General features: G+C 69.6%; 61 protein-coding genes and 1 tRNA gene. 44 read left to right on the top strand and 18 right to left on the bottom strand.

What is annotated here, in order from left to right:
- The first annotated feature begins 148 nt into the window (after positions 1-148).
- The 29 genes from MKL01_RS30615 to MKL01_RS30475 all read left to right on the top strand — a co-directional run bounded on the left by MKL01_RS30615 (position 149) and on the right by MKL01_RS30475 (position 28,685).
- Positions 149-715 carry a terminase small subunit gene (locus MKL01_RS30615; protein ID WP_243908952.1) on the top strand — a complete coding sequence of 189 codons (567 nt, stop codon included), beginning with the start codon at positions 149-151 and terminating at the stop codon, positions 713-715.
- Positions 675-2,777 (top strand): terminase gpA endonuclease subunit, encoded by a 2,103-nt coding sequence (locus tag MKL01_RS30610; RefSeq protein ID WP_243908951.1) that lies wholly within the window; start codon positions 675-677, stop codon positions 2,775-2,777. Before MKL01_RS30615 ends, MKL01_RS30610 begins: the two co-directional genes overlap by 41 nt.
- Positions 2,777-3,019: a phage head-tail joining protein gene (locus MKL01_RS30605; RefSeq protein ID WP_243908950.1), complete on the top strand. Its 243-nt coding sequence runs from the start codon at positions 2,777-2,779 to the stop codon at positions 3,017-3,019. Before MKL01_RS30610 ends, MKL01_RS30605 begins: the two co-directional genes overlap by 1 nt.
- 1 nt (position 3,020) lies before the next feature.
- Positions 3,021-4,604: a phage portal protein gene (locus MKL01_RS30600; RefSeq protein WP_243908949.1), complete on the top strand. Its 1,584-nt coding sequence runs from the start codon at positions 3,021-3,023 to the stop codon at positions 4,602-4,604.
- An 11-nt stretch (positions 4,605-4,615) separates the two neighbouring features.
- Positions 4,616-7,162 (top strand): HK97 family phage prohead protease, encoded by a 2,547-nt coding sequence (locus MKL01_RS30595; RefSeq protein WP_243908948.1) that lies wholly within the window; start codon positions 4,616-4,618, stop codon positions 7,160-7,162.
- 97 nt (positions 7,163-7,259) lie between these two features.
- Positions 7,260-7,598, top strand: coding sequence for a DUF2190 family protein (locus MKL01_RS30590; RefSeq protein WP_243908947.1), 339 nt, complete (start codon positions 7,260-7,262; stop codon positions 7,596-7,598).
- An 84-nt stretch (positions 7,599-7,682) separates the two neighbouring features.
- On the top strand, positions 7,683-7,925 hold the full coding sequence (locus MKL01_RS30585; protein WP_243908946.1) for a hypothetical protein: 243 nt from the start codon (positions 7,683-7,685) through the stop codon (positions 7,923-7,925).
- Positions 7,922-8,278: a hypothetical protein gene (locus MKL01_RS30580; RefSeq protein WP_243908945.1), complete on the top strand. Its 357-nt coding sequence runs from the start codon at positions 7,922-7,924 to the stop codon at positions 8,276-8,278. Before MKL01_RS30585 ends, MKL01_RS30580 begins: the two co-directional genes overlap by 4 nt.
- Positions 8,278-8,868, top strand: coding sequence for a hypothetical protein (locus MKL01_RS30575; protein WP_243908944.1), 591 nt, complete (start codon positions 8,278-8,280; stop codon positions 8,866-8,868). Before MKL01_RS30580 ends, MKL01_RS30575 begins: the two co-directional genes overlap by 1 nt.
- A 36-nt stretch (positions 8,869-8,904) precedes the next feature.
- On the top strand, positions 8,905-9,159 hold the full coding sequence (locus tag MKL01_RS30570; RefSeq protein WP_243908943.1) for a hypothetical protein: 255 nt from the start codon (positions 8,905-8,907) through the stop codon (positions 9,157-9,159).
- A gap of 6 nt (positions 9,160-9,165) precedes the next feature.
- A complete protein-coding gene (locus MKL01_RS30565; RefSeq protein WP_243908942.1) occupies positions 9,166-10,701 on the top strand; it encodes a phage tail sheath subtilisin-like domain-containing protein in 1,536 nt (511 codons plus the stop codon).
- Between the two features lie 68 nt (positions 10,702-10,769).
- A complete protein-coding gene (locus tag MKL01_RS30560; protein ID WP_243908941.1) occupies positions 10,770-11,129 on the top strand; it encodes a phage tail tube protein in 360 nt (119 codons plus the stop codon).
- Positions 11,130-11,155: 26 nt separating this feature from the next.
- Positions 11,156-11,632 carry a DNA circularization N-terminal domain-containing protein gene (locus MKL01_RS30555; RefSeq protein WP_243908940.1) on the top strand — a complete coding sequence of 159 codons (477 nt, stop codon included), beginning with the start codon at positions 11,156-11,158 and terminating at the stop codon, positions 11,630-11,632.
- A 4-nt stretch (positions 11,633-11,636) separates the two neighbouring features.
- Positions 11,637-12,311, top strand: coding sequence for a hypothetical protein (locus MKL01_RS30550; RefSeq protein ID WP_243908939.1), 675 nt, complete (start codon positions 11,637-11,639; stop codon positions 12,309-12,311).
- Between the two features lie 14 nt (positions 12,312-12,325).
- Positions 12,326-12,664 carry a phage tail assembly protein gene (locus MKL01_RS30545; protein ID WP_243908938.1) on the top strand — a complete coding sequence of 113 codons (339 nt, stop codon included), beginning with the start codon at positions 12,326-12,328 and terminating at the stop codon, positions 12,662-12,664.
- A gap of 127 nt (positions 12,665-12,791) precedes the next feature.
- Positions 12,792-15,260, top strand: coding sequence for a hypothetical protein (locus MKL01_RS30540; RefSeq protein WP_243908937.1), 2,469 nt, complete (start codon positions 12,792-12,794; stop codon positions 15,258-15,260).
- Positions 15,261-15,264: 4 nt separating this feature from the next.
- Positions 15,265-16,395 (top strand): phage baseplate assembly protein, encoded by a 1,131-nt coding sequence (locus tag MKL01_RS30535; RefSeq protein WP_243908936.1) that lies wholly within the window; start codon positions 15,265-15,267, stop codon positions 16,393-16,395.
- Between the two features lie 417 nt (positions 16,396-16,812).
- Positions 16,813-17,871: a phage baseplate assembly protein gene (locus MKL01_RS30530; protein WP_243908935.1), complete on the top strand. Its 1,059-nt coding sequence runs from the start codon at positions 16,813-16,815 to the stop codon at positions 17,869-17,871.
- Positions 17,872-17,891: 20 nt separating this feature from the next.
- Positions 17,892-18,125 carry a hypothetical protein gene (locus MKL01_RS30525; RefSeq protein WP_243908934.1) on the top strand — a complete coding sequence of 78 codons (234 nt, stop codon included), beginning with the start codon at positions 17,892-17,894 and terminating at the stop codon, positions 18,123-18,125.
- A 3-nt stretch (positions 18,126-18,128) separates the two neighbouring features.
- Entirely contained in the window at positions 18,129-18,653 is a 525-nt protein-coding gene (locus MKL01_RS30520; RefSeq protein WP_243908933.1) for a phage GP46 family protein, read from the top strand.
- A 77-nt stretch (positions 18,654-18,730) separates the two neighbouring features.
- A complete protein-coding gene (locus MKL01_RS30515) occupies positions 18,731-19,804 on the top strand; it encodes a baseplate J/gp47 family protein (protein WP_243908932.1) in 1,074 nt (357 codons plus the stop codon).
- Positions 19,801-20,514, top strand: a complete 714-nt coding sequence (locus MKL01_RS30510) for a YmfQ family protein (RefSeq protein WP_243908931.1) — start codon at positions 19,801-19,803, stop codon at positions 20,512-20,514. The genes MKL01_RS30515 and MKL01_RS30510 overlap by 4 nt, the downstream gene beginning before the upstream one ends.
- Before the next feature lie 90 nt (positions 20,515-20,604).
- Positions 20,605-21,657, top strand: a complete 1,053-nt coding sequence (locus tag MKL01_RS30505) for a hypothetical protein (RefSeq protein WP_243908930.1) — start codon at positions 20,605-20,607, stop codon at positions 21,655-21,657.
- Positions 21,654-22,256, top strand: coding sequence for a hypothetical protein (locus MKL01_RS30500; protein WP_243908929.1), 603 nt, complete (start codon positions 21,654-21,656; stop codon positions 22,254-22,256). The genes MKL01_RS30505 and MKL01_RS30500 overlap by 4 nt, the downstream gene beginning before the upstream one ends.
- 74 nt (positions 22,257-22,330) lie before the next feature.
- Positions 22,331-22,996, top strand: a complete 666-nt coding sequence (locus MKL01_RS30495) for a hypothetical protein (protein WP_243908928.1) — start codon at positions 22,331-22,333, stop codon at positions 22,994-22,996.
- A gap of 8 nt (positions 22,997-23,004) precedes the next feature.
- Complete coding sequence (locus MKL01_RS30490; protein WP_243908927.1) at positions 23,005-25,311, top strand: glycoside hydrolase family 5 protein; 2,307 nt, start codon at positions 23,005-23,007, stop codon at positions 25,309-25,311.
- A 76-nt stretch (positions 25,312-25,387) separates the two neighbouring features.
- The gene (locus tag MKL01_RS30485) at positions 25,388-26,053 is read left to right on the top strand and encodes a hypothetical protein (RefSeq protein WP_243908926.1); all 666 of its coding nucleotides are present in this window, start codon (positions 25,388-25,390) and stop codon (positions 26,051-26,053) included.
- A 9-nt stretch (positions 26,054-26,062) separates the two neighbouring features.
- The gene (locus tag MKL01_RS30480; RefSeq protein WP_243908925.1) at positions 26,063-27,028 is read left to right on the top strand and encodes a hypothetical protein; all 966 of its coding nucleotides are present in this window, start codon (positions 26,063-26,065) and stop codon (positions 27,026-27,028) included.
- A 10-nt stretch (positions 27,029-27,038) separates the two neighbouring features.
- Positions 27,039-28,685: a sialate O-acetylesterase gene (locus MKL01_RS30475; RefSeq protein ID WP_243908924.1), complete on the top strand. Its 1,647-nt coding sequence runs from the start codon at positions 27,039-27,041 to the stop codon at positions 28,683-28,685.
- A 4-nt stretch (positions 28,686-28,689) separates the two neighbouring features.
- On the opposite strand, the gene MKL01_RS30470 is transcribed toward MKL01_RS30475, so the two are convergent.
- Positions 28,690-28,980: a hypothetical protein gene (locus MKL01_RS30470; RefSeq protein ID WP_243908923.1), complete on the bottom strand. Its 291-nt coding sequence runs from the start codon at positions 28,978-28,980 to the stop codon at positions 28,690-28,692.
- A gap of 202 nt (positions 28,981-29,182) precedes the next feature.
- On the opposite strand from MKL01_RS30470, the gene MKL01_RS35855 reads away from it, so the two are divergent.
- Complete coding sequence (locus tag MKL01_RS35855; protein WP_279604989.1) at positions 29,183-29,311, top strand: hypothetical protein; 129 nt, start codon at positions 29,183-29,185, stop codon at positions 29,309-29,311.
- 134 nt (positions 29,312-29,445) lie between these two features.
- Positions 29,446-29,841: a septal ring lytic transglycosylase RlpA family protein gene (locus MKL01_RS30465; RefSeq protein WP_243908922.1), complete on the top strand. Its 396-nt coding sequence runs from the start codon at positions 29,446-29,448 to the stop codon at positions 29,839-29,841.
- 36 nt (positions 29,842-29,877) lie between these two features.
- Here the strand turns inward: MKL01_RS30465 and MKL01_RS30460 are convergent, their stop codons facing one another.
- Complete coding sequence (locus MKL01_RS30460; protein ID WP_243908921.1) at positions 29,878-30,057, bottom strand: hypothetical protein; 180 nt, start codon at positions 30,055-30,057, stop codon at positions 29,878-29,880.
- 111 nt (positions 30,058-30,168) lie between these two features.
- Between MKL01_RS30460 and MKL01_RS30455 the strand changes: the two genes are divergently transcribed.
- The 5 genes from MKL01_RS30455 (at position 30,169) to MKL01_RS30435 (ending at position 32,915) form a co-directional block, all read left to right on the top strand.
- Entirely contained in the window at positions 30,169-30,390 is a 222-nt protein-coding gene (locus MKL01_RS30455; RefSeq protein WP_243908920.1) for a hypothetical protein, read from the top strand.
- Between the two features lie 10 nt (positions 30,391-30,400).
- The gene (locus tag MKL01_RS30450; protein ID WP_243908919.1) at positions 30,401-31,456 is read left to right on the top strand and encodes a peptidoglycan-binding protein; all 1,056 of its coding nucleotides are present in this window, start codon (positions 30,401-30,403) and stop codon (positions 31,454-31,456) included.
- Positions 31,456-31,905: a hypothetical protein gene (locus MKL01_RS30445; RefSeq protein WP_243908918.1), complete on the top strand. Its 450-nt coding sequence runs from the start codon at positions 31,456-31,458 to the stop codon at positions 31,903-31,905. Before MKL01_RS30450 ends, MKL01_RS30445 begins: the two co-directional genes overlap by 1 nt.
- The gene (locus MKL01_RS30440) at positions 31,856-32,152 is read left to right on the top strand and encodes a hypothetical protein (RefSeq protein WP_243908917.1); all 297 of its coding nucleotides are present in this window, start codon (positions 31,856-31,858) and stop codon (positions 32,150-32,152) included. The genes MKL01_RS30445 and MKL01_RS30440 overlap by 50 nt, the downstream gene beginning before the upstream one ends.
- A gap of 130 nt (positions 32,153-32,282) precedes the next feature.
- A complete protein-coding gene (locus MKL01_RS30435) occupies positions 32,283-32,915 on the top strand; it encodes a hypothetical protein (RefSeq protein WP_243908916.1) in 633 nt (210 codons plus the stop codon).
- 292 nt (positions 32,916-33,207) lie between these two features.
- Here the strand turns inward: MKL01_RS30435 and MKL01_RS30430 are convergent, their stop codons facing one another.
- The 3 genes from MKL01_RS30430 to MKL01_RS30420 form a co-directional block, all read right to left on the bottom strand.
- Positions 33,208-33,555, bottom strand: a complete 348-nt coding sequence (locus MKL01_RS30430) for a hypothetical protein (RefSeq protein ID WP_243908915.1) — start codon at positions 33,553-33,555, stop codon at positions 33,208-33,210.
- A 1,243-nt stretch (positions 33,556-34,798) separates the two neighbouring features.
- Complete coding sequence (locus tag MKL01_RS30425) at positions 34,799-35,068, bottom strand: hypothetical protein (RefSeq protein ID WP_243908914.1); 270 nt, start codon at positions 35,066-35,068, stop codon at positions 34,799-34,801.
- 132 nt (positions 35,069-35,200) lie between these two features.
- The gene (locus MKL01_RS30420) at positions 35,201-35,611 is read right to left on the bottom strand and encodes a hypothetical protein (RefSeq protein ID WP_243908913.1); all 411 of its coding nucleotides are present in this window, start codon (positions 35,609-35,611) and stop codon (positions 35,201-35,203) included.
- A 265-nt stretch (positions 35,612-35,876) separates the two neighbouring features.
- On the opposite strand from MKL01_RS30420, the gene MKL01_RS30415 reads away from it, so the two are divergent.
- Positions 35,877-36,260: a hypothetical protein gene (locus tag MKL01_RS30415; RefSeq protein WP_243908912.1), complete on the top strand. Its 384-nt coding sequence runs from the start codon at positions 35,877-35,879 to the stop codon at positions 36,258-36,260.
- 143 nt (positions 36,261-36,403) lie between these two features.
- On the top strand, positions 36,404-36,601 hold the full coding sequence (locus MKL01_RS30410) for a hypothetical protein (RefSeq protein ID WP_243908971.1): 198 nt from the start codon (positions 36,404-36,406) through the stop codon (positions 36,599-36,601).
- 2 nt (positions 36,602-36,603) lie between these two features.
- Here the strand turns inward: MKL01_RS30410 and MKL01_RS30405 are convergent, their stop codons facing one another.
- Genes MKL01_RS30405 through MKL01_RS30390 form a run of 4 tightly spaced genes read right to left on the bottom strand, consistent with a single transcriptional unit; the run spans position 36,604 to position 37,677 of the window.
- Positions 36,604-36,867: a hypothetical protein gene (locus MKL01_RS30405; protein WP_243908911.1), complete on the bottom strand. Its 264-nt coding sequence runs from the start codon at positions 36,865-36,867 to the stop codon at positions 36,604-36,606.
- Between the two features lie 9 nt (positions 36,868-36,876).
- Positions 36,877-37,062, bottom strand: coding sequence for a hypothetical protein (locus MKL01_RS30400; protein WP_243908910.1), 186 nt, complete (start codon positions 37,060-37,062; stop codon positions 36,877-36,879).
- Between the two features lie 2 nt (positions 37,063-37,064).
- Entirely contained in the window at positions 37,065-37,415 is a 351-nt protein-coding gene (locus MKL01_RS30395) for a hypothetical protein (protein WP_243908909.1), read from the bottom strand.
- A gap of 4 nt (positions 37,416-37,419) precedes the next feature.
- Positions 37,420-37,677, bottom strand: coding sequence for a hypothetical protein (locus MKL01_RS30390; protein ID WP_243908908.1), 258 nt, complete (start codon positions 37,675-37,677; stop codon positions 37,420-37,422).
- Between the two features lie 306 nt (positions 37,678-37,983).
- Between MKL01_RS30390 and MKL01_RS30385 the strand changes: the two genes are divergently transcribed.
- Positions 37,984-38,060, top strand: a tRNA-Pro gene (locus MKL01_RS30385).
- A 26-nt stretch (positions 38,061-38,086) separates the two neighbouring features.
- Positions 38,087-38,398: an ETC complex I subunit gene (locus MKL01_RS30380; RefSeq protein ID WP_243908907.1), complete on the top strand. Its 312-nt coding sequence runs from the start codon at positions 38,087-38,089 to the stop codon at positions 38,396-38,398.
- A gap of 4 nt (positions 38,399-38,402) precedes the next feature.
- Here the strand turns inward: MKL01_RS30380 and MKL01_RS30375 are convergent, their stop codons facing one another.
- Positions 38,403-38,861: a nucleoside deaminase gene (locus tag MKL01_RS30375; RefSeq protein ID WP_243908906.1), complete on the bottom strand. Its 459-nt coding sequence runs from the start codon at positions 38,859-38,861 to the stop codon at positions 38,403-38,405.
- Positions 38,862-38,911: 50 nt separating this feature from the next.
- Positions 38,912-39,979, bottom strand: a complete 1,068-nt coding sequence (locus MKL01_RS30370) for a spore photoproduct lyase family protein (protein WP_243908905.1) — start codon at positions 39,977-39,979, stop codon at positions 38,912-38,914.
- 550 nt (positions 39,980-40,529) lie between these two features.
- On the opposite strand from MKL01_RS30370, the gene MKL01_RS30365 reads away from it, so the two are divergent.
- The 4 genes from MKL01_RS30365 to MKL01_RS30350 all read left to right on the top strand — a co-directional run bounded on the left by MKL01_RS30365 (position 40,530) and on the right by MKL01_RS30350 (position 47,976).
- Complete coding sequence (locus tag MKL01_RS30365; protein WP_313901500.1) at positions 40,530-42,140, top strand: TolC family outer membrane protein; 1,611 nt, start codon at positions 40,530-40,532, stop codon at positions 42,138-42,140.
- A gap of 197 nt (positions 42,141-42,337) precedes the next feature.
- Complete coding sequence (locus tag MKL01_RS30360) at positions 42,338-42,847, top strand: PopZ family protein (RefSeq protein WP_243908903.1); 510 nt, start codon at positions 42,338-42,340, stop codon at positions 42,845-42,847.
- Between the two features lie 114 nt (positions 42,848-42,961).
- On the top strand, positions 42,962-45,679 hold the full coding sequence (locus tag MKL01_RS30355; protein ID WP_243908902.1) for a valine--tRNA ligase: 2,718 nt from the start codon (positions 42,962-42,964) through the stop codon (positions 45,677-45,679).
- Positions 45,680-46,440: 761 nt separating this feature from the next.
- Entirely contained in the window at positions 46,441-47,976 is a 1,536-nt protein-coding gene (locus MKL01_RS30350) for a Do family serine endopeptidase (protein WP_243908901.1), read from the top strand.
- 138 nt (positions 47,977-48,114) lie between these two features.
- On the opposite strand, the gene MKL01_RS30345 is transcribed toward MKL01_RS30350, so the two are convergent.
- The 7 genes from MKL01_RS30345 to MKL01_RS30315 form a co-directional block, all read right to left on the bottom strand.
- A complete protein-coding gene (locus MKL01_RS30345; protein ID WP_243908900.1) occupies positions 48,115-48,825 on the bottom strand; it encodes a phosphorylase in 711 nt (236 codons plus the stop codon).
- A 223-nt stretch (positions 48,826-49,048) separates the two neighbouring features.
- Positions 49,049-51,046: a squalene--hopene cyclase gene (gene shc, locus MKL01_RS30340; RefSeq protein ID WP_243908899.1), complete on the bottom strand. Its 1,998-nt coding sequence runs from the start codon at positions 51,044-51,046 to the stop codon at positions 49,049-49,051.
- Between the two features lie 42 nt (positions 51,047-51,088).
- Complete coding sequence (gene hpnE, locus MKL01_RS30335; protein ID WP_243908898.1) at positions 51,089-52,390, bottom strand: hydroxysqualene dehydroxylase HpnE; 1,302 nt, start codon at positions 52,388-52,390, stop codon at positions 51,089-51,091.
- Positions 52,390-53,241 carry a presqualene diphosphate synthase HpnD gene (gene hpnD, locus MKL01_RS30330; RefSeq protein ID WP_243908897.1) on the bottom strand — a complete coding sequence of 284 codons (852 nt, stop codon included), beginning with the start codon at positions 53,239-53,241 and terminating at the stop codon, positions 52,390-52,392. Before hpnD ends, hpnE begins: the two co-directional genes overlap by 1 nt.
- Complete coding sequence (hpnC, locus tag MKL01_RS30325) at positions 53,238-54,134, bottom strand: squalene synthase HpnC (protein ID WP_243908896.1); 897 nt, start codon at positions 54,132-54,134, stop codon at positions 53,238-53,240. The genes hpnD and hpnC overlap by 4 nt, the downstream gene beginning before the upstream one ends.
- On the bottom strand, positions 54,131-55,159 hold the full coding sequence (gene hpnA / locus MKL01_RS30320) for a hopanoid-associated sugar epimerase (RefSeq protein ID WP_243908895.1): 1,029 nt from the start codon (positions 55,157-55,159) through the stop codon (positions 54,131-54,133). Before hpnA ends, hpnC begins: the two co-directional genes overlap by 4 nt.
- 138 nt (positions 55,160-55,297) lie before the next feature.
- A partial coding sequence (locus tag MKL01_RS30315; RefSeq protein WP_279604987.1) for a transketolase C-terminal domain-containing protein occupies positions 55,298-55,529 on the bottom strand: 232 nt, incomplete at its 5' end.

Below are 55,529 nucleotides of genomic sequence, written 5' to 3'. Positions count from 1 at the left end.
GCCCGCGCAGCGCACGGGCGGGGCCGGCCAGGCCCCCACCCCCCCCCCGCCAAATCCAGGGTCCTTCCCGGGAGGGGGTGCCGGTGAGGGGAATTCGGACCCCGGTGGTTCACCGTCTCTAAAATTTTGAAAACCGGGGTTGTTGTTGATGTCCGGCGCGATCGACGGTCGGCTGCTCAACCGCACCGAGCTGGCCAAGATCTTCGCCGTCAGCACCAACACCATCTCGACCTGGGTCGAGAAGGGCTGCCCGTACGTCGAGCGCGGCAGCAACGGCGTGGAGTACCAGTTCGACTCGGCCGCCGTGATCGACTGGAAGATCCAGCGCGCCGTCGAGAACGTCGCGATGAACGCCGGCGACGACAGCAGCAAGTCCCGGCGCGAGGACGCCGACTGCCGCCGCGCGGTGGCCAACGCGGTGGTGGCCGAGATCGGCGCGGACGAGGCTCTGAAGTCCGTCGTCTCCCGGCACGATGCGATCGCCGACCTGGCGACGTTCTGCCAGGTTCTCAGGACCGGCCTTTCGAACATGGCGGCCAAGATCGCCGCCCGCGCCACGACGATGGACAGCGCCCCCGAGATCGAGGCGCTGGCCCGCAAAGAGACCAACCGGGCCTTCGCTGCCGCACGACTGGAACTGGGTCGCCGCTGGCTTCCGGAGCACGACGCTGACGATGAGCCTGTCGGAGAGGATCAGCAGCCACCGGAGGGGTGAGTACCCGGCCGGACGCGAGGCCCTGCGCGGGTCGATCGACGCGCTGTTCGACGAGGCCCTGGCCTTCAAGGCCGAGATGAGCGGCTCGGCCTGGGCCGAGAAGTTCGGGCGGATCCCGAAGAGCACGGGTGCCGAGAGCGGCGAAGTGACCCTCTACGGGTACCAGCGCGGGCTCGTCGACGCCTTCTGTGACCCGACGATCCCACTCGTGTCGGTCCTGAAGGCGGCCCGCGTCGGCTACACCCGCTGCGCCCTGCTGGCGCTGGGCTACCACCTCCACCAGGAACCGACGCTGTGCGCGTTCGCGCAGCCGGTGGCGAAGGACGCGGAGGAGTTCGGCGCCACCGAGATCGCGCCGATGCTGCGCGAGACGCCCGTGCTGGCCGAGCTGATGCGGCCGGTCCGGAAGGGCCACAAGCAGGACAGCAACACCTTCTTCCAGCTGGCCAACGGCGCCATCGTGCGGGTGCCCGGTGCGGCCTCGGACGACGCCTTCCGGCGCTACTCGGCGCGGTTTCAGGTCGGCGACGAGTACGACGCGGACGGCTGGACCCCGGGCGCCGGCAGTCAGGGGGACAAAGCCAAGCTGTTCTGGACCCGCGGGGAGACGTTCTACAATCGCAAGCAGATCTTCGGCTCGACACCGCTCCTGGAGAGCACGAGCCGGATCTGGAAGCGATGGCTGGCCTCGGACCAGCGCCGGTACTTCGTGCCCTGTCCGCGCTGCGGCGTGTTCCAGTACCTCGACTGGGGCGGCAAAGACCTGTCCCACGGGATGAAGTGGAACCTCGGGCCCGACGGGTCGCTGAAGGACGTCTGGTACCAGGGCACCTGCGGCCACACGATCGACGAGGGCCGCAAGGCCTGGATGGACGAGAACGGCATCTGGCGCCCGACCGCGGTCCCGAAGACGCCCCACGCAGGCTTCCACCTCTGGACCGGCATGTCGCTCAACGCGAACGCGGCTTGGCCGGTGATCGTGCAGGAGTGGTTGGAGGCGTGCGACGACCCCGCCGGCAAGGTCCAAACCTTCAACAACAACGTGCTCGGCCGGGTGCACCGGCAGAGCTACGGCCAGGAGATCCGGCCGGACACCTTCCTGGAGCGCCGGGAGGCCTACGGCGCCGAGCTGCCCGACTGGGTTCGCACGCTGACGCTCGGCGGCGACGTCCAGTCCGGCGCCAACGCGCGCCTCGAAGGTGCCGTCTGGGGCTGGGGCGCAGGTCTCGAGTGCGCGCTCATCGGCCACTTCGTGCTGCCGGGCGACCCGGCGAAGCCGGAGGTCTGGCAGAACCTCGATCGCCTGCTGCTGCGCGGGTTCACCCGCAGCGACGGCGTCGCCCTGAGGATCAGCGCGGCCGCCATCGACTCCGGCGGGCACCATACCTCCGAGGTCTACGCATTCTGCAACGAGCGCCGCCGCCGCAAGGTCTGGGCGATCAAGGGTAAGTCCGAGGCCCGGGGCGCCCGTACAAGGGTTTGGCCGCGGCTGCCGACAACGAAGCTCGGCGCGAACCTGTACATGATCGGCGGTAACGCCGCCCGCGACTTCGCCTACGGCTCGCTGGCTTTGGTCGAGCCCGGCCCGCGCTACGTGCACTTCCCGCTCGTGCCGGCCTCCGGCTCGCGCCCGATCGACGCCGAGTACTTCGAGCAGCTCACCCGCGAGAAGCCGCTGGTGAACCTGCGCCAAGGCTACAGCGAGTGGGAGAAGCCCAAGGCCGCCCACGAGGCGGGTGTGTGCTTCGTCTACGCCTACGTCGCGATGTGCGGCCTGCAGGCCTCCAGCGGCCGCTACGTGGCGCTGGGGCGCATGCCGGAGCGGGACGAGGCCGAGGACGCCGAGGCCGGACCTGAGACCGTTGCTCCGGGGAGCGGTGAAACCGTCCCGGGCTCAGACCTACCGCCGGCTCCGGCCGCCGAGGCCGCCCCGGTACCGGCGGCACTTCCGCCACCGCCGCTGCCGCCGCCCCCACCGCCGCCGCCCGCCTACGCCCGACCGCAGCACTCGGGCTTCATCAACCACAACCGGCCCGGGGGCTGGATGAGCCGGAGAGACTGATGGCCTTCACCCAGGCGCAGCTCGACGCGATCGAGACCGGTATCGCCGCGGGCGTCACGTCCGTGTCTTACGAAGGAAAATCGTCGACTTTCCGGTCGCTCGACGAGATGCTGCGCGTCCGCTCCATCATCCGGCGCGCGCTCGGCCTCGACCCGCAGAAGTCCGCGACGATCCTGGTGGCGCACGACCGCGGCTTCCCGGGCGGGATCTCGGCCGACGGCATCCTGCGCTCGGGCTTGTAGAATGAACGCCCTCGACCGCGCGATCGGCTGGGTCGCGCCGCGCGCGGCGCTGTCCCGTGCCCGCGCCCGCCACGCGCTGCGTATCTATGAGGGAGCGACCGTCGGTCGACGTGCGTCCTCGTTCAAGGCGCTGAACACCTCGGCCAACGCAGAGATCCAGGGGGCGCTGCGCCCGCTGCGCTCGCGCGCCCGAGATCTCGCGCGCAACACGCCCTACGCCGCGCGCATGCTCGACATCATCACCTCGCACGTGGTGGGCACGGGCATCACGCCGATCCCGGACACCGGGTCCGACGTCCTCGACCGCCGCCTAGAGAACCTCTGGGACGACTGGGAGCGCAAGGCGGACGTGACCGGCCGCATGGGCTTCTACGCCATGCAGGCGCTCGCCGTGCGCGGCATGGTCGAGTCCGGCGAGAGCGTGATCCGCTTCATCGATCGCCCGTTCGACGATCCGCGGCGGGTGCCCTTCCAGCTGCAGCTCCTGGAGTCCGACTTCATCGATCAGTGGCGCGACGGGATCTACGGCAACGACGGCCAGGCCGGCGCCGAGGGCCTGGAGCACACCCGGCTCGGCGTCGGCCTCGGGCAGTACGACCGTCGGGTCGGCCTGTGGCTCAATCCGAACCATCCCGGCGAGATCAACACCGCGGCCATGCGCCCGGGCGTCTCGACCTTCGTCCCAGAGGACGAGCTGATCCACCTGTTCAAGGAGCTGCGGCCCGGACAGGTCCGCGGCGTGTCGTGGTTCGCACCGATCCTTATGACGGCGCGCGAGCTCGCCGACTTCCTGGACGCGGTCAACGTCAAGGCGCGGGTCGAGGCTTGCTTCTCGGGGTTCATCACCAACAACGACGAGTCCACCGTCGACCTGTTCGACCCGGCCCGCCCCGGACTCGCGGGCCGCGATGCGGCGAACCCCGACGCGCAGCTCACCTCGCTCGAGCCGGGCATGCTGAAAGAGCTGCGCACGGGCCAGGACGTGACCTTCGCCGCGCCTACGAGTACGACCCAGGTCGAGCCGATCCTGCTCTTCAACTTGCAGGCCATGGCCGCTGGCGTGGGCTGCACCTACGACCAAGTCTCGGGCGACCTGCGGGGCGCGAACTTTTCCAGCCTGCGGGCGGGCAAGGTCGAGTTCCGGCGCCTGACCGAGCAGCTGCAGAACCACGTCGTGATCCCGTCGATCTGCGAACGGACGTGGGATCGCTTCGTGTCCCGCGCCGTGCTCGCCGGCCTGCTCCCGGACCGGGACGAGCCCTACCGAGCGCAGTGGATGACGCCGGCCTGGGAGCCTATCAACCCCAACGACGACATCGAGGCCGACATCAAGGCGGCGCGCACCGGCCGGATGAGCCCACAGGAGTACGTCGCGAGCTGGGGTAACAACTGGCGCAAGGTCCAGGACATGTCGGCGGCCTTCTACAAGCGCGCCGATGCCATGGGCTTGGCCTTCGACATCGATCCGCGGCGCACGGACCAGTCCGGCAAGCAGCAGCCGGTCGACAGCGATCCGGCCGGCGGCAAGCCGAAGCCCCTTAAGGACGACACCGGGGAGCCGATCACGGCGCCCGCCCCCAACTGACGGGATCCCACATGGCAACCTCGAAGACCGGGCGGCGCGCCGCCCCGGGCGCCGGCGCGCGCCCGATCGACCTCAAGGCGCTCGGCACCCGCGGGCGCCGCTTCCTAGAGGTCGCGCCGGCGAGCTACGACGCCAACGAGCACACGATCGAGCTGATCCTCTCCGAGGGCTCGGACGTCGTCCGCTGGTACGGCACCGAGCGACTGTCGACCGACGAGGCCGCGGTCTGCGTCGATCGCCTGGCCTCCTCCGGCATCCCGTTCCTCGACAGCCACAACAGTTGGGGCCTCGGCTCGGTGCTGGGGCGGATCGTCGACGTGTGGTTCGCCGAGGGCCGCATCCTCGGGCGGGCGAAGTTCGCCGCCACCGAGGCCGGCAAGAATGCCGAGGGCATGGTCGCCCGCGGCGAGATCAAGGGCATCTCGATCGGCTACCGCGTCGACGCCTGGGAGATCACCGACGCCGCCGGCACCGTGATCGACCCCGAGAAGCAGATCCTCGACGTCGACGACGGCCTGACCTTCACGGCGACCCGCTGGGAGCTGCTCGAAGCCTCCCTCGTCTCCGTCCCCGCCGATCCTGCCGCGATGGTGCGCGCCCACGAGGGCGCGACCGACCCGCTCGTGGGGCCCGACCTGCGCGCCAGCCCGATGGGCCGCGGCGCGAAGGAGATCACCATCACCCGGGGCGATGCCTCGATCACCTACCGGTACGGCTCCACCGGACCGCACGAGCGGGCTTGGCCCGAACCCAGAGAGGACAAGCGTATGGCCAAGCACACTCCCGGCAAGAATGCGCCCGGCAAGCGGCAGGTTCGCGCCGAGCCCACCGTCGACGCCGACGGTTACTACGTGAACGAGGACGGCAAGTACGTCGACGCCGAGGGCAAGCTCGTCGACGAGCCCGTGAAGGCCGAGAGCCGCGCCGAGCCCACCGTCGATGCCGACGGCTACTACGTGAACGAGGATGGCGACTACGTCGACGCCGACGGCAACAAGGTCGACGAGCCGGTCAAGGCTGAGCGCGCCGCCCCCGAGGTCGATCTCGACGGCAACTACGTCGACGCCGACGGCAACTACGTCGACGAGAACGGCGACCCGAGCGAGGAGCCGATCAAGGCTCGCGACGAGGACATGGGCGACGACGATCGCGGCGCCCGTGGCGCACGCCCGTCCGGCCGCCGCGCCGCGCCGCGAGGCAGCGTCCGCTCGAACCCGGCCGCCTTCACCCAGGCGACCGCCGCCGAGATCGCCCGCATCGGCGAGCAGGCCCGCGCGCAGGGCGTCGCCTTCAACGTAGCCGACGCGATCGCCCGCGGCCTCAGCACCGCCGCCTGCCGCAAGATCGTCTTCGACCGCCTGGACGCCAAGAGCAGGGAGACCGCCGTGAGGGGTGCGCAGCCGGGTTCGCGTGGCGGCCGGATCGAGTTCGGCCGCGACGAGCGCGAGGGCCGCGCCGACGCCATGACGCTGGCGCTCGTCACCCGGACGCTCGCGTCCCGCGGGTCCGACGGCATCGACTACGCGCCCAAGCGCAAGGCCGACAAGAAGTGGGTGGAGACCCATTCGGGCCGCGCCGAGGCCTACATGGGCATGGGCTTCGTGGAGATCGCCGCCGAGTGCGTCGGCCACCGCGGCAACATCCGCACCGCCCGCCAGGCGATCGACATCGTGGAGCGCGCCTTCCAGTCCACCTCGGACTTCCCGGCGATCTTCCAGAACGTGCTCAACAAGAGCCTGCTCGCCCGCTACGAGCTCGCCGAGCCGACCTACAAGCGGATCTCGATCGAGCGCCAGTTCAACGACTTCCGTCCGCACCCGCAGGTGCGCGCGGGCGAGTTCCCGATGCTGCAGCCGGTCACGCAGACCGGCGAGATCAAGGCCGGCGACACGGCCGACAGCGGCGAGAACATTACGCTCAAGCCCTACGGCGTCATCTTCCCGATCTCGCGGCAGATGATCGTCAACGACGAGCTCGGCGCCATCGACCAGATCCTCGGCTCATCCGGCGACGCGGTCCGGTTGTTCGAGAACACCACCTTCTTCACGATGTTCAATGCGAACCCGGTGCTCGCGCAGGATGGCAAGGCAGTCTGGCACGCCAACCACGCCAACCTCGCCGGCGCTGGCGGCGTGATCTCGGTGACCAACGTCGGCCAGGGCCGCGCCAGCCTGCGGGCGATGAAGTCGCTGGCCGGCTACCTGCTGAACGTGCCGCCGCGGATCATCCTGACCGGCCCGACCCAGGAGACGTCGGCCGACCAGCTGGTCGCCACCATCACGCCGCAGCTGTCCACCTCGGTGAACCCGTTCTCGGGCAAGCTGCAGTCGGTCTCGGACGCCAACATCGCCGACAACAGCTGGTACCTGCTCGCCGACCCGGCCCAGCTGCCGTGCTTCGTCCATGGCTTCCTGAACGGCTCGAACGGCCCGCGGGTGAAGACCTACGAGCCGTTCGGCACGCAGGGCGTCCAGATCTCCCTGGAGCACGACTTCGCCTGCGGCGCGATCGACTTCCGCGGCGCCTTCAAGAACCCGGGCGCGCTGCCGTCGAGCTGATCCGTCCGCCGAGCTGATCCGTCAGCGCTGACATCACGCGGCCGGCCTCCCCGCGAGCGCCGGCCGCTCCGCCCTTCGAGCTTCCGGAACCCGAACTATGCAGAACTACATCCAGCGCGGCGACGCGCTCTACGTGCCCGCGCCCGCCGGTGGCGTCGTGTCGAGCCAGCCGCTCGTGGTCGGCAAGATCTTCGGCGTCGTCTCCGAGACCGTGCCGGCCGGGCAGGTGTTCGCGTTGTGGCGCAAGGGCGTCTACTCGCTGCCCAAGACCAACGCGCAGGCCTGGAACCAGGGCGACAGCCTGTACTGGGACCCGGTCAACTCGGTCGTGACCAACGTCAACTCCGGCTCGCTCCTGCCGGTCGGCTGGGCCTCGGATGCCGCGGCTAACCCGTCCTCGGTCGGGAACGTCCTGCTCGGCCAGTCCGCGTCCTGAGGCGCCGCGCCATCGCCTGAGACGTGAGGGCCCGACGCGATCCGCCGGGCGCTCGCAACGCCAGCTCCTGACCCAGAGCGTGCCATGACAATCATGATCAAGGTCCTGCCGACCGCCGCGGAGCATGTCGGCCTGGTCCACCCGCTCGACGGTCCGCTCGCGGCCGACGGTAGCCTCTGGACCCATGACGGCTTCACCGAGCGCCAGATCCAGGCGCAGGTGATCCGCCGCTTCGAGGCGGGTGTCGACGATGCCGCGCCCGCCGATGCCGCCGCACAGGCCGACGCAAAGGCCGCCGCGAAGCCGAAGCCTCAGGCCGCCGCGTGATCGACTTCGCCGCGCTCGCGCTTGGGCCGGGCATCGCCGCGTTCGGCAGGCCGGTGACCGTGACGCAACTGGCCTCGCGGCCCGTGCGCCAGCCGTTCGACGCGAGCGGCGTGTGGGCGGTGCAGAACACCAACGTTGAGCTGGAAGCCGGCGCGAACCTCAACACCACGAGGATCACGCTCGGGATCCGCCTCTCGGACTGGCAGTACCCGCCCGAACAGTTCGCCCTCGTCCGCGTGCCCGCCGCCGGCTTCTACCCGGACGAGGGTACGCTCTGGATCGACGACATCGATCCCGACGGCCAGGGGGGCGCCTCCCTGACCCTGAAGCGCGGCAAGCCGCCGGAGCAGTGATGCCGTCCTCTTCGACATTGATCCGTGACGCGATCGTCGAGCGCCTCACGGCGCAGGACTGGTTGCCGATCAAGTCGATCCGCCGTCAGCCGCGGCCGCAGATCCAGCCCGAGAACCTGCCCGCCCTCCTGGTGATCCTCGTCGATGAGATCGAGACGCCGGAGGATGAGGCCAACACCGGACCGCCGCGCTTCATGAGCGAGGTGACGATCGGCATCTCGGTGGTCACCGGACAGAACCCGCCCGAGCAGCTCGACGCCGACCTCGACGACCTCGTCGACCGGATCCGCTCGCACCTCCTGACCGACCCGACCTTCGTGCGCGGGATCGATCCGTCGAAGGATGAGTGCGATCCGGAGCGCTACCCCCTGTTCGAGGCGGTAAGCAAGGTCCGCCGCGGCCGCCTCTTCCCGCAGGACGGGGAGACGTATTTCGCGGAAGGACGGCTGGAGATCAGCTTCCTGTTCCGCACGCACTACGAGCCGGTGATCCCGGATGTGCTCGAGCACATCGTCATCAGCGCGCGCCCGTCCGGCACCGGCGCCGGCACGCCCCCGATCGGGCTGATGATCGACATCCCCACGACCTGAGCCGGCCCGCGCCGCTCCCATCCAGAGGACATCGCCATGGCCGGATCCGCCACGGTCGCCGTCGAGGCGACCGAGGAGCGCTACCGCGCGCTCAAGCACATGCCTTCCCAGATCGGCTTCGAGCTCGACGGCACCGCCCGCTGGCCGGCCGACCAGTTCACGTTCCGGCTCCGGGACGAGGGCGCGATCCGCCTCCTCGAGGACCTGCACGAGAGCGGCGCCCCCGCGGCCGCCGCGCAGGCCTCCACCGCGCCCGCCGGCGCTCCCGCCGCCACCGAGCACCAGGAGTAAGCCGCGATGGGCATCACGCGCGTTCCGGACAACTACAAGATCCCGGGCCCCAACACCCAGATCGACCCCTCGCAGGCCGGCACCCCGACCTCGCTGAAGTGGATCCTGCTCGCCGGCCATCTGATCGCCGCCGGCTCGGCCACGCCCAACCAGGTGATCGCCTGCGGCACGAACGCGGACGCCGATCTCTTGTTCGGCGCCGGCTCGATGCTGGCGCGCATGTTCAAGACGACCTTCAAGGGCGTCACGAGCGTGCCGATCTACTGCCTCCCGGTCCCCGCGCCGGCCGCCGGCGTCGCCGCGACCGGCTCGATCACGGTCACGGCCGCCCCCACCGTGGCCGGGACCTATCCGCTCTACATCGCCGGCCAGCTCGTCCCGATCGGCATCGTCTCGGCCGACACGCCCGTCACCGTGGCGGCCAAGATCGTGGCCGCGATCGCCGCCACCCCGGACCTGCCGGTCACGGCCGCGGTGGACGGCACCACCGCGAGCAAGGTCAACCTGACCTGCAAGTGGGCCGGCCTGTCCGGCAACGACGTCAACATCCAGGACTGCTACCTCGGCCGCTACGGCGGCGAGCAGCTCCCGGCCGGCCTCGCCGTCACCTATCCGACCGGCGGCCAGCTCTCGGGCGGCACCGGCACCCCGGACTTCACATCGGCGATCGCCGGCCTGGGCGACGCGCCGTATAAGTTCGTCGGCCTGCCGGTGAACGACTCCGGCTCCTACGCGGTCTGGGACCAGGAGTACGGCTTCACCGACTCCGGACGCTGGGGGCCGTATCGCCAGAGCTACGGCCAGATCTTCTCGGCCCGCCGCGGCGCGTACGCCGACCAGGCGACCTGGGGGCCGTCCAACAACTCGGCGCTCATCTCGACGATGGGCTTCGAGCCGCAGAGCCCGTCCCCGGTGTGGGAGTGGGCCGCCGCCTACACCGCGGCCGCGGCGTTCTCGATCAACGCCTACGCCGCGCAGCCGCTGCAGACCCTGCCGCTCATCGGCGTGCTGCCGGCGCAGAAGGCCTACCGCTGGAACAAGACCCAGCTGAACGCGCTGGCGCAGGTCGGGATCGCGATCCAGGGCACCGACCTCTACGGCGGTTCGACCAACATCCCGACGATCCTGCGCGAGCAGTCGAACTACCAGAAGAACGTCTACGGCCAGGCCGACAACGCCTACGAGCTGGTGACGACGCTGGCCACGCTCGACGAGCGCTACACCCGGGTCCGGCAGGCGCTCACCGACAAGTTCCCGCGTTGCGCGCTCGCCAACGACGGGACCAAGTTCGGCGCCGGCAAGCCGATCGTCACGCCGCTGATGATCAAGGCCGAGATGGTCTCGGAGTACCGGGACATGGAGACGGACGGGCTCGTCGAGAACGCGGACCTGTACATCGCCAACCTGTCGGTGGCGCGCTCGAACACCGAGCCGAACACCGTCGAGATCCTGGATCCGCCGGACATCGTAAACCAGCTTCGTAGGCTTAATATCCTAGCCCAATTTCGCCTCCAGTTCCCGCTTAGCGCCACCGCGTCCTGATCGGCCGTCCGCGCCTTCCCGCAACCTGACCCGCCCCTCGTGGCGGGTTTTTCTTTGGAGGCCCCGTCATGGGTCAGAGGATCGCCGGCACCGCCTACGTGAAAGCGGGCGGCAAGCAGTACGACCTGCGCGGCTCGTTCACTGTCTCGCCCTCGCGGATCAAGCGTGAGGGCGTGGCCGGCCAGGACGGCGTGCACGGCTTCATCGAGACCCAGCGCGTGCCGTTCATCAAGGCCGACCTGTCGACCACCGCGGGTCTCACGATCGCCGAGCTCGACGCCATGGAGGACGTAACGGTGACGGCCGAGCTCGCCAACGGCAAGAACTACGTGCTGTCGGGCGCCTGGACCGAGGCGGCGCACGAGATCGACACCGCGGCTGGCAAGGTGGCGGTGAACTGGGGCGGCCTCTCCTGCGACGAGCTGTGATCGGCATAGCGACCTGAGGGCCGGCGATGTCCTGGCGCGACGAGCAGCGGCCGCCGTCATTCCGCGGTGTGCCGTTCAAGGTCCAGACGAACACGCGCATCGGCGGCCGTCGTGGGTTCACCTACGAGTTCGCCAAAAGCGAGCGCAGCGTCGACGAGGACCTCGGTCGGCGCGTGGCCCGCGCCAGTGTCTCGGCCTACGTCATCGGGCTCGACTGCCTGGAGCAGGCGGACGAGCTGGAAGCCGCTCTCCTGAAAGAAGGCGGTGGCCTTCTCGTCCTGCCCACGATGGGGCGGGCGATCCTCCGGTGCGAGGTCTACCAGCGGACCGAGACGAAGGACGAGGGCGGTATCGTCCGCTTCGAGATGACCTTCGTCCGCTCGCAGTCGGGCGCCACTTCCCAGGCACAGGCCGAGGATACGCAGGCGGCCTCCGGCGCCTCGGCAGCCCAGCTCGCGGACGCCACCGATCTGTCCGCCGGCACCGACGACGACTGGAGCTGACCGCATGACCTTCGCGCAGCGCCGCGTCGCCGTCGCGGCGCTGAAGGCCGTCCTCGACGCGCTGCTCGCTGCGGGCGTCGACGCCGCGAGCCAGGACGGGGCGACGCTCCGGCAGCTCTGCGGCGCGCTCTCGGCCGACGCGGTCGACCAGGTCCAGTCCGGCACCTTCGGCACGCCGCTGCGGGCATGCTTCGCGGCCGCGACCGCAGCTGGCGCCACCTTCGCCGGCATGGATCGGGTCCGCCAGGAGGCGCAGAGCGTCACGGCGGCCGACCTGCCGGTGCAGCGCTTGGCCCAGACCGCCGCTCGGTTTGCGCTCGTCGAGATCGCCCGGATCCTCGCGGCCACGACGTTCACGAGCCGGCAGGACATCGACGCGGCGCTCGCGCGCGTGAACGCCGCCTTCGTCCCGGCCGAGGACTTTGCGGCCACCCAGTTCAACAACGTGGTCTGGCGCGCGCTGCTGGCGCTGCACGGCGCTGTGGTGCGGGACCTGAATACCCGGGCCCGCCCGCTGCCGCGGATCGTGCCCTACACCTTCGCTACCCGCATGCCGCTGCTCACGCTCGCCAACCGCCTCTACGGCGACGCCGGCCGCGCTGAAGAGCTGCTCGCGGAGAACCGCGACACGGTCCACCCGCTGTTCATGCCGGCCTCGGGCCGGGCGCTGTCGAACTGATCCGGAGCGAACCCTTGTCCGACGCCAAGCCCATCGTCGTCCCGCTGAGCAAGCCCTGGACGCTGCCCGACGGCGACGTGACCATGGTCCTGGAGATGCGCGAGCCGGTGGCCGCGGATTTCATGGCGCTCGACCACATGCCGGTGACGATCAACCTGGCCCGGAAGGATTTCGAGCCCGTGTTCCATCCGGCCGCGATGAGCGCGTTCATCGGGCGGCTGGCCAGTCAGCCGCCGTCCTTCGTGGGCAAGCTCCCGCCGTCCGACTGGGTGGCCGCGGCCTGGGCGGTGGTCCCTTTTTTCGTTCCGGGCTCGGATCCCAAGCCGTCCGCTGCGCCCTCCAGCTCGGTCTGACCTATCGGTGTGATCCGAGCGGCTTCCTCGCCAAGCCGCTCCCGGAGCTGTTCGCACTGTTCGACGGCACGATGGACGAGCTCGACGCGGCTCGCGAGGCGTCGGACGACTGATCTGAGGAACCGCCGTGGCCGACGACCGTCTCAGGATCGTAGCGTCGGTCGACGACCAATTCTCGAAGCCCCTGGAGAAGCTGCGCGGCGAGCTGGCGAACACGGCGCGTGTCCCCGGCCTCGACGATCTCCGGAAGCGCTTCAGCGACATCGAGGGGACGATCACGCGGCTGCGCCAGACGGGGGCGCAGCTGAACACCGCCGGCGGCATCGGTGGCATGCTCGGCCTCGGCAGCCTCACCGGCATCGCGTCGGTGGCGGGACTCGCGGCCAGCATGCGCGATTTGGCGCGCACCCAGGTCGAAATGCGTCACTTCTCCCGGGAGACCGGGATCGCGTCCGGACACCTGCGCGAGCTGCAAGAGCTCGGCAAGCGGTTCCAGATCGCTCCGGAGGCCATGACGGGCGCGGCGACGAGCTTCGCCGAGACGATGTACGATGTCCAGCACGGCCTCGGCGAGGCCTACGGCCAGATGCTGCAGAAGGCCCCAGGTCTGGCCAAGGAGCTCCGCAATTCGAAGGACAACACCGAGGCGCTCGGGCACGCGCTCGGCTGGCTGAGCAAGCAGACCGACGCCATCGAGCAGAAGCGCTGGGCCGACGCACTCGGCCTTGGTGGCCTGACCCGGCTGTTCACGGACGGGCCCAAGGCGCTTCAGGATGCCTGGAAGCAAGTCCAGGCTTCGGGCATCGGCAATCCGAACCCGGAGCTGGAGAAGCAGTCCAAGGCGCTGATCGACGCCATGACCCGCTTTGATACCTCTGTGGAGGCGATGAAGCGCACCTGGGCGCCAGGGCTCTTAGGCGAGATGGCCAACGCCGTCGACAAGCTGTCGGGCTCGTTCGGCAAGTTCGCCGACGCCTGGGAGAAGCTGCGCTCAGGGCACCCGCTCGACGCTTTGAAGATCATCGATGGCACGACAGACATGGGTGTAGGCGAGCGCAAGAACGCGCCGCCCTTGAAGCCCGCGACGAGCTTGGACGAGCAGCTCGACGCACAGATGCGTGGTCAGACCGTCCAGACGCCCGCCGAGAAGGACCGTGCCGATCGGATCGCGGCGGCCGAGGCGCGGCTCGCCAAGGCCCGGGAAAATCTGGGTTACGAGCAGCGCCGCTTTCCTGTGAAGGATGAGGGCGCGATCAAGACGCTGACCGAGGAGATGCGCAAGCTCAACGAGGAGCTACGCCAGCTTCGCGACGGCGGCGCAACGCGGCAGGGCGTGAGCTTCGACGCCACCGGCGCTGGCGGGCTCGGAGGACTGATCCAGCGCGCATCATTGGGATTTGGTGGCGGGTATGGCGCGGGCGGCGGCGGGTTCGGACCTGGCAGCTCCTATGGGGCCGGCGTTCAGCCGTTCCGGCGGTTCCGTGGAGAGGATGGCGGCGACGCTGGCGGGGGCACGCCGACCGGCAGCTCGGCTGGCAATCTGACTAAGCTAATTGAGGAAGAGGCGAAGAAGGCGGGCATCAATCCACGGATCATGCAGGGCATCCGGGCCGGTGAGAGCGGGCATCGTCAAAACGGCAACAACCCCGCTGGCGCCTACGACAAGAAAGATGACGCTCTAGAAAGCTCCTGGGGTCCGTTCCAGCTCAACCGCCGCCGTGGTCTTGGCGTGCAGTTCGAGAAGGAGACGGGCCTCGACGTGCGTGATCCGCGAACGATCCCAGACCAGGTGCGATGGGTGGCGCAGGGTCTTGCGAAGAACGGGCGCAGCTGGCTCCGGAACTGGATGGGCTATCACGGCGACCGAGATGCCGATCCGCGATGGGGCGACTCTGGTTATGTGCCAGATGGCGGCGACACCGCAGGCCTGCGTGTGAAAAGCGCCGAGGCGACGGCTGGTGGTTCAAGCGCCTCAGGACTGACGACGCTCCTTAAGCGCCTTCAGGATGGCAACTTGCCCGGCGGTCTTGATCGCGTCACGGCGCTCAACGACCGCTTCCATCACCGGGTGAACCCCGGCTCGATGCACACGAAGGGTCTGGCCGGCGACGTCACGCTCCATGATCAGCGCCGATCCGCTGAGGCGGCAGAAGCTATTCGGCAGCGCTTGCGCGAGGCCGGCCTGACCGATCGCGACTTCAAGGTGATGGACGAGTACCGCAATCCGTCGGGTCACGCGACGGGCGGCCACATCCACACGCAGTTCAGCACTCACGAAGCGGCCGAGCGGTATCAAACCTACGTCGAGGCGCAGGAAAAGAGGCGCGAGGAGGCTCGGGCCAACGGGCGGCGGCCCGACGTCCTGGCCGATCCCAACGACGAGCGCCGCAAGGCGCCGGGCGGCATGCTCAAGCGTGCGCGGGAGGCTGGTGTCGTCGGGGGGGCCGCCGGCGGAGGTGGTCAGCACGGCCGCATCCTCGGTGAGATCAGCCTGAAGGGCTTCCCCGCCGGCACGCGCGCCGACTTCAAGGGCGAGGGTGTGGTCCAGTCGGTCAAGCTCAACCGCGGATCGACCATGTCCGCCGCGGAGGCTTGAACCGATGCCCGATCCAAAGCTCGTCGCTCGCATCGCCGCGGGCGGCGACCTGTACGACAACTGGACCACGGTCAGCGTTACGCGGACCTACGGCTCGCCGACCAGCGAGTTCGCCTTCAGCTGCGTAGAGCCGAGTTCCGGTGCTGCCGCCAAGAAGGTGCTGAAGCTCAAGCCGAACGATCGCGCGCAGATCTTCCTCGCGGGCATCCAGGTCATCGACGGGTTCATCGAGGTCCGCAACGCCGGCTACGATGCGAACCAGCATCAAGTCATCGTCCAGGGCCGTTCGAAGGTCTGCGATATCGTCGACAGCTCGGCCGACCCGCGCGAATACAAGGGCTACAAGCTCGATGCGATCGTCCGCGGGCTGCTGAAGCCCCACGGGCTCAACCTCGTGACCAAGAGCCTGCCGCCCGAAGCGCAGAAGGCGATCCGCGAGTTCCGGATCCACCACGGGGAAACGGCCTGGGAAGCGATCGAACGCCTCGGACGCATGCGCGGCGTGATCTTCACCGACGACAAGGACGGCAACCTCGTCATGTCGCAGGTGGAGAACCAGGGTGGTTCGGTCGCCGACTTCGTCGAGGGCGTCAACATCCTGGCCGCATCGGCGATGCTGCGCAGCGAGGGTATGTTCGGCAAGCTCCAGGTCAGCGGTCAGGATCGCGGGTCGGACGAGAAGAGCGGCGCGGCCGTCGCCCAAGTTTCGGCCCTCGCCACGAACCCGGGCACGCGCGCAAATCGTCAGCTGATCATGCTCGCGGAGGAGCCGCTCGACACGAAGGACGCTCAGGCGCGCGCCGATCGCGAGATGGCGGAGACCATCGCGCGCCAGGTCGAAGCCATCATCACCGTGCCGGGATGGACGCGACCTGATGGACAGCTGTGGGACGTCGCCGACCACTGCACGGTCAAATCGCCCATGCTGTTCCCGACGCGGGACGGCTCGCTGGATCTCGCCATCCGGCAAGTGAACTTCACGCAATCGGCACCGGGCCAGACGCTCACCACGCTGCAGCTCTGCCTGCCCAACGCCCTGAACATCTTGCCGGGCAACGACGCGACGCGCGGAGCAGCTCCGAACATCCTGTCGGGCGCCTACACGCCCGCTCAGCCGCAAACCGGTACGGCCTGAGGTCAATTACCGGCGTGAACGCGGTCTACCCATCGGGAACACTTCTCCCGCTCCTGTATCGTACAGGTAACGGCGCTGATCCTCACACCACCGCTCTTCACCGGTGATCTCAACCTCTGCTATCCGGCGCTTGATTTCTACCGGCATCATCTCATTCAGCCGATCGCTTGCAAATCGTTCTGCGGCCTTGATGTAGACGCTCGCGTAGACGCGCGCGGCTCACGTCAGTTGGGATGATCGTCGGGCAAACGCGTGCGATAGCCTCAAACCTTGAGGCCGCACGGATGGTCTGTTCGAGTTCGACATCAGGCGGTGCGGCGTGTCCTGGCCCGCAAGCCATGGCTAGGCCGATGGTAGCAACAACAGCGTAACGCATCCTCAGGCCCGTCTCCTCGGCAGAGCATCTCAGGGCAACCGATGATCCGCAAGACGCTCTCGGCGGCCGCCCGCGGGGCGATGCTGGCGTTTACGCGCACGACGCTGACCAAGGCGAGCGACGCCACGAAGATGCAGGAGGTCGACGTGAAGGGCCTCTTCGACGAGGCCTTCAGCGGCATCGAGCACTGGCACAGCTTCGGTTTCACGCACGTGCCGCTGCCTCCGGACGATAAAGGGGCAGCCGAGGCCCTCGTGGCCTTCCTCGGAGGCGCGCGCTCGCTCCCGGTGGTGATCAGCATCGCCGACCGCCGGCACCGCCCGAAGAACCTCAAGCCCGGCGAGAGCCAGCATCACGACGACCAGGGTCAGAACACCCACATCACCCGGACCGGCATCAACCAGACCGGGAAGAAGGTCACCATCACAGCGGGGCCGAAGCCGGCGACGAAGGACTTCGAGCTGAACGAGCAGCTGAAAGGCATCGCCGCCCGCCTGTCCCAGATCGAGGACTCGCACCACGCCCTGTTCGACGTGGTGTCGAAGTTCCGCCAGAACGCCGAGGCCGTCGTCCAGGGGCTCGCGCCGCTCAACCTCGCCACCCAGGTCACGACCGCGCTGAGCGGCGCGCCGGCGGGCCTGGATGCCATGAAGCAGCTCGCCCAGGGCAAGCTCAAGGGCTACCTCCAGAACGCCCTCCAGCGCGGCCTGCAGTCCTTCCTGAACCCGGGCCAGCTGCTCGGCATGGCGAGCCTGCTGTCGGGCAACGCCGAGGGCCTGATCGCCGGCATCGAGGCGCAGATCGCCGGCCTGATCGCCAACAATCCGGCGATCGGGATCGTGGACGACCTGGTCGACGAGCTCACCGCGCTGAACGCCAGCGGGGGCCCGGCCGCGGCGATCGCCGAGAAGGCGGCCGAGCTGACGGGCCAGATCCAGCAGCTCACCGGCGCTAACCCGGTGATCGGCCAGATCGCGGGCCTGCGGAGCCGGCTGCAGCAGCTCGCCGACCAAGCGGGCCCGGCGCTGAACTTCCTGGAGCCGCAGAAGCGGCTCGTGCAGGGCCAGACGAAGTCGATGCGCTTCGGCGGCCCGGGCTGAAATCCACCTTCGAGGCGATCATGGCCGACCCGACCTACTCGCCGCTCGCGCTGGCGGGCGTGACCACCGAGCACGTCTACGGCGTCTCGACGGTGGTCGCGACGTTCAAGAGCTTCCAGCGTAAGCGCGATGGCGGCGTGCCCTCGGCCCCGATCCACTTCGCCCACATGCCGCTGAACGAGCTGGGCGAGATGCTGGCGGACATGACCGCGGCCTACGTCCACCGCCTCAACGCGGTCCGGGTCCAGGAGTAGGGCGTGACCGACGTCCGGATCACCCAGAAGGGCGCCGCCCCGGGCCAGCCCTTCCAGGCCGTCGACCTCGACCTTTTGCTCACGCCGGCCGGCCAGCTCGACACCTCGGACGAGCTCGCCACCGCGGTGACGATCGCGCTGATGACCGACGCGCTCGCCGGCCCGGACGACGAGCTGCCGGACTCGCGCGACACCGACCGCCGCGGCTGGTGGGGCGACGTCGACGCCGCCGAGATCTGGGACGGCTGGCCGATCGGCTCGAAGCTCTGGCTCCTGTCCCGGACCACGATCACCGGGGCGGCCGCCCGCAAGGGCGCCACCACCGTGCAGGTCGAGGATTACATCCGCGAGGCGCTGCAGCCGTTCCTGGACCGGAAGATCGCGACCCGCCTCGACGTCACCGTGGTGCGCGCCGGCGTCGAGCGGATCGCGGCGTCGATCGTGATGTACCGGGGCGACGAGCTTTTGCTGGATCTTCGCTTCAGTGACCTGTGGGCCGGGATCGTCGTCTCCGCGCCGACCGGCTGACCGCACGCCCACCGCCACCACCATCGCCCGAGCCGTCCCGCCGGAAGCCGCATCCTGCGGCGCGCCTGAGGCTGACCATGCCGTTCAACCTGCCGGACCTGCCGACCGTCAGGCGCGGCAATCGGGACAACCTGGCCGCCTTCCTGGAGGGCGCCGACGCGAGCGTGCCGAACAACGCGCTCCGCGTGCTCTCGGACATGAACGCCGGCGGCGCGTTCCTGAACCTCAAGTACCTCGCCTGGCTCGCGCGGAACTTCCTGCCGGATCTCGCGGAGAAGGGCTGGCTCGACCGCTGGGCCAACATCCTGTTCGGCGGGCGCAAGGCGGCGACCTTCGCCGCCGGGACGATCACGGTCACCGGCGCACCGGGCACGCTGCTCCCGGCCGGCTCGCCGCTCGCGACCTCGGACGGCATCCAGTACCAGACCGCGGCCGACGTCTATCTCTCGGGCCTGCCGAGCTCGGTGGCGGTCACCTGCCTCACCGCCGGCGCGATCGGCAACCGGGATGCGGGCGCGCTGCTCTCGCTCTCGGTCGCGGCCTCGAACGTCAACGCTCAGGCCGTCGTCGTCCTGATCGACGGCGGCGCCGACACCGAGGGCGACGACGATCTGCGCGCGCGGATCCTCCTGCGGATCCGCAATCCGCCGATGGGCGGGTGCGCCACCGACTACGAGCAGTGGACCCTGTCCCTGCCCGGCGTATCCCGGGTCTGGGTCGCGCCGATGGAGATGGGCATCGGCACCGTCACGGTGCGCTTCGCCTGCGATCAGCTCCGCGCCTCGAACGACGGGCTTCCGACCCCCGACGACTGCGCGCTCGCCAAGGCGTACCTCGACACGGTCCGCCCCGTGACGGTGGCCGATCTGTTCGTGGTGCCTTCGATCCCTCAGGGGATCGTACCGCGGATCCTGAACCTGTCGGACGACACGCCGTCGATGCGGCTCACGATCGAGGCCGGTCTCCAGGCGATGCTACTGGAGAAAGCCGCGCCCGGACAGACGATCTTCGCCTGCTGGATCTCGGACGCGATCACGGAAGCCGTGGGCGACGCGACCTTCGACCTCGCCACCGGTGACTTCGTGATGGCCAACGCCGGCTCGATCGCGAGCCTGCGGCCGGCCGTCAGTGGCGGGATCGCGTTCACATGAGCGACGACGCCTTCATCCGGCGCGACGGCGAGGATTATGCCGAGGCCTTCGCCCGCTTGCTGCCGACCGGCGAGGCGTGGTCGCGCGATCCGGCCTCGACGCTGATGCAGCTCGTGCGCGGCCAGGCCGAGATCTGGGGCGCCGTGGTCGACCCGCGCGCGGCCGACCTCCTGGAGATCGAAACCGACCCGCGCTTCACCCTGGAGCTGCTCTCGGATTGGGAGCGGGCCTACGGCCTGCCGGATCCGTGCGTGCCGGTGGTGCAGACGCTGCCCGAGCGGCGTCAGCGGCTCGCGCAGAAGATCGCCCTGCAGGGCGGCCAGTCCCGGGCCTTCTTCATCGGGGTCGCGGCCTCGCTCGGCTACGCGATCACGATCCGGGAATACGTGCCGTTCCAGTTCGGGCTGTCCTCGTTCGGCGGCAGCCACGGCAAGCTCAACCCGCCGGGCTTTCGGTACTGCTGGACGGTCACGGTCACCGGCCAGCGGCTCACGCGCTTCCAGTTCGGCGTCTCCTCGTTCGGGCGCGACCCGCTGTTGTCGATCCGGAAGGCCGAGGACCTGGAGTGCATCTTCGGGCGCATCAAGCCCGCGCACACCCTGCTGTTCTTCAACTACGCGGCGCCCGCCGCGACGGTACGCCAGCAGCGCTTCTCGTTCGGCGCGTCGAGCTTCGGCGGCGATCCGCTCCTGCGCCTGATCGCGTCCTGACGCGCGCCGCCTCCAGCCGGTCGCGCCCACCACCCGCACCCTGAACCGGCCGCCCGCGCGGCCCTCACCCCGGCCTCCCGGAGAGACCCCGTGCGCCTGCACTACCCGCTGAACGCCAACGGCGCCGAGGATGCCGGCAAGCTCCCGTGGACCGACGGCGTGCCCGCGACCGGCGTCGAGGGTTCCTACCCTGGCCACGCCATCGTCACCGACGTCGAAGCCGAAATCCTGGCGGCGATCGACGCCGCGGGCCTCGTGCGCAGCGGCTCAGACCTGACGCAGCTGATCCAGGCCGCGTCTCGAGGCATCTGGCTCGGCCTGTTCGGCGGCACCGCCACGGCGCTGACCGCGACGCTCCCGAACTCGGTGGTGATCCCCTCGCTCCAGGTCGGCATGCGGGTGCGGGGCGTCGCGGCGTCCGACTACACCGGGTCGGGCGGCACGCTCGCGCTCACCGGCATCGGCGCCGCCGGCACGACCGTCAGCTACCCGATCGTGGCGTCCGACGCCTCCGCGCTGGCGAGCGGCGCCTGGAAGGCCGGGCAGTTCCTCACCTTCGAGATCGACGCCTCCAGCAACGCCCGGCTGTCCGGCGCCAGCTCCGCGAGCGCGAGCCTCGCCGCCGCCAAGGCCGCCGGCTCGCCGTTCAACACCACGGCGCTCCCGACCAACGCCCGGTTCAGCGCCAGCGCCTCGACGGCGGGCTCGGTGGTCACCGTGGTCTCGGGCCTGACCACCGACGCCTCCGGGAAGACGTGGGTCAAGAAGAGCGCGAACTCGCTCCTGCGGATCAAGGGCAGCTTCTACTGCCACTCGCCGACGATCCCCGGCCAGGGCAACGGCGCGGTGACCGTGCGGGCCACCGTGACGCAAATCGCTTCGGGCGCGACCTTCACCGCCGACGCGATCGTCAACTCGACCTTCCTGGTGGCCGGCGGCGGCGCGGCCGGCTCGGGCGGCAACAGCCCGACCTTTTACTTCACCGGGATCCCGGCCGGTGCCTTGAGCCTCTCCATCGGCCTCAAGCGCGACGACAGCGGCCAGTGGACGACGATCTTCGGCGCCACCGGCGCGGACCTGTCCGGTCTGCCGACCCCGAACCCCTCGCGCTTCGACGCCGACGAACTGGAGCAGACCTCGTGATGCGCCTGCCCGCCACCCTCGACGAGGGCGTGATCACCACGCTCGGCCGCGCGAAGTACCCGACCGGTTTCGGGGTCGGCCACGTCTACGACGGGTCGACGCTCGCAGCCCTGGAGATCAGCCCCGACCTGCCGCTGGGCGCGGACGGCCTCCCGGAAGGCTACGCTGACGGGGTCGCCGCCGCGTTGCCGCTGCTCAAGGCCGACCTGAAGGCGCAGATCGATGCCCGCGCCGAGGCCCTGCGCCTGACCCTCATTACGCCCGGCTCCGGCCAGGCGATGGAGTACCAGGAGGCCTACGCCGAGGCCGTGCAGGTCGACGCGGCGTCGAAGGCGAACCCGGCCGCGACCTTCGACCCGGTCGCCTACCCGATGCTCGCCGCCTCGCTCGGCTACGATCTCGATCCGACCACCGGCAAGCCCACGGTCGACATCCCCGGCGAGGCCCGCGCGGTGCTGGCCGCCTACGACGCCTACCAGAAGGCCGGCGCCGCGATCCGGGCCGCCCGGCTTGCGGCCAAGGCCACGGTCGAGGCGTCTACCGACACCCGGTCGGCCCAGGCCGCCTTCGGCGCGATCCGCTGGCCGTCACTGACCTGAGCGCCCGTCGTCCGGTCCGCCCGCCCGCGCCGCCTCCGGGCGGCGTTTCCCTGCCCGCTGCCTGAGGTGCGCGCGTGTCGAACCTCGCCCTGATCCAGCCGCGCCCGCTCACCTTCCGCACCAGCCAGAACACCGACTGGCTCGATGGCCTGCCGATCATCGGTCGGCCCGGCCAGGGTGGCGTCGTGGCGGGCTCGACCAACGTCGGCAATGGTGGCCTAGCGGTGACCGCCGTCGATGTCGGCGCCCGGCGTGGCATCAACCTCCTCACGATCACCAGCGTCGTGGGCGGTTTCACCAGCTTCACGGTCACCGCCCCGCCGGGAACCGTGACGGGCCAGGGCGTGGCCGGGGTTCAGGTGTATGCCGGCGGCCTCACGCTCATGCTGAGCCAGGGCTCCACGCCGTTCGCGGTCGGCGACACCTTCGCGATCTCGGTGCTGCCGACACCGCTCGACATCTCCGGTCTGACCTTCGCGCTCGACGCGCGGGCCGCCCGGGATGCCGCGACCGTGGCGCTGCAGGCCTCCTCCGCGCCCGCCGACGGGTCGGTGCCGACGATCAACGCGGGGACGACGGGTGGCAACGTCGCGATGCGGGTCCCGCGCGCGATCATGGCCCGCTGCCCGCCCGGCACGTACCCGTTCGACATCCTCGCCAGCGACCCCGCGACCGGCCTGACGGTGACGGCCTTCTACGGCCTCATCAAGCACGCCGCCGTCGCCTCCCTCCAGGATTGAGGCCCCCGATGGCGATCGAGACCGTCGACGATGTGCTGTTCGTGTCCGGCCCTTCGGGCGGCACCGGCCAGAGCGCCATCGACGCGTGGCGCGCCCTACCGGGCAATGCGGGCAAGACCGACGCGCAGTACTTCGCCGCCCAGAAGGGCGCCGACGGTCTCGTGCGCTCCGTCAACGGCAAGTCTCTTCCCGACATCGTGCTCGCCCCGGCCGACCTCGGCGCCGTGGCGGTCGACGGCGACCTCTCGGCCGCGCATGTCACGCTGCCGGGCGGCGCCGCGCAGCTGCTGACCGACGTCCTCGCCGGCCGCCAGCCGCTGAGCACGGTGCTGACCGCCCTGTCCGGTGTCGGCCAGCCCGCGCTGCGCGCGACCGGCTCCGGCTACCAGGTCCAACCGGACAAGACGATCCAGGGCCCCGACGGCAAGCGCTTCATCGCCAAGTTCGCGACCTTCGCCGACGGCCTGTTCATCTCCGGCGAGGCGCGGGCGAACTACAACCTCCGGCAGGTCAACGGGCAGCCCGTCACCACGGGCGGCTCGTCGCTGACCGGCTTCGAGGCCTCTGTGTGGGGCGCGGCCGACGGCTCAACCATGCGCGCCCGCATCTTCGCGGCCGCCTGCCTCGGCCTCAACGGCCTGCGCGTCGGCGTCGAGCCGGCCGTCCTCTACACCGCGGCGACCGCGAGCTTCCCGTCACACCTCGCGATGATGGATTTCATCGTCGACGAGGCCAACAAGCTCGGGATGGTGGTCCAGTTTCAGAACGGCAACGACGCCGTTCCGACCGCGCTGAACGTCGCCTTCCACACCCAGCTCGGCGCCCGCTACGCCAACCGCCGCAATGTCTGGATCGGCACCGCCAACGAGATCAACTGCTCGACCGGAGGCTCGGACTGCACCAACCCGACCGTCTGGGCGGCCGAGCAGGTGCAGTACGTCCAGGCCCTGCGCGGCTCGGGCTTCCTCGGACCGATCGTCCTCAACCCGACGAACTACGGCTATGCGGCCAACGCGGTCGCCTCCGCACTCCTCGGCAACGTCGTCTTCACCGCCGACCCGAACCTCGTCGTCGGCATCCACATCTACCAGGCCGGCGAGGCGACTTTCGCCGACCGACGCTCCGGGTTCCTGGCCTCGGCGCTGCGGTATCTGGGCGTCTTCGCCCTCACGATCGACGAGGTCGGCCTCACCAACGACGGCACGGTGCGCGATCCGACGCTCGACCCCTCGACGCCGGGCACCACGCCGGCGGCCACGCTGGCGAGCCACTACGCCTGGATCGCGGACCTGCTTGCCGACGCGCGCCGGCTGTGCCGCGAGACCGCGTTCTCCGGCGTCACCGTCTACTCCTACGGCTGGTACGTCCCAGGCTTAGGGGTCAATGACCCGAACAGCCTCACGCGCCAGGACGGCACGTTGAGCGCCTTCGGTCAGGTCGTCCGGGACAACTGGCTGGCGCCGTCCGCCGATACGACCACGTTCGCCGGCAAGCCGCTGGTGAACCTGCTCTACAACGCCGACATGAGCCTCAACACCCGCGGGTTCGCGGGTGGAGCGGCCGCCACCGGCGTCGGCACCTATGACGGCTGGGTCTCGGTCGACAGCGCCACCAACGTCACCCGGGCGTCCGACGGAACGATCACGCTGAGCGGCGGGTATCTGCGCCAGACGATCCGCGACCGGGGTGCGGCACTCGCCGGCGAAGTCCTGGTCGCGTCCCTGCGTAACCTGACGGGGTCGGTCGAAGTCACGATCGACTGGCCCGGGAGCAGCGGCAACGGTCCGATCCAGCTCAACGCGGCGCGCGGACGCGGGACCGGCGCAGCCTTCGCGATCCCGACGGGCGTGACGGGCGACCTCACCTTCACCCTGCATCCCGTCGGCGGGACCGCGACGTTCAAGGATCCGCAGGCCGAGATCGGCTACAAGCCGACGCAGTCGAGCCGCCAGCCGCCGGTGATCGACCGGGCGCTCGCCCGCGCGCACGTCCAGAAGCTCGCCGACCCGGCCGGGGCCTACTTCATCGCCGGCACCCTGATCGGGCTCACGTCCACCACGCTCACCTTCGCGGTGCCGTATCCGACCCCAATGCGGGCGGTGCCGGCGAGCGCAGCCTTCGTCGGTGCCGCGAACACGGACTACGGCATCGCGGTGGCCAACTCCGGCCAGGCGGGCTTCACCTTCACGATCCAGAACATCGGGTCGGCGGGCCTGCAGATCGTCGCGACGAAGTCCGGAGGGCACGGCCTGACCCAGGCCTCGTTCCCGACCTTCTTCACCGCGGCCGGCGGGATCCTGCTCTCGGCCGAGTAGCCCGGACGTCTGACCTCATCCCCGGAGCGCCCTCCGCGCCCGTTCACACGCTCGCGTCCCCACGAGGTCTCCGCCCATGGCCACCACGGTCATCGACACCGCGGGCTGGCAGGTCGTCGTGCCGATCAAGCCCGCGCTGAACCTGGCCGGCTCGCGCCTCACCGCGACGCTGGCCGATCGGTTCGGCGGCGCGGTGGTGGCGCTGGACAGCACGGTCGAGGTCCCGGGCTACGACGGCGCCCACGAGATCGACTGGACGGCCGATCCGATCACGCACCTCACCGACAGCCTCGTGCTCACCGTCACGAAGGCGATGCGCGGCACCTGGCTCGCCACCGGCCCGAACGGCCTGCCGGGCCTCGTCACCCTGTTCGCCGACGTGCAGCGGACGGTGGCGGGCTCATCCCGGGATCCGGAGCCCTTGGGCCGCATCAGCTTCTCCGTCCTGCCCGGCACGGACTCGCCGGCGGTGGCGGCGGCCTCTGGCAGCTTCCAGGCGGTGCTCACCGCCGTGCCCGGGCTCCAGGCGGTCACCGCGACCGCGCTCCAGGTCGGACCGCAGGGGCCGGGCTTCCCGCTGCCGACCTTCGACCCGGTCGCGGACGCCGGCAAGACCTTCGGACTGCGCGTCGTCGACGGCGCCCTCGCGTGGGTGGTGCTCACCGGTTCGGAGCCGACCGACCCCGGCGACGGCTCGGCGCCCCCCTTCTTCGCGACCCTGTACTTCCCGCCGCTCTTCTGAGGATCACCGATGACCGCGGATCTGTCTTTCTCGGGCAGCGGGCCTGCGCGCGCCTACACCCCCGACGCCCGCAAGGCCGACGGAACGCGCTCGGCGTATACCGACCGGACCATCGTCGAGCTGGCGCCGGAGGGGGCGCACGCCAAGACTGCAGACATCACGACGCTTCAGTCCGCGCTGACCGCCGCGCTCGCCACCCTGGCGACCGACGCCGACGCGCAGACCATCGCAACGAAGCTGGAGGCGATCCGCGTCCTCCTGGCGGGCACCCTGTCCGTGTCGGCACAGGCGCTCCCGCTGCCCGGCGGCGCGGCCACGGCATCGAAGCAGGACACCGCCGCGACCCTCCTGACCGCCATCCTCGCGGCGTTCGGTCCGCTCGCCACCGACGCGGACCTGACGCAGGGCTTCGCCTCCGTGGTCGCCAAGGACGAGGCGATCCGGGCTCTGCTCGCCGGCACCCTCCAGGTCGCCGCGCAGAGCCTGCCGCTGCCGAACGGCGCCGCGACGGACGCGAAGCTGGAGGCCGTGCGCGCGCTTCTGGCCGGCACGTTGGCAATCTCGGCCGCAGCCCTGCCGCTCCCGGCCGGGGCGGCCACCGACGCCAAGGTCGAGGCGGTGCGCTCGCTCCTGGCCGGCACGCTGGCGATCTCCGCGGCTGCCCTGCCGCTCCCGGCGGGAGCCGCCACCGCGGCCAAGCAGGACACCGGCAACGCCAGCCTGGCCACCATCGCCGGCTACGAGCAGCCCTACGCGAACGCCGCGACGATCACTCCCGGCACTCCTGTGACCGCCGGCCGCGCGGTTTTCATCGCCTCGACCTCGACGGGCAGCGTGCGGCTCAAGTTGTCCGGCGGCACCACGCTCGATGTCCCGGTGACTGCGGCCGGACCCACACTGATCGACAGGCTCGCCGTCGTCGACGTGGTCGCCGCCAATACCACCGGGACGCACGTCGTCTCCGTCCTGAGCTGAGGGTCGCGCGATGAGTTTCTTTCCGCGCACGGCCGGGGGCTCGGTCGCACCCGCATCCTCGGCTGACGGCCGCACCTTCACCCGCGCCGCGGCCACCGGCACCGTCGCCTCTGTCCTGAAGAACGGCGCTTCGGTCGCGACCATCACGGCCGCGGCCGGGCTGCTCTCCTACACCTTCGCCACGCCGCAACTCGCCACCGACCAGATCGCGTTCCTCGCCGCCGCTCTGGACGCCAGGGCCGGCGTCGCGACCGCGCTCGCCGCCGGCACGCCGGTCGTATCCGGCACCACGTTCGATCCCGCGAATTTGACCGCAGGGCAGGCGCTCAGCAACAGCAACCGCACGCTCACGTCGTCCACATCATCGAACCCGAATGGCCTGCGCGCGGTCGCCGGCTTCAGCACCGGCAAGCGCTACATCGAGTTCACCGCGACGAACGTTCAGACGAACTGGCAAGTCGCCATCGCGGCGTCCGGCCTGTCGATGACCAACGGCGGCAACGGCTTTGCGGGTTTCGATACTGCGGTCACGATCCGCTGGGATGGTGCGGTCTACAAGGGCTCGAGCTTCTCGAACCCAATGAACCTCGGCGCGCTCGTCAACGGCGACGTGATCGGCATCGCGCTCGATATGACCAACAAGGTCTACTTCGTCCGCAAGAACGGCGGCACGTGGTATGGCAACGCGGGGACCGGGAAGGACCCGACGGTTCCCGCACAGGGCGACCCGCTTCCCTCCGGCATCACTGCTACGACCTATTTCGCCGCCATCGCCGGCAACAGCGGCGGCGCGGTCACGATGAACCCGACGCCGTCGAGCGTGCCGACCGGCTACTCGACCCTGTCGTCCAGCGTTGGACAGCCCGCGATCTTCATCCAGCTTTCCGGGCAGTCGAACGCACAGGGGCAGGCCGAGGACGCGGCCGGCGCGACGTGGACGGACCCCTCCGGGCTTACGTTCGTTTGGGATGGCGGCAAGTATGTCGATTATGTCCCGAACCTTCGCACGGGCGTCGAATTCGAGAGCTTTGCTGCCTGGGTCGGCCCTGAGATCGGCTTCCTGCCGGCCCTGCGGGCCGCCAATCCCGGCGTCCCGATCCTGCTTTGCAAGGATACGGCAGGCGGAACGGGCCTGTACCAGTCCGCGGACGGAACCAGCACGTACGATTGGAGCCCTTCCTCCACGGGCGAGCTTTACGCGCAGTCGGTTACACGCAACCAGGCTGCTCGCGCTGCGGCTACGGCGGCCGGCTACGCCCTGACGATCCATGGGGTGTGGGTTCAGGGCGAGTTTGAAGCAGCCGCCGGCGGCACGCCGGCGACGAGCTACCAGACCAATCTTACCGCCCTCATCAATGCCGTGCGCACCGATTGGGGCTTGGGCGCAACTGGTGTTTTCGTGATCGCACGGCTGCGGCCGGGGTATCTGGCCGACACGACTATCCGCACGGCGCAGTTTAGCGTCGCCGCGGCCAATCCTGGCGGACCTGTCTCTATAGTCGAGACCAGTGACTTGCCGGTCAATGCTGGCGGTGTCCTTCAGCCGAACGGCACGACGAGTGTGGCTGGCACGCATTACAATCGCGCCGGACAGACCACACTCGGCCAGCGCATCGCCGCCTCGATAGCGGGCACCTACACGGAGCCGGCGAATTGAGGGACTACTGAGTCTCGCTGATCGCGCGATCCAGCGCTTCTTGGTCCGTCATCGCCCGATATTGCCACGTCCCGTCCGGTGCGCGGCGACGCATTACCCAACCGGATCCCGTGGTCCCATCGATCAGACGTACCGACCGCCAAGGCAGAGCCGGTTCCCAATCGTATGTGCGGTTTGTCCGAGATGTCTTTGGCGCCAGCTCGGCAAGATCTACGCCGCTCTTGGCGGCGATGCTATCGGTTGCAAGCTCAGCATTTCCTGAAAGCCGGCGGAAGAGATTTTTCAGCAAACTCATAGCGGGTGCTCTTTGTGCGGGGTTCCTTTGAAACGCGACGCATACAAACAGCAGGGCCGATTGATGCGCCATTGCATCCCGAATGCCCATGCAACCCTGGATATATAAGTAGTCGACGGCGGGATTAAGTCAGCGTGGCTGTCGTGCCGCGTCTGCTCCGCTCACCAAACACGGAGGCGCCTGATGAACCCCAGCTGCATGGATGGCGCCGACGACCCTCGGCGATTGGCTGACGGGCGACGAGTGGTTCAACGGCCTCGCGCTCGGGGCTGAGCCCCTTCAGAACGCCGGCAGCCTCTTCTTCAACGCCTTCTCGGTCGCCTATTCGTGACTCTTAGCCCCGCGCGGCTTGAGACCTGACGGTCTTACTTCACCCCGCACGGCCGGCGTTGTGCGGGGCGCTCTTGGCCTGACGCCGGGCTGCTGAACGGCCGCCCGGCCCTTCCTGACCCCACGGAGACCACCATGCTCCTGCAGCGCCTCGCGCTGCGGGCCGCAGTCGCTTGCGCGCTGCTGCTCGTTCCTGCGCACGCCCGGGCCTGGGAGGGCATCGCCTCGACCTACGGGCGGGAGATCTTCCGCATCAATCCGGGTGGCCGGACGGCCAACGGCGAGCACTTCAAGCCGATGGGCCGGACGGCGGCCATCTGGGACGTCCCGTTCAACACCTGGCTTCGGGTGACGCATCTCGCCACCGGCCGGAGCATCGTCGTCCGTGTCAACGACCGGGGCCCGCACAAGCGGCTCGGCCGGCTGATCGACCTGTCGACCGGCGCCTGCCGGGCGCTGCGTGCGTGCGGCCTCGCCCGGGTGCGGGTCGAGATCGTAGCGCCTGGCCGCCACGTCGCCGACGCGCGGTGATTGGCCACGAAACTGAGGCCGTCGCGGCGGCCATGCTCAACCATGGCCTACCGTGCCGGCGACCGCGCTGATCATCTGCAACGCGACTGCAATCAGGGCGATGATCCAGGTCAGCGTGAGAAGACCGCCGGTGACCAGCATCGGGAGGATCAAGCGCTCTCGCCACGAGCGTCTGATCCGGGGCTCGTTCTGAATTCCATCGTCTTGAACGGTCATCGGGCGCCTCCGGTGCCCGCCTGATTGATTTGAGCGGGTCACGCCCCACCGGAGGCCCTTCCTGGGCCTGCGTACGTACCTATTCGCACACGAACCCGACGCGAGGCGGCGATGCTCCAGATGCTCGGCCTCGCGTGTGCGATGGCGCTCGTGAGCGCATCCGCGGTCGCTGCGCCACACCCGCACCTCCCGGCCCGCCCGAGCACGGCGAGCCTCCTGGCAGCCGCGCCGATCGCGCCGAACGGCACGCTCATCCGCGAGGGCGAGCGTCTGCGCACCCTTGAGCTCGACGAGCTCGCGCCGCTGCGCCTGCGCTTCACCGTCCACTTCTGAGGACCGTCCCATGACCGACTGGAAGCGGATCCTTCCCGCCGTGGCGCCGCACGCGCGCGCCGACCTCGTGGCGGCGTTCACGGCGGCCGACGATCGGATCGCGGCCGCCGAGATCATCACGCCCCTGCGCATCGCCCACTTCGTCGCCCAGGTGGCCACAGAGACCGGCGGTCTCACCCATTTGGAGGAGAGCCTGTTCTACACCGCCGAGCGGCTGTGCTCGGTCTGGCCGAAGCGCTTCCCGAGCCTCGCGGCGGCAAAGCCCTATGCCGGCAATCCGAAGGCGCTGGCCGAGAAGGTCTACGGCGGGCGGCTGGGCAACGTGAAGCCGGGCGACGGCTGGCGCTACCGCGGCGGCGGCGCGCTCCAGACCACCGGCCGGGCGAACTACCGCGCTGCCGGCTTCGAGGCGGATCCGGACAAGCTCCGAGCACCCACCGGCGCGATCGCGGCCGCGCTCACCTTCTGGGCCGACCACGACTGCAACGCGCTCGCCGACGCCGACGACGTCGCGACCCTGCGCCGGCGCGTCAACGGCGGGGAAACCGGACTCGGCGAATGCCGCGCCTACCTCGCCAAGGCGAAGGCGGCGCTCCGCGTGATCCCGGCCCAGGCCAAGCTGAAGGCGCTGCGCTACCCCGTGGGCGCAGTCGACGGCACGCACGGCGACCGAACCACGGCCTCCTTGCAGCTCCTGCAGAAGAAAGCCGGACTGCCCGTCACGGGCGAGCTCGACGACGACACGCTCGCCGCCCTCGACACCGCCGACGCGCTGCCGGTCGCCGCCAAGGACGCCAACCTCGCCCGCAGCCGCACGGTCCAGGGCGGGACCCTCGCGGCGGGCGGAGCCGCGGGCGTCACGGTCGGCGACATCGTCGCCCTCAAGGATCAGATCGACGACGCCAACGGGCACATCCAGGCCGGGACGGTGCTGGGCGTGGTGGTCGGCGGCCTGATCATCGTCGGCGCCCTCTACGCCCTCTACGCGCGCTGGGACGAGGCCGGCCGACCCGTGCCGGAGATCCTCGCGCGCCGCTTCCCCCGTCTCACCGGAGCGTGCGCCTGATGTTCGACTTCTCATGGACCGGCATCCTCATGGCGTTCGCGTCCATGCTGCTCGCCGCGGTGTCGCCGGTGACGCTGAAGTTCCTCGGCGCCGCCCTCGTGATCCTGGTGGGCGGCCGGATCGTCCTGCCGCCGCACAAGCGCGGCGTGGCACTCACAGCCGCCGCCGGCATCATGGCCTTCGCGTTCTGCTGGCAGGCCGCGGTGACGGAGGGTGCGCGCCGGATGCTCGTGCACGACCACGCGGTGGCGCTCCAGGCCGAGCGGGAGCGGGCCGAGCTCGCCGAAACGCTGACCCACGAGCTCGCCGAGCAGGCCACCAAGGACCTCGCGGCTGAGCAGGCCGACCACGCCAAGCTGAAGGACATCACCGATGCGCTCGCCCGTGACCCGCGCCGCGATGGCGTTTGCGTTCCTCGCGATCTCAGCCGGCGGCTGCGCCAGCTTTAGGGATGAGGCGCCCTCGATCGATCCGGCCGCGCCGGCCGACATCCGCGTCACGCTGCCCGCGCCGCCCGAGGGCGTCGAGGCGTGCCTCCGGAGAAGCTTCCCGGAGATCCCGGATCGATCGCTGACCACCGGCGACGTCGTGCGCATCATCGGCCGCGCCAAGGTGCTCGACCGAGCCAAGGCGGCCTGCGGGCAGCGCGCGATGGCCTGGATCGAGGCGGTGCGGCGCGACTTCGCCAAGCCGTAGCCGCCGACCAAGGCTCGCGAAAGTTTCGCAGGCCTTCCACCCGATATCCCACCCCTCCCGTCCGCGGGAGAGGGCTTCCACGCGCGACCGGAACACCGGCGCGCGCCTCTCCGGCCTTGGGGGCCAGACCGTGACCCAGCAGCACCAGCAGATGCAGCAGCCGCAACCGCAACTGCAGCCCGACTCCGGATCACGCCTGTCCGCCCTGGAGACCCGGGTCGAGGGGATCGCCGGATCGCTCAACAGCGTCGTCTCAGCGGTCAACGCGCTCGGCGACAAGATCGACCGGCGCAGCGCGACGCCGTGGGCCGTGATCTGGTCGGCCGTCGGCGTCGGCTTGACGGTGCTGACCGTCGTCGGCGGGCTCGCCTACTGGCCGGTCACCGCGGGACTGACCGAGCTCAAGTCGGGCCTGCTCTTGATCCAGGACCGCGCCGACAAGCGCATCGAGGGGCTGGCCGCCAACCAGGTCACTCGCGCCGAGCACGAGGTGCACTGGCGCTCCCAGGACCGGGACTACGATTTCATGCGCGATCGCATCGGCCGCGTAGAAGCCCGGTTCGAGAAGCGGGCCGACCAGGTGCGCGCGGACATGCAGCGCATCGAGGACCGCCTCGTCTCCGGCAGCGAGCTGCAGGCGCGCTTCGAGGCACAAGACCGGATCACCGGCATGCTGCGCGGCGAGGTCGACGAGCACATCCGGGCCTTCAATGACCGGCAGCAGCACCGGCTGGATGCGCTGGAGAGCGGCCCGCGCAAGTAGCCGCCGCTTCATACCGTACTTCACATCGCTGTGGGCGCCCTGGCTTCGGCCGGGGCGCCTTTCGTCGTTTCGGGGCTCGGAACTGTTCGCCCGCCCGCGCGTCGACCAGCATCCCTAGTGCAATCACCTTCAGCCCCGCCGGCAGCCGCCGCGCGGGGCTTTTTCGTTCGCGGCATCCATCGAATGGAGGATAGGAGGCGCCGCCCTGGGCTGGTACTCAGGGCACGAGACTCCGATGCCCACCTCAGCCCGCCCAGCTCGCCGTCGCGGGTTTTTCGTGGGCGCCGTACCGCTAACAGCCGGAGCGGCAGGACGCGGATCGCACTAGGATGTCGTGAGCACCGATCGTCGTCACGCTGATGACCTGCCCATCGCGCTTCCACAGCATCGAGCAAGCTGCAGCCCCTAACGGCGCACAGCTCTCAGCTTCCGGGTAGGCCTCGCAGGTGCTCTCGCGGCCGTCGCATGTCCTGCTTGATGCCGCCACCGATTCCGGTTGCCAGCCGAGGTCGAGAAGTGAGGCGCGAGCGTCTGAGTAGAGGGTGTTCAGCTTGAATTTCGGCAAGGGGTCGGCTGCCTGCACGCCACCGGCAGCGGCAGCGGCAGCGGCGAGAGCGAAGGTGGCGAGAACGGTGCGCATGAAGTAAGGATATGCGAGCGTCCTCAACTGGCAAGGCACTCCCAAGCATCGTACAGTGGAGCGTTGCGTAGCCGCGACGGGATTTTCTACGCCGCAGCATTACAATCAGTTTTGGCGCCCTTCTCAGCAGCTGGCGCCGTCGCGACCGCGGATCCCGCGGTGACACGTTGATCCGAGGTTGAGAGCCCGCCCGGTCCAACGCCGCAGCGGGCTTTTTCGTCGTGTGCCGCAGGACCCCGACAATTTCCTCTTAACCATTGCGCTGCATGTTCAGGCGAGCGATCGACCGTGGGTCGAGCGACGGCAGAGCAGCATCGTCCCGGTACGCCGGTGCGGCCTCGCCGCCGCAGTCGCATAAAAGCCCGCCCGGTTCGCCGGCGCGGGCTTTTCCTTGATCGGTACAGCTAACAGCCGGACCGGCATGACGTGGTTCGGACCATGATGTTGTTGTCGCCGATCGTCGACACACGGATAATTTGTTCGCCGTGCATCCAGAGCATCGAGCAAGTTACTACCCCAAAAGGCGCGCAACTCTCGGCCTCCGGATAGGCGTCGCAGATACTTTGGCGCTGATCGCATTTTTTGCTGGCTGCTGGCACTGGCACAGGTTGCCATCCGAGCTTGAGGAGAAAAGCGCGAGCGTCGGAATAGGGCGTATTCTGCTTGAACGTCGGCAACTGTTCTGCAGCGTTTAGCCCTCCTGTAGCTACGAAGAGTGCGAGGGCGGCGAGGACTATTCGCATGGCGCGACGTTGGCCTTTTGGATGTTCCGGGCGATGCGTTCAACGGCGTAGCTGTGTAGAGCGTTGCGTATCGGCTCGGCTCACACGTTGGTGAGCGATGGCGGCTAACAGCGGGCAGGCTTGGGGGTGTGAGCGCAGTAGGCTCAGCTCCCAACAGGCTTTGTTGATGCTGACCCATAGCGCTCTTCCAGCTCGGCTCGGCCCGCATCTGTGATTTCGTACTCGGCGCTGTCTCGCTCTGGAACCGTCCGCCCAGTGGCTGCGACCAGACCCAGCACCTCCAAGCGCCGCATGTAGACGGAGACCTGATAGAATTGGGCTCCGGTCAGGGCGAGGGTCTGGAGCCGGTAGAGGCTGCCGGGAGCGAGCTTGTGCATCGTTCGCCAGTGTAGCGTCCGACAGAGGCCCCGCCAGGAGCCGTGACGCTCCCCCGCCCTGTGAGCAGATCGGGGCGGGGCCGAGCGAGGAGCAACGAGCCGATGCTCTGCTTCAGCAGGTCTTCAATCGATTTTCCGGCCCGCCATAATATGAATGACGCCTTTGTCTAGGCTGGTTCCCCCTTCAGCAAGATCTTTCCAGTCATCGATCTCCAAAGAAGTTTTGATGCCGTGAGCATTGAGGGCTTGCGTTAGCGCCTCAGCCGGAAGCTTCAATTTTTCAACTGATGAAGAATGAATTATTATAACTACATTTTTAGACGAAGTAGTGCCTACATATTTTCCATTTCCGGCCTTGTAGCGCATTGTATTGCCGCTAAAATCCTCCATCACCCACTGTCCGCCGATCAACGCGCCACCGATTGATAAGATAAGATCTTCCGTTTCAGGGTCACCGTAAGTGTAAGCAAGATCAAATCTTGTTCCAAGGTATGCCTGCGCCCAGGAAGCAATAGATGTTTTTTTCTATTGGTCGAGCGTTCTTGGCGCTTTGATACGGGCGATTTCCAAATTTAGCTCACCAACTCTTGCTTCCATCATTGCGGCTCGCTCTCGCGCTTCAGCAGCCTCCTTCTCAAGCTGGCCAGCGCGCTCGTTGGCACGGGCGGCTTCCTTGTTGGCTTCGCCGGCACGCTCATCAGCTTGAGAGGCTCCTTGCCGCGCTTGTTCCGCAGCGGCATTTGCGCCGGCTGTTTTGGCTTCGTTTGCGGCAATGCGCTCGTCGCTGTACCTTTCTTTGACTGAGCCCATCCAAACGACGCCCAAGGTGCCCAGCAGGACCGCCGCAGCGCCCACGCTGAGCACAACGTTGGCCAGATCGAAGAGGAAATTCGCGAGAGGAGAGGAGATGGTCGGCATGGACATCTTCAACCTCATCAGCATCTTCCTCGTGATGCTTCTGGGGCTTGGGACGATCGCAACGTCCGTCGCTGTAAGTGTGCGTTCTTGGCGGCGCTGGAGACAAAGTGAATTGGCTCAGCGCGGTCGCGATGGAGCCTACTAGGCTTCACATTCCAATAGAAAAATCCGATCATTGCATCATCCATCGGTAGCTTCGCATCTCCGAGGATGACCGGGCCGGGCCGCTGTCACAAGCGCCCGGTCCAGCTTTTATTAACCTCAGGTGCGTACCGCGGCCGGCATGTCAGCCGCCCCCGCCCCCGCCGACCTCCCGCCCGTCGTCGCCTCCTGGCGCGACCAGATCGAACGCCTGTCCGAGCACGCCTCGCCGTGCCGATACCTCGCGCCGGCGAAGTGGGGCGCGATCCGCAAGAACGCGCTGGCCTTCTGCGACCAGTTCGGCGCCGAGGCGCACCGGCTCGGCTGGACCGCACCGCAGCTGTTCGGGGTCCACCCGCAGCACGGCACGATCCGGGTCGACTACTGCGGCGCCCTGATGGTCGGCGCCAGCCCGGCCCTTGGCGTCGAGGCAAACCGCGTCCTGTTCGAGCGGACATCCGCCTATCGCAACGGGGCCGGCCAGGAATGGGGCATCCCGATCTGGGAGTTCGCCGCCAAGCGCTGACGATTTTTGGTGTGATCAGCGGGGATGACGGGCACAACTTCGAAGTTAGCCGTCGCAGGATGTTGCATCGGCCAACCCATTAACCCGTCGAGACTTTTCGCCAGGCATCGTGCGGGTGTGTCCACTTGCGCACCAAGCCGGCGATGCACTTCAAGATCCGTCCGACCGGCAACCACCTCTGGACCTGGGTGCTGCTCGACGCCACCGATATGACGGTCATCGAATCGGACCGGACCTTCCCATCCGAGACGCAGGCTTCGGCCGCCGCGCTGGCCTTCGCGAAGCTCGTCTCCCGGGCCGGCCGGTCGCTCACGGGTGGACCGGGAAGCGGCCTGATCTAGGCCTACGCCGGCGTCCTCCGTGACCGCGTGGCCGGCTTGCTGGCTTCAATTTCCGCGAGGTGGTCGCGCCCTTCCTGCGTGATGAACCACGCCGGGATCTTGCGCCCCGGCCCCAGCGCCGGCCGCGACACCACGAGCCCGAGCTTCTTCAGCGTCGGCATGGCGGACGGGTAGGCCTCGTGCCGCAGACCCCGGGGGTAGAGCAGGCAGGCGCGGAGGGCTTCGAGCTGACGGCCGCGGACCGGGGCCTTCGGTTCGGTGGGCATGACGCCGAGCTATTGAAGCATCCAGGGCGAGTCCAACAGGCCGAGCCGGATTGCCAGGGACAGCAGATCGCCCGACGTGAGCCACTCGCCCTCGTCCACCTGCCAGCGGTCGAAATCTGCGTTGGGCACGACGGTATGGCCCAGAGCACGCAGCGCCTCGACCACCTCACTCATTGGATCGAACTCGCCGAGCATCGCTACCTCGAAGCCGCGAGCACCATCCAGTCGCGAGCCTCCGCCAGCAGCTTCTCCTCAGCGGCCCCCGGGAAGTCTGCGATCACCTGGTCCACGATCTGCCAGGTGGTCTTTTCGCTCAGGCCGAGACCCTGCGCGAACTCATTCACCAAGCGCGTCAGGCGAGCGGCGATCATCTCGTGGTTCGGGTCGGGTTCGCTCATGCCTAGCGTGGCGGCCAGCACGTTCTGGATCTCGCGCAGGACCAGGTCGTAGGCGCGGGGATTGTCGGACGCTAAGCCCACGCTGACATACACCTCGATGACCCGAAGGGCCTCGTAGGGGCCCATGAGCGGGGTGGGTTCGTCGGCCATCGCCTCACCCCTTCACCGGATGTGCCAGCAGGATTGCGGTCCGGACCATGTTGCGCCGGTAGGCGTCCCGGTCGGTGAGGAGCGCGTCCTGGGAGGCTTTGTGCGCGGCGATCGCCGCGACCAGGTCGAGGGTCCAACCCTTCGCCAGCGGATAGGCCTCGGTCGCGAGATTGGCCAGCACCGCATCCACGGCCGCGGTGATCTCGCCGTCGGAGATGTCGGCGGTCCGGCGCAGATCGGAGACGGTCGGGTCGGTGGCCATCACGTACCGTCGATCGACACCTGAGACCGTCAAACTCCTGCTTGCCGCCGAAGGGGTTTTCGGAAGCCGAAAGTCTGACGGCGCGTTGAACTAGCAGCACATCCGCCGGCCTGTCACGCCGGCATCCCGAGCAACCGGCTGGCGACCGGTGCCCACGCCGGAACGGCATAAGAACGCCGCGTGGGACTTCCGTGGGACTCTGTGTCCCGACGGCCGCAAAATCCGCGGCTATTCCGCATCTGTACCGACGCGGGCTTGCCGCGTCGGGCGGAAAAAAGCTAAGGATCCCGAGCCCTATGGGGCAGTCGGGGTGTGGCGCAGTCTGGTAGCGCACCTGGTTTGGGACCAGGGGGTCGTAGGTTCGAATCCTATCGCCCCGACCATTCGTTCAGGAGCTTGTCGACCGCAGATGCCGAGCGCCCGCATCTTTCGTCCGTCCCGCGATGCCACGCAGTCAGGCCTCGCCCGGACCAAGCAATGGATCCTGGAATTCGATCAGACCAGCCCGCGGGAGATCGACCCGCTGATGGGATGGAACGGGTCGTCCGACATGATGCAGCAGGTGCGGCTCGAATTCGACACGGAGGCGGAGGCGGTGGCCTACGCGAAGCGCGAAGGCATCGCCTACCGGGTCGAGCAGCCGGCGAAGCCGGCCGCGCGCAAGGGCCTCTCGTATTCGGACAACTTCAAGTTCAACCGCACCGCGCCCTGGACCCACTGATCCGTCAGGTCTTCCGGCGGGCCGCCCAGGCCGCGTAGGGCGCCTCGCCTTCAGGTCGGATATGACTCAGCCGCATCGGCTGCGCGTCGAGGGGCAGGCAGAGCTCGGCATAGATCCCCGCGCTGCCGGCGCCGTGCCGCTCGGCCTCCTCCGCCGAGAAGGCGAAGTAGCCCTGCTTGAAGCCGGCGAGGCGCATCGCGGCGTGGCACATGGGACAGGGGCGTCCGCTCGCGTACATCACGCAATCGGACAGGTCCCGACGGCCGAGGAGGCGGCTCGCCTCGCGCAACGCCACCATCTCGGCATGGGCGCTCGGATCGTTCGTGGCGTGCACCGTGTTCGCCGCACGGACGAGGACGGCGCCGTCGCGCACGATCACCGCGCCGTAGGGTGCTCCCCCGGACGCGACATTCGCCTCGGCGAGGGCCACGGCCTCCCGGATGTAAGCCTCATGCGGTGTCATGGATACGATCCTCTCGCGCCCGCGCTGCGGAGCCGGGGAACATCGGACGTTCAGAAGGCGTAGCGCACCGTGCAGTAGGGCATGGCTTCGGCGAGCAGGGCCTTGAACCGGGCGAGCCATCGGCCCTTCCAGCCGGCCCGGTAGCGCAGGTTGGCGCCGCCGCCTTCCGAGATCTTCGCCTCCTGGATGTCCGGCCGCCAGAGGAGATCCTCGGCCCGGGGATGCCAGCCGAGGTTCACGGCATGCAGATCCGCATTGTGGGTCAGCATGATGATCTCGCACTTGAGCTGCGCCTTGGCGGCGTCCGAGAGGGTGCCGTCGATCTCGGCGAAGAGGGCGCGCCAGTCCGCCTCCCAGCCCTCGTACAGGATCACCGGCGAGAAATTGGCGTGGACCTCGTAGCCGGCGGCGACGAAGTCGTCGATGGCGGCGATCCGGTCCGGGATCGGAGCGGTGCGCACATCGACGATCTTGGCGACCCGCGCGGGCATCAAGGAGAACCGGATCCGGGTCTTGCCCTGCGGGTCGTAGGCGAGGAGATCGCGGTTCACCGCCTTGGTGGCGAACGACGCCTTCGCGTTCGGCAGGGACCGGAACAGCGCGACCAGGGTCTGCACACCGCTGCTCACGGCCGCGTCCACCGACAGGTCGCCGTTCTCGCCGATGTCGTAGATCCAGCAGGCCGGGTCGATCGCGTCGGGCTCCGGGAGGCGGCCCTGCCGCCCGGCATGCCGGCTGATGGCCGCGCAGGCCTGCTCGACGTTCACGAACAGCGAGATCGGGTTGGCGAAACCCTTGCGGCGCGGCACGTAGCAATAGGCGCAGGCCATGGCGCAGCCGTTGGAGGTCGAGGGGGCGATGAAATGGGCGCTGCGCCCGTTCGGGCGCATCGTCAGGCTCTTCTTGACCCCGAGGACCAGGGTCGAGCGCTTGATCCGGACCCAATCCTCCACGGATCCCGCGTTCCCGTGCAGGTCCGGAATGTTCCAGTGCGACGGCACGCCGATGCGGGCGGCCTCTGGGAAGCGCCCCAGGATCTCCCGGCCGAGGGCGAAGTCGCCGACCGTCGGCTCGTGATAGATCGTCCGGATGTCGAGGAGATCGCGGGTCAGGGCCATGGCGGTTCCAGCGGCCGGCGGCGGCCCCGGGACGAATATGGTATTCGGGCTCGGCTTCGGAACGGCTTGCGACCCCGCGTCCCGCCGAGGAAATCGGGGCCTGCGCGACCGGATCGGCGCCGCGCTTGGAGCGGCGGCCCACCGCGACGCGGTCGGGCGCGGCGCGGGCCCGCGGGCCGCGCTTCGGGGCGGCACGGCCGTGCCGCGACCCCGCGCCCGGCGACGGTTCGACCGGGCGCGCCGCGGGTGCGCGGCCGCCCGCTCCAGACCGCTCGAGGCGGTCGCGGCCAACGCGGCGCGCCCGGTCCGGAATGTGTCACCATAAAGCCCCAACACCGGACATTCCTTCGTCATCGACCAGCAGACGCGAGCCAAGGCGGACGATTTGCGGTAAGCGTGACGGTGGGGTGGGCTTGATCGGATCCCAACGGAGCGGCTTACCTTGGCCGTTTTCGTCGCAGACATCCGGATCGGAAGAGGCCGCTAGGGTTTGTTCATCGTGACACGACGTCCGCCAGCGAGTCGCCCAACGCTCCGAGTGGTCGGGACGGTGGCATCGGGACTCGCGATCTTGGCAGCGGCACCCGCCACCGCCGAGACGTTGGAAAGCGCCCTCGCGAAGGCCTATCAGGGCAATCCGACCCTCAACGCCAGCCGTGCCGGCGTGCGCGCGACCGACGAGAACGTCGCGATCGCGCAATCGGGCTACAGGCCGAACGTCAATCTCACCGCCGCGCTCGGCGTCCAGTATCTCGAGACCAGCGGCAGCAACACCGTCTCCACCGGCAGCTCCGCGGCCACCGGCGCGGCGACCTCGACGGCCGCGACGGCCCTGGCGAGCACCGCCAATACGGGCAGCGCGCTCGGGACCTCGACCGGGACTTCGGCCGGCCTCGGGACCACCACGGGGGTCGGCGTCGGCAGCAACGGCAGCCTGGGCACCATTGGCACGTCGACGGGGAGCGCCGGTTCCGGCGCGGGCGGGTCTATCGGCTCGGGGGCCACGAACGCGGCGACCGCGCAGACGATCACGTCGAGACGCACGGTGGCGTCGACCTACCTTCCGGGCAGCGCCGGCCTGAGCGTCTCGCAGACGATCTTCAACGGCTTCCAGACGGACAACCTGACCCGGCGCGCCGAGTCGATCGTCTACAGTCAACGGGAGACGATGCGCTACACGGAGCTGACGGTCCTCTACAACGCCGTTCAGGCCTACATGAACGTGCTCAGCAACACGGCCACGCTGGAGCTGAACCGCAACAACGTCGAGGTCCTTGAGGAGCAGCTCCGCCAGACCCGCGATCGCTTCAACGTCGGTGAGGTGACGCGGACGGACGTCGCGCAGGCGGAGGCCCGTCTCGCTGGGGCGCGTTCGCAGGTCAGCGCGGCCGAATCGGCCCTGCGCACGAGCATCGGCATCTACCGGCAGAACATCGGCGTCGAACCGCGCCAGCTCGCGCCCGGCCGGCCCCTGGACCGCTTCGTTCCGGCGAGCCTGGACGCGGCCATCGCGGTCGGGCTGCGCGAGCATCCTCAGATCGTCTCGGCGCTCCACGCCGTGGACGCGGCCGAGGCGCAGGTGAAGGTGCTGGAAGGCGGCCTGGCGCCGAACCTGAGCGTGTCCGGCACCCTGACCCAGTATTACGATCAGAGCGGCCCGAACCAGAGCTTCTTCATCGGGTTCGTCGGCGGCCGCCTGAGCATCCCGATCTACGAGGGCGGCCAGACCTACGCGTCGATCCGGCAGGCCAAGGAGTCGGTCGGACAGACCCGGATCCAAGTCGATCAAGTGCGCGATCAGGTGCGGGCGCAGATCGTCGATTTCTGGGGCCGGCTGGAGGCCGCCAAGGCGCAGGTCATCGCGGCCCAGGCACAGGTCCAGGCGAACGAGGTGGCGCTGAACGGCGTGCGCGAGGAAGCCCGCGTCGGCCAGCGCACCACCCTGGACGTGCTCAACGCGCAGCAGGAGCTGCTCACCTCCCGCGTGAACCTGATCGTCGCGCAGCGCGACCGGGTGATCTACTCCTACGGCGTGGTCCAGGCGATCGGGCAGCTGACCGCGCGCTTCACGGCGCTGCCGGTGGAGTACTACAGCGCCAAGGTCCACTACGATCAGGTCAAGGACCTGTGGTACGGCCTGCGCACGCCGGACGGGCGCTGAGGCCATTTCCACGGGGAGTGTGGTGTGGACGCGCTTGCCGCAGCGAAACGGCATGGAATACTGGTTAAACACCGACCCGTTCGGGTCGCTTTCCAATCTCCCATGCCCGAGTGCGCCTGCCGATGAGTGCAGCAAGCCCCAAGATCCCGGACACGAAATTCCAGGACAAGGCTGCCGATAAGGCGCACGAGCCTTCGATGGAAGAGATCCTCGCGTCGATCCGGAAGATCATCGCCGACGATCAGGCCACCAAGCCGGCCGAGGCGGTCGCCCCCGAGCCCGAGGACGTGCTCGATCTCGCCGAGGTCGCCGAGCCGGTGGTGCGCCCGCGCGCCGCCGCGCCGGAGCCCGAGCTGCTCGATTTCGACGCGATCGATTTCGACGAACCGGCTCCGATGGCGCGGGAGCCGGAACCCGAGCCGCTCCCGGAGCCGCCGCCCCCGCCGAAGCCGTCGCAGCCGATGTTCCAGGCCGCGCGGGCCGAGCCGGAGCCCGAGGCCCTGGTGTCGCCGGCGACCGATGCCAGCGTCAGCGGCGCGTTCAATCTGCTGGCCCATACCGTGCTGACCCAGAACGCCCGGACCCTGGAGGATCTCGTCAAGGAGATGCTCCGGCCGATGCTGAAATCCTGGCTCGACGACAACCTGCCGACGGTGGTCGAGCGGCTGGTGCGCGCCGAGATCGAGCGGGTCTCGCGCGGCCGCTGAGCCGCGTCCCGGGAGCGGCGGCCCGGCGTGCGTCCCGTGCGTGTTGACGGGAGCGGCCCGACGGTCGAAAGCGGGTCCAACCCCCCGTTGGACAAGCGCCGGCCCGTATCCGCAATGATGGACAAGACCTTCGAGCCCGCCTCGGTCGAGGCGCGGATCTCCGCCGCCTGGGCGGAGGCGGACGCCTTCCGCGCCGGCCGGCCCGAGCGCGCCGGCGCATCCCCCTACTGCATCGTGATCCCGCCGCCGAACGTGACGGGCTCGCTGCACATGGGCCACGCCCTCAACAACACCATGCAGGACGTGCTCTGCCGCTTCGAGCGGATGCGCGGCCGGGACGTCCTCTGGCAGCCCGGGACCGACCACGCCGGCATCGCCACCCAGATGGTGGTCGAGCGCCGCATGGCGCAGGCCGGCGAGCCCGGACGCCGGGAGATCGGCCGCGCCGCCTTCGTCGAGAAGGTCTGGGCCTGGAAGGCGGAATCCGGCGGCGCGATCGTCAACCAGCTGAAGCGGCTCGGCGCCTCCTGCGACTGGTCGCGGGAGCGCTTCACCATGGACGAGGGCCTGAGCCGCGCCGTGCTCAAGACCTTCGTGGACCTGCACCGGCAGGGCCTGATCTACCGCGACAAGCGGCTTGTGAACTGGGACCCGAAGTTCCAGACGGCGATCTCGGACCTGGAGGTCCAGCAGATCGAGACGAAGGGCCACCTCTGGCACTTCGACTACCCGGTCGTGGACGAGGCCGGCAACGAGACCGGCGACATCATCACGGTGGCGACCACCCGGCCGGAGACGATGCTGGGCGATACCGGCGTCGCGGTCCATCCCGAGGACGCGCGCTACACGGCGCTGGTCGGCAAGCGCGTCCGACTGCCCCTGGTCGGCCGCCTGATCCCGATCGTGGCCGATGAGTATTCCGACCCCGAGAAGGGCACGGGCGCGGTCAAGATCACGCCGGCGCACGACTTCAACGACTTCGATGTCGGCCGGCGCCACGGGCTCGGCCTGATCAACGTCCTCGATCCCGAGGGACGGATGCTGCTCGACGGCAATGCGGCCTTCCTCGACGGGACATCGCCCGAGCCCGAGGCCCTGGCGCTCCACGGCCTCGACCGGGCGCAGGCGCGCAAGGAGGTGGTCGCCCTGATGGAGGCGCGCGAGCGGCTTCGCCTCATCGAGCCGAACACCCATGCGGTCCCGCACGGCGACCGCTCGGGCGTCGTCATCGAGCCGTACCTGACCGATCAGTGGTACGTGAACGTCAAGCCGCTCGCCGAGCGCGCCCTCCAGGCGGTGCGGGACGGGCAGACGAAGTTCGTCCCCGAGAACTACGAGAAGATCTTCTTCCAGTGGCTCACCAACATCGAGCCCTGGTGCATCTCGCGCCAGCTCTGGTGGGGCCACCAGATCCCGGTCTGGTACGATGCGGACGGCGGCGTCTTCGTCGCCGAGAGCGAAGCCGACGCGCTGGCGCAGGCCGCGGCCAAGCACGGCCGGCCGGTCGCGCTGACCCGCGACGCGGACGTCCTCGACACGTGGTTCTCCTCGGCCCTGTGGCCGTTCTCGACGCTCGGCTGGCCGGACGCGACCCCGGACCTCGCCCGCTACTACCCGACCAACACCCTGGTGACCGGCAAGGACATCCTGTTCTTCTGGGTCGCCCGGATGATGATGATGGGCCTGCACCTCACCGACCGCGCGCCCTTCGACACGGTCTACCTGCACACCCTGGTGCGGGACGCGTCCGGGGCGAAGATGTCGAAGTCGAAGGGCAACGTCGTCGATCCGCTGCAGCTGATCGAGAAGATGGGGGCGGATGCGCTGCGCTTCACCCTCTGTGCGCTCGCCGTCCAGGGCCGCGACATCAAGCTGTCGGAGGACCGGGTCCGGGACTACCGCAACTTCGCCACCAAGCTCTGGAACGCCGCGCGCTTCGCCGAGCTGAACGGCTGCCACCTCGACCCGGCCTTCGACCCGCGCGCCGCTACGGGCGCGATCAACCGCTGGGCGCTCACCGAGGCGGCCCGGGCGGTGGACGAGGTCACGGCGGCGCTGGAAGGCTACCGGTTCAACGATGCGGCCGGGGCCGCCTACCGCTTCGTGTGGAACATCTTCTGCGACTGGTACCTCGAACTCGCCAAGCCCGTACTGCAGGGCGAGGGCGTCGATCCCGCGATCAAGGCCGAGACGCAGGCCAGCGTGGCGTTCCTGATCGATCAGGTCGCCAAGCTGCTGCACCCGTTCATGCCCTTCCTCACGGAGGAGCTGTGGGCGATCAAGGGTGCGGCCCTTCCGGAGCGCGGCCTCCTGGCCCTGGCCGCCTGGCCGGATCTGGCCGGGCTCGCCGATGCGGGGGCCGAGGCCGAGGTCGGCTTCGTGGTCGATCTGGTCAGCCAGATCCGCTCGGCCCGGTCCGAGACGAGCGTGCCGGCCGCCGCGCAGATTCCCCTCGTGATGGTCGGTGCGGCCCCGGAGGTCCAGGCTCGGGTCGGGGCGTGGCGGGACACGCTGCTGCGCCTCGCCCGGCTGTCGGAGATCACCTTTGCGGAGACGCCGCCGAGGAACTCGGTCCAGCTGCTCGTGCGGGGCAGCGTCGCCGCGTTGCCGCTGGAGGGCATCGTCGATCTCGCCGCCGAGGTCGCGCGCCTGAAGAAGGAACAGGGCAAGGCCCAGGGCGAGATCGCGAAGATCGACGCCAAGCTCGGCAATGCGGACTTCGTCGCCCGCGCCCCCGAGGAGATCATCGAGGAGAACCGCGAGCGGCGGGAGAGCGAGGCGGCACGCCTCGCCAAGATCGAGGAGGCGCTGGCCCGGCTGAGCGGGGATTGAGCGCCTCGACGCGTCTCACGACCTCGCCCGGACGCGCCTCGCGCGGGGCGCAGGCTTCACCGGCGCGTACCCAGGGGGCCGGTGAAGGGATTGGGTGAACTCACGCTGCCGTACGAGCCGGGCCCAGCCGAACTCCCGAAGCCGTCGTAACCGGCGTCGCGGGGGTTCGTGGAATAGTCGGGCGGCACGTACATCCCGGCTTCGTTTCGGAAACCGCGCTTTAGAGGGTCGGGCTTCTGGATGGCGGACCTCTCGTCGAAGCGGCGCGCGTCGACGTCTTGGGCAGCGTGGGGCCTCGTCCTCAAGCCTTTCGATCTCGCGCGCTCGGATACGGCGGGCTTCGCGTCGATGTAGCTCCGATAATCCGAATCGAGTTCGGCCGCGATCGCCCCGACAGTCGATCCGAAAAGGACGATCGAAATATATAAAGTCTTCAAAGCGCGCCTCACACATCGGGCTTGGGCTTGTCCTGCAGGATCGCGCTTTACGGGTCCCTGCCGGACCATGCTGGAGCCTACCTGGTCTTTCCGAACCTGTGGGTGACGAGAGGCACCGGCCGTGAGCGGATCCGGAGCCGCGCGGCTGACCTCGGTTTTGACGGAACCCTGTCCGCACGCGCCGGCGCCGCCGCCACGCCGCCACCTGTCCAAACCGTAATGTGACCGCCACGACCGGGTCAGGGGCCCTCCGCTAGACCGATCGCATCGACCGCCGCGTGAGCCGGCGTCGTCCCGATCATCCCCGAAAGGTTGAGACTCCCCATGACCGAGACCCGTCCTTCCGGCCGCACCTCGCGCCGCGCCCTCGCCTCGGTGGCCGCCGCCGCTTTGATCGCCGGCGGCGCCCTCGGCAGCGGCTATCTGCCGTCCGCCACCCCGGCCTACGCCCAGGCCCTGCCCAAGTCGCCGATCGAGGCCCCCGAGCACCCGCCGGGCTCGTTCGCCGGCATCGTCAACAAGGTGAAGCCGGGCGTCGTCTCGGTGAAGGTCAAGCTCGACGACTCGGCGAGCGGTGACGACGAGGAGGGTCAGGGGCCCGGCCAGGGGCGCAACCTTGAGAACGTACCGCCCCAGCTGCGCGAGTTCTTCAAGCGCTTCGGCCAGAACGGCCCCGGCGGCATGCAGCCCCAGCACCAGGGCCCGCGCGGCGCGGTCGGCTCCGGCTTCATCATCTCGGCCGACGGCTACGTGGTGACCAACAACCACGTGGTCGACCACGCCAAGACCGTGCAGGTGACCCTCGACGACGGCCGGACGCTCGACGCCAAGGTCATCGGCAAGGATTCCAAGACCGACGTCGCGCTCCTGAAGATCAACGAGGGCTCGAGCTACCCCTACGTCCAGTTCGGCAAGAGCGCGCCGCAGGTCGGCGACTGGGTGGTGGCGATCGGCAATCCGTTCGGCCTCGGCGGCACCGTGACCGCCGGCATCGTCTCGGCCCGGGGCCGCGACATCGGCGCCGGCCCCTACGACGACTTCCTGCAGATCGACGCCCCGATCAACAAGGGCAATTCCGGCGGCCCGACCTTCAACGTCAACGGCGAGGTGGTCGGCATGAACACCGCCATCGCGTCCCCCTCGGGCGGCAGCGTCGGCCTCGCCTTCGCGATCCCCGCCGAGACCGTGCAGGCGGTGGTCGAGCAGCTCCGGACCGACGGCAAGGTCGCCCGCGGCTACCTGGGCGTGCAGATCCAGCCGGTGACGCAGGACATCGCCGAGGGTCTCGGCCTCGACAAGGCCAAGGGCGCGCTCGTCGACCATGCCGAGAACGGCACACCGGCCGCCAAGGCCGGCCTGAAGGCCGGCGACGTGATCGAGAAGGTCAACGGCGACACGGTGGACTCCGCCCGCGAGCTGTCGCGCAAGATCGCCGGCATGAAGCCCGGCGCCAAGGTCGAGCTGGGCTACCTGCGCGGCGGCAAGCCCGACACCGCCACGGTGACGCTCGGCACCATGCCCACCGACGGCACCAAGGTGGCGAGCCGCGGTGGCGACGACGAATCGGGCAACGGCCAGCCGCGGCTCGGCCTGCAGCTCGCGCCGGCAGGGGAAGTCGGCCTGTCCGACCAGGGCGTCGCGGTGGTGCAGGTCGATCCCGACGGCCCGGCGGCCGCCAAGGGCATCGAGACCGGCGACGTGATCCTCGACGTCGGCGGCCAGAGCGTGTCCCGCCCCTCGGACGTGGCCGCGCAGATCCGGGCGGCCGAGTCGAACGGGCGCAAGGCCGTGCTGATGCGGGTTAAGAGCAGCAAGGGCCAGACCCGGTTCGTGGCGGTCTCGCTCAACAAGGCCGGCTGAGGCCGGCGCCTCGCGGCGCGGGGTTCTTCTCCCCGCGTCGTCTCGTGTGACCACAGACGGGCGTCGGCCGAACAGGCCGGCGCCTTTTTCGTGGCTCGATCGTCTCCGTCGTGACGGAGCGGCGTGCGTCCGGACTGTTCAACCCGGCGCGGCTTCCCCGACCGCCGGAACCCCGAGGCCGGGCCCCAGCCGGACCCGGCACCGGCCGAGCGCCGCGAAGGCGGCGTTCGAGTCCTTGGCGAGGCGCATCAGGTCGCCCAGCCGGGCCCTGCCCCGGGCGAAGGCGAAGAACACCGCGGCGATGTCGGGCTCGCCGTCCGCCGTGAGGGCCTCCGCGGCGAAGGCCGGCAGCGCCTGGCCGGCGGGGTCGCAGATGACCCGCAGGGCCGCGAAGGGAAGTCCGTGCCGTCCCGCGAACGACGCGGCGACGTGCGATTCCATGTCGACCGCCGCCGCGCCGGTCGCGGCCCGCAGCTCCGTCTTGCCGTCGACGGCGAGCACCGCCGTGTCGACGCCCGCCAGATCCGCCGCGATCACGCGGGATCCCACACCCGCGAGCAGGTTGAGGAGCGCGGCCGAGAGATCGAGATCGGCCGCCCGCCGGCCCTCCTCCCCGACGACGCCGGTTCCGACCACCACGTCGCCGGGCCTGAGCGAGGGATCGAGCCCTCCGGCGATGCCGAAACTCATCACCGCCCGGCAGCCGGGCGGCACGCGCGCGTCGAGGAGCTGGCGGAGCCGGTGCGGGTTGCCGCCGGCACCCACGGCCTCGACCCCCTCCCCGGCGGCCATGCGGCGCTCGCGGGCGAGGCCGGTGACGGCGAGGACAGGGGCTGCGGGATCGATCATGGTCCGCTGGTGGACCAGTCCCGCAAGGTCCGCAAGCAGGCGCGAACGCCGCGGGGCAGCCGCGGGCTGATCCTGCGGGGGGCGAGGCTCGCCCGCTCCCGCGCGGTCGCTGTCTGAGGAGGCCACGTGTCGGATACCGGGGCTCGCGGGTCGGTCACCGGGACGGTCGAACGCGCTGCGATCCGGCGGAGCGGAACCGGCGCCTACGGCCGGCCCCGACGCTTCACATGCCGAACTGCACGCGCCTGCTGTTGGCACGCTTCAGGTTGCGGTAGCGCGCCATCGCCCAGAGCGGGAAGAACTTCGGGTAGCCATGATACCGCAGGTAGAACACCCGCGGGAAGCCCGTGGCGGTGTAGCGCTCTTCCTTCCAGAACCCGTCCGCGCCCTGCGTGCGGGTGAGAAAGTTGATGCCCCGGGTGACGGCCGGATCGTCGACCGCACCCGCGGCCATGAGCGCGAGGAGCGCCCAGGCGGTCTGCGAAGCGGTGGACGAGCCGGCCTCGAAGGCCGGGTCGATCTTGTACGAATTGGCATCCTCGCCCCAGCCGCCGTCCGGATTCTGGATCCGGATCAGCCACGACACCGCCCGCTGGATCCGCGGATCGGCCGGATCGACGCCGGCGGCGTTGAGGGCGCAGAGCACCGACCACGTCCCGTAGATGAAGTTCATGCCCCAGCGGCCGTACCAGGAGCCGTCCTCCTCCTGGTCGTTCAGGAGGTAGTTCACGCCGCGGTCCAGCGCCCGGGAGGTTTCGCGGGTCTCGCCGAGCTGGGCCAGCATGCCCACGACCCGGGCGGTCACGTCCGCGGTCGGCGGATCGAGCAGCGCGCCGTGATCCGAGAACGGGATGTGGTTGAGGTACATGTGGTTGTTGTCGGCGTCGAACGCCGCCCAGCCGCCATCCTCGGACTGCAGCCCCTCGACCCATTCGCGGGCGCGGGCGATGGCGGCCTTGTAGTCCGGCATGCCGGCGACCAGCCCGTGCTGGTGCATGGCCCTGTCCATGGCCATCACCACCACGGCGGTGTCGTCGAGATCGGGATAATGGGGGTTGGCGTACTGGAACGCCCAGCCGCCGGGGCGGACCTTCGGCTTGCGCGCCGCCCAGTCGCCGACGATGTCGAGCACCTGGCGGGGCTTCAGCCAGTCGAGCCCGGCCCGGGCCCGGGCCTCGGCCTCGGGACCGCCCGCCTCCAGGAGGGCGTGGCTCGCGAGGGCCGTGTCCCAGACCGGCGAGACGCAGGGCTGGACATAGGCCTCGTCGGCCTTCTCGACCACGAGCTTCTCGATGGCGTCGCAGGCGACGCGGACCTGGGGGTGATCGGGCCGGTAGCCCATCACCTCGTACATCAGCACCGAGTTGACCATGGCGGGGAAGATCGCCCCCAGCCCGTCCTCGCCGTTCAGCCGCTCGCTGACCCAGGCCCGCGCCTTCTCCATGGCGCGCTGCCGGCTCCGGCGCGGCATGCGATCCTCGACGAGCTGCAGGATCCGGTCGATGAAGCCGAAGATCGGGGTCCACGGCCACGTGGCGTGGGGGGAGCCCGGCCAGGAGCGCACGCTCTCGGGCGGCGTCACGAACAGCTCCTGCACGCTGATGCCCCGCGGGTTGCGGGCCCGGGGCTTGGTCGCCTGCAGCACGAACAGCGGTACCACGGTGGTGCGGGCCCAGTAGCTGATCTTGTCGAGGTGGAACGGGAACCACTTCGGCAGGAACATCACCTCGACGGGCATCACCGGCACCGCCCGCCACGGCACCTCGCCGTAGAGCGCCAGCATGAAGCGGGTGAACACGTTCGCGTTGGCGGCCCCGCCGCGCGACAGGATCGCCTCGCGGGCCCGGCGCATGTGCGGCGCCTCGATGTCGTCGCCGCTCATCTTGAGGGCGAAATACGCCTTGACCGTGCAGCTCATGTCGAACGGCCCCTCGTGGACGAGGGCCCAGCCGCCGTGGCGGCCCTGGGTCCGGCGCAGGTAATGGCCGATCTTGGCCTCGAGGCCGTCGGGCACCTGCGTGCCGCGGAAATGGTGGAACAGGATGTACTCGGAGGGGATCGTGGCATCCGCCTCGAGCTCGAAGCAGATATGCCCGTCCGCATGCGCCAGGGCGCCCAGCGCGCGCGTCGCCTGCGCAACGCCGCGCTCGACATCGTCGAGCGAGATCCCCTGCGTCTTCGAGCGCTGCAGCGCCTCGACTTTGCTTACGGCCTCTCTCATAATCCTCGCCTCGAACGTCCGCCGCGCGGCGGACGTCATGCCTCAAGCTGCGCCGCGCGTCCGGATCCCGGCGCGTGCGGCAGGTTCCGCGCGCAGGGCGCGCGCGGCAGTCTGGCCCGAGCGAATCGCTCCCTCGATCGTCGACGGCAGGCCGGTCGCAGTCCAATCGCCTGCCAGGACGAGATTATCGTAGGCGGTTTCGGCCCCCGGACGCCGCGCGGCTTCCGCCGGCGTCGCCGCGAAGGTCGCACGCTTCTCCTTTACGATCTGCCAGCTGGGCAGTTCCGGTGCAAGGTTGCACAACTCCGCAATCTCGGCCCAGATCTGCCGCGCGAGGTCGTCCCTGGATACGTCGAGCAGCCTGTCGGCGCCGCTGATCGTGACGGAATACCGGTCCGGATAGGCGAACAGCCACTCCGTCAGGCTGTTGACGACGCCGAGCACCAGCGGGCTGCCGGGCTTCGGCGCCAGGGCGAAATGCGCGTTCACGATGGAGCGGAATTCCATCGGCGCGAGGAGACCGGGCAACACCTCGCGGGCCACCCAGGGCGGCAGCGCCAGCACGACCCCGTCGTCCGGGCCGAGAACCTCGGCGCCGTCCGCGAAGTCGAGCTGCCCCACCCGGCCGTCCGCGAGACCGAGACCGCGCAGCCGGCGGCCGAAGCGGATCTCGCAGCCGCGGGCCGCGAGATGGCGCAGGGCCGGGTCGACGAAGGCATAGGACAGGCCTTCCACGGCCACCAGCGGCCGGCAGGCCCTGCCGCCCGCCCCCAGGGTCTCGCGCAGGATCCGGGCCGCCAGCCCGACATCGCTGTCCCGGGGCTCGGTGTTGAGCGCGGCCAGCAGCACCGGGTGCCAGAGCCGCCGGTAGAGGTCACCCTCGCAGGCCATATGGGCGCCGATGGTCCCGCCCGCGCCGTCGGCCTTGCCGGAGGCCGCGCGCAGGATCCCGAGCGGTGCGAGATAGTCGCGGGCCCGGGTCCCCGGGACACGGCGCGCCGGGCTCATCACCCACCACGGCAGCCGGCCGGTGTTGGGGCGCAGGCGCCAGCGTTCGCCGGTCTTCAGGTCGGCGAAGTCGAATTCCGCCGCGTCCGGGCCGGCGAGCGCGTCGGCGGGGGCGCCGATCGTCTTGAGGAAGCCGAGGGCGTCGGCGTTGCCGGAGAGCAGCAGGTGATTGCCGTTGTCGATGGTCAGGCCGAGGGCCGGATCAAAGTACGAGCGGCAGCGCCCGCCCGCCTGCTTGGCGGCCTCGTGAACCACTACCCGGGCGCCCGTCCCGACCAGCGCGACCGCGGCGGACAGGCCGGCCAGGCCGGCGCCGACGACGTGGACCGTTCCCATCAGAGCAGGCCGTGCCGGAGGACGACGCCGAGGAGCGCGAGCTTGCCGGGCTTGACCCGGGCCCGGGGCATCGCCCAGCCGCGGGCGATCACCGCCTTCAGGTAGAGGTGATAGGCCGCCGCCATCAGGCGGGCGGCCTTGGTCGCCCTGCGGGGGCTGCGCCGGATGATCTCCCAGGTGGCCTGGTAGTGCTCCTCCGCCTCGCGGGCGAGGGACATGCAGACCTCGCCGATGCGCGGATGGGCGATGGCCTCGGCCGGCGTCGGATCGGCGAGGCCGATCGCGCGAAGCTTCTCGCGGGGGAGGTAGAGGCGCCCGCGCTCGGCGTCCTCGTCGATGTCCCGGAGGATGTTGGTGAGCTGCAGCGCCCGTCCCTGATGCCAGGCCAGCCGGATCCCGTCCGCCTCGGGCATGCCGAAGATCCGCACCGACAGGCGGCCGACCGCGCTGGCGACGCGGTCGCAGTAGAGATCGAGGGTCTCGGCGTCGGGGGCGACGATATCGGCGACCGCATCCATGGCCATGCCGTCGATGACCGCCTGGAAGTCCTCGCGCTTCAGGCCGAAGCGGCGCACCGGCTCGACCAGGTCGCGCACCCGCGGCGCCGGCCGACCGGCATAGAGGCCGTCGATGTCGGCGCGCCAGCGGTCGAGCTCGACCTGCCGCACCGCCCTCGTCCCGCCGTCGTCGGCGACATCGTCCACGGCGCGGCAGAAGGCGTAGACCGCGTACATCGCCTCCCGCCGATCCTTCGGCAGCAGGCGCATCGCCGTGTAGAAGGAGGAGCCGGCCGCGGGCAGTGCCGGGGCGGCGCTCTCCCCGGCGGGGGCGGGTGTGGCGGTGGCGCTCACGGGCGGACTCCTTGAGCCGCGGCCCGGACGGTCCGCCCGCGAAAGGGCCGGCGCGCCAGGGTGGCGGCGACACCGCCCAAGGCCGTGAGGGCGAACGCGGCCTTGCCGTGATGGACCGTCTCCGAGAGCGGGTCGCGCTCGGTCAGGCCCTTGGCCAGCACCACCGCGAGGCGGTGGATCGCGGCGATCTCCAGGGACAGGCGCAGGTCGTCGATCAGGTCCGGCAGGACAGCCCCCGTGTCGAGGAGCGCGCGGCACTTCTCGGCGAGTTCGCGGATCACGGCCCTGAGCTGCGGCGGCGCCTGGGCGGCGCCCAGCATCGCCACGGTGGCGCCGTGGCGGTCCAGGACGTCCTGCGGGATGTAGACCCGGTCGAGCCCGGTGAAATCCTTCCCGCAATCCTGGAGGTGATTGATGATCTGAAGCGCCGCGCAGATGGCGTCGGAGGCGGCCCACACCCGGGCCGGATCCTCGCCGTGCACGTCGAGGACGAAGCGCCCGACCGGCATCGCCGAGTAGCGGCAATAGTGGATCAGCTCGTCCCAGTCGGCGTAGCGGTTCTTGCGCGCGTCCATCCGGAAGGCGTCGAGGAGTTCCAGCGCGTGGCGCGGCGGCAACCCGCGCGCCGCGAGTTCCCGCTTGAGCGGCTCGGCCTCGGGATCCGGGGTCCCGGCGCCGGTCAGCGAATCGGCGAGCCGGTCGAGAAGCTCGAGCTTGCGCCCGGGTGACAGCTCCGCGTGGTCGGCCACGTCGTCGCCGGCGCGGACGAAATCGTAGAACGCCAGGATCGCGCCGCGGTGGCGCGGATGGATCAGGTGCGAGGCGACCGGAAAGTTCTCGTCGCGGTGGCCCTTGCCGGAGCGCGCCGCGGTCGCGGTGTCGAGGGTGCTCATCGGAGATATCCCGCCTCGCGGAACCACGCGATCGCGTCGGACAGGCCCTCGCGGTAGGGCCGCGCGGTGTAGCCCAGTTCCAGGCGCGCCTTGCGGTCCGAGAAGAACATCCGGTAGCGGGACATGCGGATGCCGTCGATGGTCGCGAAGGGCTGCTTTCCGGTGACCCGGGCGGCGAGCTGCGCGAGGAACGCCACCGGGTAGACCGCCGCGCGCGGCAGGTTCACGGTCGGGGCCTTGCGGCCGACCAGGCCGGCGATGTCGGCGAGCATCTGCGACAGGAACACGTCCTCGCCGCCCAGGATGTAGCGCTCGCCGATCCGGCCCTTGCGGAGGGCGAGGAGATGGCCGTGGGCCACGTCGTCGACATGGGCGAGGTTGAGGCCGGTATCCACGAAGGCCGGCATCTTGCCGAGCGCGGCCTCCTGGATGATCCGCCCCGTGGGGGTCGGCTTGACGTCGCGGGGGCCGATCGGCGTCGACGGGTTGACGATCACCGCCGGCAGGCCGTCCCGGACGACCATCTCGTCGACCACGCGCTCGGCCACGACCTTGCTGCGCTTGTAGGCGCCGATGGCCGTCTCCGGGGTCAGCGGCATCGTCTCGTCGGAGGGCGTCACGCCGTCCGCCGGCGGTTTGATCGTCGCGACGCTCGACGTGTAGACCACCCGCTCCACCCCGGCCTCCAGGGCCGCGCGCATCATCAGGCGCGTGCCGTCGCGGTTGGTGCGGACGATCTCCTCCCTGTCCGGTGCCCAGAGCCGGTAGTCGGCGGCGGCGTGGATCAGGTAGCGCTGGCCGCGCATGGCGGAGGCGACGGCGGCCGGATCGCGCATGTCGCCCTCGGCGATCTCCACGTCGGTCCAGGTCAGATTCCGGCGCGAACTCGTGGCGCGCACGAGGATGCGCACCGGGAAGCCGGCCCGGCGGAACACGTCGACCAGGGCCGACCCGAGGAAGCCGCTCGCGCCGGTGATCAGCACGGGGCCGACCTCGGACGGGCCGGCGGATATGGCCTCTGCCATCAGCGATCTAAAGCGTTGCGGAATGCCGGCGCGGGCGGGGAACCCCGCCGCGCCGCGCTTGTGTCACCGAACCGGGCGAGCGGCAAGCGAGGCGCGGTGGGGGTCCCGCCCGCGTCCCTCGCCTGTCGAAGTCGGAGGTCAGGCCAGGCGCAGCCGCGAACGGCCTTCCTTGCGCTCCGGCAAGGTCGCCAGGGCGGTTTTGACGATGGTGTCGGCGTCGAGCCCGGCCTCGGCGTACATCTTCTCCGGGCTGTCGTGGTCCTGGTAGGCGTCCGGCAGCGTCAGCGTCCGAACCCGCACGCCCCCCGCGTCCAGCGCGCCCCGCTCCGACAGCAGGTGCAGCACCATCGCGCCGAACCCGCCCCGCGAG

Origin of the sequence: Methylobacterium sp. J-070, from assembly GCF_022829385.1 — a bacterium.
Taxonomy (GTDB): domain Bacteria; phylum Pseudomonadota; class Alphaproteobacteria; order Rhizobiales; family Beijerinckiaceae; genus Methylobacterium.
The sequence above is the reverse complement of the archived record's forward strand: the minus strand, read 5'-3'. Positions and strand labels throughout refer to the sequence as shown.

Bases quoted from the DNA above. Each gene is read 5' to 3' on its own strand.
- MKL01_RS30615 (WP_243908952.1), top strand. From the start codon at position 149: ATGTCCGGCGCGATCGACGGTCGGCTGCTCAACCGCACCGAGCTGGCC.
- MKL01_RS30610 (WP_243908951.1), top strand. From the start codon at position 675: ATGAGCCTGTCGGAGAGGATCAGCAGCCACCGGAGGGGTGAGTACCCG.
- MKL01_RS30605 (WP_243908950.1), top strand. From the start codon at position 2,777: ATGGCCTTCACCCAGGCGCAGCTCGACGCGATCGAGACCGGTATCGCC.
- MKL01_RS30600 (WP_243908949.1), top strand. From the start codon at position 3,021: ATGAACGCCCTCGACCGCGCGATCGGCTGGGTCGCGCCGCGCGCGGCG.
- MKL01_RS30595 (WP_243908948.1), top strand. From the start codon at position 4,616: ATGGCAACCTCGAAGACCGGGCGGCGCGCCGCCCCGGGCGCCGGCGCG.
- MKL01_RS30590 (WP_243908947.1), top strand. From the start codon at position 7,260: ATGCAGAACTACATCCAGCGCGGCGACGCGCTCTACGTGCCCGCGCCC.
- MKL01_RS30585 (WP_243908946.1), top strand. From the start codon at position 7,683: ATGACAATCATGATCAAGGTCCTGCCGACCGCCGCGGAGCATGTCGGC.
- MKL01_RS30575 (WP_243908944.1), top strand. From the start codon at position 8,278: ATGCCGTCCTCTTCGACATTGATCCGTGACGCGATCGTCGAGCGCCTC.
- MKL01_RS30570 (WP_243908943.1), top strand. From the start codon at position 8,905: ATGGCCGGATCCGCCACGGTCGCCGTCGAGGCGACCGAGGAGCGCTAC.
- MKL01_RS30565 (WP_243908942.1), top strand. From the start codon at position 9,166: ATGGGCATCACGCGCGTTCCGGACAACTACAAGATCCCGGGCCCCAAC.
- MKL01_RS30560 (WP_243908941.1), top strand. From the start codon at position 10,770: ATGGGTCAGAGGATCGCCGGCACCGCCTACGTGAAAGCGGGCGGCAAG.
- MKL01_RS30555 (WP_243908940.1), top strand. From the start codon at position 11,156: ATGTCCTGGCGCGACGAGCAGCGGCCGCCGTCATTCCGCGGTGTGCCG.
- MKL01_RS30550 (WP_243908939.1), top strand. From the start codon at position 11,637: ATGACCTTCGCGCAGCGCCGCGTCGCCGTCGCGGCGCTGAAGGCCGTC.
- MKL01_RS30535 (WP_243908936.1), top strand. From the start codon at position 15,265: ATGCCCGATCCAAAGCTCGTCGCTCGCATCGCCGCGGGCGGCGACCTG.
- MKL01_RS30530 (WP_243908935.1), top strand. From the start codon at position 16,813: ATGATCCGCAAGACGCTCTCGGCGGCCGCCCGCGGGGCGATGCTGGCG.
- MKL01_RS30525 (WP_243908934.1), top strand. From the start codon at position 17,892: ATGGCCGACCCGACCTACTCGCCGCTCGCGCTGGCGGGCGTGACCACC.
- MKL01_RS30515 (WP_243908932.1), top strand. From the start codon at position 18,731: ATGCCGTTCAACCTGCCGGACCTGCCGACCGTCAGGCGCGGCAATCGG.
- MKL01_RS30510 (WP_243908931.1), top strand. From the start codon at position 19,801: ATGAGCGACGACGCCTTCATCCGGCGCGACGGCGAGGATTATGCCGAG.
- MKL01_RS30490 (WP_243908927.1), top strand. From the start codon at position 23,005: ATGGCGATCGAGACCGTCGACGATGTGCTGTTCGTGTCCGGCCCTTCG.
- MKL01_RS30485 (WP_243908926.1), top strand. From the start codon at position 25,388: ATGGCCACCACGGTCATCGACACCGCGGGCTGGCAGGTCGTCGTGCCG.
- MKL01_RS30480 (WP_243908925.1), top strand. From the start codon at position 26,063: ATGACCGCGGATCTGTCTTTCTCGGGCAGCGGGCCTGCGCGCGCCTAC.
- MKL01_RS30475 (WP_243908924.1), top strand. From the start codon at position 27,039: ATGAGTTTCTTTCCGCGCACGGCCGGGGGCTCGGTCGCACCCGCATCC.
- MKL01_RS30470 (WP_243908923.1), bottom strand. From the start codon at position 28,980: ATGAGTTTGCTGAAAAATCTCTTCCGCCGGCTTTCAGGAAATGCTGAG.
- MKL01_RS35855 (WP_279604989.1), top strand. From the start codon at position 29,183: ATGGCGCCGACGACCCTCGGCGATTGGCTGACGGGCGACGAGTGGTTC.
- MKL01_RS30465 (WP_243908922.1), top strand. From the start codon at position 29,446: ATGCTCCTGCAGCGCCTCGCGCTGCGGGCCGCAGTCGCTTGCGCGCTG.
- MKL01_RS30460 (WP_243908921.1), bottom strand. From the start codon at position 30,057: ATGACCGTTCAAGACGATGGAATTCAGAACGAGCCCCGGATCAGACGC.
- MKL01_RS30455 (WP_243908920.1), top strand. From the start codon at position 30,169: ATGCTCCAGATGCTCGGCCTCGCGTGTGCGATGGCGCTCGTGAGCGCA.
- MKL01_RS30450 (WP_243908919.1), top strand. From the start codon at position 30,401: ATGACCGACTGGAAGCGGATCCTTCCCGCCGTGGCGCCGCACGCGCGC.
- MKL01_RS30445 (WP_243908918.1), top strand. From the start codon at position 31,456: ATGTTCGACTTCTCATGGACCGGCATCCTCATGGCGTTCGCGTCCATG.
- MKL01_RS30440 (WP_243908917.1), top strand. From the start codon at position 31,856: ATGGCGTTTGCGTTCCTCGCGATCTCAGCCGGCGGCTGCGCCAGCTTT.
- MKL01_RS30430 (WP_243908915.1), bottom strand. From the start codon at position 33,555: ATGCGCACCGTTCTCGCCACCTTCGCTCTCGCCGCTGCCGCTGCCGCT.
- MKL01_RS30420 (WP_243908913.1), bottom strand. From the start codon at position 35,611: ATGAGGTTGAAGATGTCCATGCCGACCATCTCCTCTCCTCTCGCGAAT.
- MKL01_RS30415 (WP_243908912.1), top strand. From the start codon at position 35,877: ATGTCAGCCGCCCCCGCCCCCGCCGACCTCCCGCCCGTCGTCGCCTCC.
- MKL01_RS30410 (WP_243908971.1), top strand. From the start codon at position 36,404: ATGCACTTCAAGATCCGTCCGACCGGCAACCACCTCTGGACCTGGGTG.
- MKL01_RS30405 (WP_243908911.1), bottom strand. From the start codon at position 36,867: ATGCCCACCGAACCGAAGGCCCCGGTCCGCGGCCGTCAGCTCGAAGCC.
- MKL01_RS30400 (WP_243908910.1), bottom strand. From the start codon at position 37,062: ATGCTCGGCGAGTTCGATCCAATGAGTGAGGTGGTCGAGGCGCTGCGT.
- MKL01_RS30395 (WP_243908909.1), bottom strand. From the start codon at position 37,415: ATGGCCGACGAACCCACCCCGCTCATGGGCCCCTACGAGGCCCTTCGG.
- MKL01_RS30390 (WP_243908908.1), bottom strand. From the start codon at position 37,677: ATGGCCACCGACCCGACCGTCTCCGATCTGCGCCGGACCGCCGACATC.
- MKL01_RS30380 (WP_243908907.1), top strand. From the start codon at position 38,087: ATGCCGAGCGCCCGCATCTTTCGTCCGTCCCGCGATGCCACGCAGTCA.
- MKL01_RS30375 (WP_243908906.1), bottom strand. From the start codon at position 38,861: ATGACACCGCATGAGGCTTACATCCGGGAGGCCGTGGCCCTCGCCGAG.
- MKL01_RS30370 (WP_243908905.1), bottom strand. From the start codon at position 39,979: ATGGCCCTGACCCGCGATCTCCTCGACATCCGGACGATCTATCACGAG.
- MKL01_RS30360 (WP_243908903.1), top strand. From the start codon at position 42,338: ATGGAAGAGATCCTCGCGTCGATCCGGAAGATCATCGCCGACGATCAG.
- MKL01_RS30355 (WP_243908902.1), top strand. From the start codon at position 42,962: ATGATGGACAAGACCTTCGAGCCCGCCTCGGTCGAGGCGCGGATCTCC.
- MKL01_RS30350 (WP_243908901.1), top strand. From the start codon at position 46,441: ATGACCGAGACCCGTCCTTCCGGCCGCACCTCGCGCCGCGCCCTCGCC.
- MKL01_RS30345 (WP_243908900.1), bottom strand. From the start codon at position 48,825: ATGATCGATCCCGCAGCCCCTGTCCTCGCCGTCACCGGCCTCGCCCGC.
- shc (WP_243908899.1), bottom strand. From the start codon at position 51,046: ATGAGAGAGGCCGTAAGCAAAGTCGAGGCGCTGCAGCGCTCGAAGACG.
- hpnE (WP_243908898.1), bottom strand. From the start codon at position 52,390: ATGGGAACGGTCCACGTCGTCGGCGCCGGCCTGGCCGGCCTGTCCGCC.
- hpnC (WP_243908896.1), bottom strand. From the start codon at position 54,134: ATGAGCACCCTCGACACCGCGACCGCGGCGCGCTCCGGCAAGGGCCAC.
- hpnA (WP_243908895.1), bottom strand. From the start codon at position 55,159: ATGGCAGAGGCCATATCCGCCGGCCCGTCCGAGGTCGGCCCCGTGCTG.